General features: G+C 42.6%; 57 protein-coding genes (1 of these 57 running past the window's edge). 9 read left to right on the top strand and 48 right to left on the bottom strand.

Annotated elements, in window-relative coordinates:
* The 10 genes from CHI10_RS16750 to CHI10_RS16705 form a co-directional block, all read right to left on the bottom strand.
* Positions 1-1060: the 5' portion of an L-lactate permease gene (locus CHI10_RS16750; protein ID WP_095245362.1), read on the bottom strand. Its footprint begins 731 nt before the window's first position; only the first 1060 of its 1791 coding nucleotides appear in the window; the start codon lies at positions 1058-1060; the stop codon falls past the left edge of the window.
* 262 nt (positions 1061-1322) lie between these two features.
* Positions 1323-2090: an IclR family transcriptional regulator gene (locus CHI10_RS16745; protein ID WP_095245370.1), complete on the bottom strand. Its 768-nt coding sequence runs from the start codon at positions 2088-2090 to the stop codon at positions 1323-1325.
* A gap of 44 nt (positions 2091-2134) precedes the next feature.
* Positions 2135-2914, bottom strand: coding sequence for a fumarylacetoacetate hydrolase family protein (locus tag CHI10_RS16740; protein WP_095245361.1), 780 nt, complete (start codon positions 2912-2914; stop codon positions 2135-2137).
* 81 nt (positions 2915-2995) lie between these two features.
* The gene (locus CHI10_RS16735; RefSeq protein ID WP_095245360.1) at positions 2996-5173 is read right to left on the bottom strand and encodes a malate synthase G; all 2178 of its coding nucleotides are present in this window, start codon (positions 5171-5173) and stop codon (positions 2996-2998) included.
* A gap of 185 nt (positions 5174-5358) precedes the next feature.
* On the bottom strand, positions 5359-6819 hold the full coding sequence (locus CHI10_RS16730) for an FAD-linked oxidase C-terminal domain-containing protein (RefSeq protein WP_095245359.1): 1461 nt from the start codon (positions 6817-6819) through the stop codon (positions 5359-5361).
* Entirely contained in the window at positions 6816-8174 is a 1359-nt protein-coding gene (locus CHI10_RS16725) for a (Fe-S)-binding protein (protein ID WP_095245358.1), read from the bottom strand. The genes CHI10_RS16730 and CHI10_RS16725 overlap by 4 nt, the downstream gene beginning before the upstream one ends.
* Positions 8175-9497, bottom strand: coding sequence for an FAD-binding oxidoreductase (locus CHI10_RS16720; RefSeq protein ID WP_095245357.1), 1323 nt, complete (start codon positions 9495-9497; stop codon positions 8175-8177).
* Between the two features lie 62 nt (positions 9498-9559).
* Positions 9560-10252 (bottom strand): FadR/GntR family transcriptional regulator, encoded by a 693-nt coding sequence (locus CHI10_RS16715; protein WP_095245356.1) that lies wholly within the window; start codon positions 10250-10252, stop codon positions 9560-9562.
* Positions 10253-10585: 333 nt separating this feature from the next.
* Complete coding sequence (locus CHI10_RS16710) at positions 10586-11875, bottom strand: C40 family peptidase (RefSeq protein ID WP_095245355.1); 1290 nt, start codon at positions 11873-11875, stop codon at positions 10586-10588.
* Positions 11876-12190: 315 nt separating this feature from the next.
* Positions 12191-12550 carry a Na-translocating system protein MpsC family protein gene (locus CHI10_RS16705; RefSeq protein ID WP_035329572.1) on the bottom strand — a complete coding sequence of 120 codons (360 nt, stop codon included), beginning with the start codon at positions 12548-12550 and terminating at the stop codon, positions 12191-12193.
* Positions 12551-12727: 177 nt separating this feature from the next.
* Between CHI10_RS16705 and fdhD the strand changes: the two genes are divergently transcribed.
* Entirely contained in the window at positions 12728-13522 is a 795-nt protein-coding gene (gene fdhD / locus CHI10_RS16700) for a formate dehydrogenase accessory sulfurtransferase FdhD (RefSeq protein WP_095245354.1), read from the top strand.
* A gap of 68 nt (positions 13523-13590) precedes the next feature.
* On the opposite strand, the gene CHI10_RS16695 is transcribed toward fdhD, so the two are convergent.
* The 5 genes from CHI10_RS16695 to CHI10_RS16675 all read right to left on the bottom strand — a co-directional run bounded on the left by CHI10_RS16695 (position 13591) and on the right by CHI10_RS16675 (position 19318).
* Entirely contained in the window at positions 13591-13911 is a 321-nt protein-coding gene (locus CHI10_RS16695) for an 8-amino-7-oxononanoate synthase (protein WP_095245353.1), read from the bottom strand.
* Between the two features lie 13 nt (positions 13912-13924).
* Entirely contained in the window at positions 13925-14830 is a 906-nt protein-coding gene (locus tag CHI10_RS16690; RefSeq protein WP_095245352.1) for an HD-GYP domain-containing protein, read from the bottom strand.
* A gap of 222 nt (positions 14831-15052) precedes the next feature.
* Positions 15053-15619: a helical membrane plugin domain-containing protein gene (locus CHI10_RS16685; RefSeq protein ID WP_095245351.1), complete on the bottom strand. Its 567-nt coding sequence runs from the start codon at positions 15617-15619 to the stop codon at positions 15053-15055.
* Positions 15612-18578 carry a formate dehydrogenase subunit alpha gene (gene fdhF, locus CHI10_RS16680; RefSeq protein WP_095245350.1) on the bottom strand — a complete coding sequence of 989 codons (2967 nt, stop codon included), beginning with the start codon at positions 18576-18578 and terminating at the stop codon, positions 15612-15614. The genes CHI10_RS16685 and fdhF overlap by 8 nt, the downstream gene beginning before the upstream one ends.
* Before the next feature lie 128 nt (positions 18579-18706).
* Positions 18707-19318, bottom strand: coding sequence for a TetR/AcrR family transcriptional regulator (locus tag CHI10_RS16675; RefSeq protein ID WP_095245349.1), 612 nt, complete (start codon positions 19316-19318; stop codon positions 18707-18709).
* Between the two features lie 92 nt (positions 19319-19410).
* Between CHI10_RS16675 and CHI10_RS16670 the strand changes: the two genes are divergently transcribed.
* A complete protein-coding gene (locus CHI10_RS16670) occupies positions 19411-19965 on the top strand; it encodes a hypothetical protein (protein WP_095245348.1) in 555 nt (184 codons plus the stop codon).
* 107 nt (positions 19966-20072) lie between these two features.
* Here the strand turns inward: CHI10_RS16670 and CHI10_RS16665 are convergent, their stop codons facing one another.
* The 11 genes from CHI10_RS16665 to CHI10_RS16615 form a co-directional block, all read right to left on the bottom strand.
* Positions 20073-21431, bottom strand: coding sequence for an LVIVD repeat-containing protein (locus tag CHI10_RS16665; RefSeq protein WP_095245347.1), 1359 nt, complete (start codon positions 21429-21431; stop codon positions 20073-20075).
* 457 nt (positions 21432-21888) lie between these two features.
* On the bottom strand, positions 21889-22566 hold the full coding sequence (locus tag CHI10_RS16660) for a GNAT family N-acetyltransferase (RefSeq protein ID WP_095245346.1): 678 nt from the start codon (positions 22564-22566) through the stop codon (positions 21889-21891).
* A 3-nt stretch (positions 22567-22569) separates the two neighbouring features.
* On the bottom strand, positions 22570-23445 hold the full coding sequence (locus CHI10_RS16655; protein ID WP_076259159.1) for a carbon-nitrogen hydrolase family protein: 876 nt from the start codon (positions 23443-23445) through the stop codon (positions 22570-22572).
* 235 nt (positions 23446-23680) lie between these two features.
* Positions 23681-24088, bottom strand: coding sequence for a hypothetical protein (locus CHI10_RS16650; protein WP_286137425.1), 408 nt, complete (start codon positions 24086-24088; stop codon positions 23681-23683).
* Between the two features lie 461 nt (positions 24089-24549).
* Positions 24550-25929, bottom strand: coding sequence for an N-acetylglucosamine-specific PTS transporter subunit IIBC (gene nagE / locus CHI10_RS16645; RefSeq protein WP_095245344.1), 1380 nt, complete (start codon positions 25927-25929; stop codon positions 24550-24552).
* A gap of 138 nt (positions 25930-26067) precedes the next feature.
* Positions 26068-27327, bottom strand: a complete 1260-nt coding sequence (locus CHI10_RS16640) for an exo-beta-N-acetylmuramidase NamZ family protein (protein WP_095245343.1) — start codon at positions 27325-27327, stop codon at positions 26068-26070.
* An 80-nt stretch (positions 27328-27407) separates the two neighbouring features.
* On the bottom strand, positions 27408-29522 hold the full coding sequence (locus CHI10_RS16635) for a glycoside hydrolase family 3 protein (protein WP_095245342.1): 2115 nt from the start codon (positions 29520-29522) through the stop codon (positions 27408-27410).
* A 60-nt stretch (positions 29523-29582) separates the two neighbouring features.
* Positions 29583-31322, bottom strand: coding sequence for a serine hydrolase domain-containing protein (locus CHI10_RS16630; RefSeq protein ID WP_179289068.1), 1740 nt, complete (start codon positions 31320-31322; stop codon positions 29583-29585).
* Between the two features lie 209 nt (positions 31323-31531).
* The gene (locus CHI10_RS16625; protein WP_095245341.1) at positions 31532-33247 is read right to left on the bottom strand and encodes an ABC transporter ATP-binding protein; all 1716 of its coding nucleotides are present in this window, start codon (positions 33245-33247) and stop codon (positions 31532-31534) included.
* A 145-nt stretch (positions 33248-33392) separates the two neighbouring features.
* Positions 33393-33836: a threonine/serine exporter family protein gene (locus CHI10_RS16620; RefSeq protein WP_095245340.1), complete on the bottom strand. Its 444-nt coding sequence runs from the start codon at positions 33834-33836 to the stop codon at positions 33393-33395.
* 24 nt (positions 33837-33860) lie between these two features.
* Complete coding sequence (locus CHI10_RS16615; RefSeq protein ID WP_095245339.1) at positions 33861-34613, bottom strand: threonine/serine exporter family protein; 753 nt, start codon at positions 34611-34613, stop codon at positions 33861-33863.
* Between the two features lie 300 nt (positions 34614-34913).
* Here CHI10_RS16615 and CHI10_RS16610 point away from each other — a divergent pair, with 300 nt between their 5' ends.
* Entirely contained in the window at positions 34914-35222 is a 309-nt protein-coding gene (locus CHI10_RS16610; RefSeq protein ID WP_095245338.1) for a PadR family transcriptional regulator, read from the top strand.
* 11 nt (positions 35223-35233) lie between these two features.
* Positions 35234-36424 (top strand): chromate transporter, encoded by a 1191-nt coding sequence (locus tag CHI10_RS16605; protein ID WP_179289067.1) that lies wholly within the window; start codon positions 35234-35236, stop codon positions 36422-36424.
* Between the two features lie 41 nt (positions 36425-36465).
* Here CHI10_RS16605 and CHI10_RS16600 read toward each other — a convergent pair whose 3' ends face one another.
* The 13 genes from CHI10_RS16600 to CHI10_RS16545 form a co-directional block, all read right to left on the bottom strand.
* The gene (locus CHI10_RS16600) at positions 36466-37824 is read right to left on the bottom strand and encodes a PAS domain-containing sensor histidine kinase (protein WP_286137424.1); all 1359 of its coding nucleotides are present in this window, start codon (positions 37822-37824) and stop codon (positions 36466-36468) included.
* Positions 37825-37889: 65 nt separating this feature from the next.
* Entirely contained in the window at positions 37890-38192 is a 303-nt protein-coding gene (locus CHI10_RS22760; RefSeq protein WP_286137423.1) for a PAS domain-containing protein, read from the bottom strand.
* A 25-nt stretch (positions 38193-38217) separates the two neighbouring features.
* Complete coding sequence (locus CHI10_RS16595; RefSeq protein WP_095245336.1) at positions 38218-38670, bottom strand: GAF domain-containing protein; 453 nt, start codon at positions 38668-38670, stop codon at positions 38218-38220.
* The gene (locus CHI10_RS16590) at positions 38660-39313 is read right to left on the bottom strand and encodes a response regulator (protein ID WP_076259125.1); all 654 of its coding nucleotides are present in this window, start codon (positions 39311-39313) and stop codon (positions 38660-38662) included. Before CHI10_RS16590 ends, CHI10_RS16595 begins: the two co-directional genes overlap by 11 nt.
* A 90-nt stretch (positions 39314-39403) precedes the next feature.
* Positions 39404-40054 (bottom strand): sensor histidine kinase, encoded by a 651-nt coding sequence (locus CHI10_RS16585; protein WP_095245335.1) that lies wholly within the window; start codon positions 40052-40054, stop codon positions 39404-39406.
* A gap of 32 nt (positions 40055-40086) precedes the next feature.
* On the bottom strand, positions 40087-41592 hold the full coding sequence (locus tag CHI10_RS16580) for a nitrate/nitrite transporter (protein WP_095245368.1): 1506 nt from the start codon (positions 41590-41592) through the stop codon (positions 40087-40089).
* A 5-nt stretch (positions 41593-41597) separates the two neighbouring features.
* The gene (locus CHI10_RS16575; protein ID WP_095245334.1) at positions 41598-41873 is read right to left on the bottom strand and encodes a hypothetical protein; all 276 of its coding nucleotides are present in this window, start codon (positions 41871-41873) and stop codon (positions 41598-41600) included.
* A complete protein-coding gene (locus tag CHI10_RS16570) occupies positions 41860-42171 on the bottom strand; it encodes a hypothetical protein (protein ID WP_076259117.1) in 312 nt (103 codons plus the stop codon). The genes CHI10_RS16575 and CHI10_RS16570 overlap by 14 nt, the downstream gene beginning before the upstream one ends.
* A gap of 5 nt (positions 42172-42176) precedes the next feature.
* Positions 42177-42368 carry a hypothetical protein gene (locus CHI10_RS16565; RefSeq protein WP_076259115.1) on the bottom strand — a complete coding sequence of 64 codons (192 nt, stop codon included), beginning with the start codon at positions 42366-42368 and terminating at the stop codon, positions 42177-42179.
* Entirely contained in the window at positions 42358-42882 is a 525-nt protein-coding gene (locus tag CHI10_RS16560; RefSeq protein WP_076259112.1) for a Rieske (2Fe-2S) protein, read from the bottom strand. The genes CHI10_RS16565 and CHI10_RS16560 overlap by 11 nt, the downstream gene beginning before the upstream one ends.
* A gap of 12 nt (positions 42883-42894) precedes the next feature.
* Positions 42895-43455, bottom strand: a complete 561-nt coding sequence (locus tag CHI10_RS16555; protein WP_076259109.1) for a 4Fe-4S dicluster domain-containing protein — start codon at positions 43453-43455, stop codon at positions 42895-42897.
* Positions 43456-45624: a molybdopterin oxidoreductase family protein gene (locus CHI10_RS16550; protein WP_095245333.1), complete on the bottom strand. Its 2169-nt coding sequence runs from the start codon at positions 45622-45624 to the stop codon at positions 43456-43458.
* The gene (locus CHI10_RS16545) at positions 45611-46693 is read right to left on the bottom strand and encodes a hypothetical protein (RefSeq protein ID WP_095245332.1); all 1083 of its coding nucleotides are present in this window, start codon (positions 46691-46693) and stop codon (positions 45611-45613) included. Before CHI10_RS16545 ends, CHI10_RS16550 begins: the two co-directional genes overlap by 14 nt.
* Positions 46694-46883: 190 nt before the next feature.
* On the opposite strand from CHI10_RS16545, the gene CHI10_RS16540 reads away from it, so the two are divergent.
* Positions 46884-47141 (top strand): hypothetical protein, encoded by a 258-nt coding sequence (locus CHI10_RS16540; RefSeq protein ID WP_095245331.1) that lies wholly within the window; start codon positions 46884-46886, stop codon positions 47139-47141.
* Between the two features lie 43 nt (positions 47142-47184).
* On the opposite strand, the gene CHI10_RS16535 is transcribed toward CHI10_RS16540, so the two are convergent.
* Complete coding sequence (locus CHI10_RS16535) at positions 47185-47517, bottom strand: hydrolase (protein ID WP_095245330.1); 333 nt, start codon at positions 47515-47517, stop codon at positions 47185-47187.
* 156 nt (positions 47518-47673) lie between these two features.
* Here CHI10_RS16535 and CHI10_RS16530 point away from each other — a divergent pair, with 156 nt between their 5' ends.
* A complete protein-coding gene (locus tag CHI10_RS16530; protein WP_095245329.1) occupies positions 47674-48186 on the top strand; it encodes a DUF3231 family protein in 513 nt (170 codons plus the stop codon).
* A 65-nt stretch (positions 48187-48251) separates the two neighbouring features.
* On the opposite strand, the gene CHI10_RS16525 is transcribed toward CHI10_RS16530, so the two are convergent.
* Both CHI10_RS16525 and CHI10_RS16520 read right to left on the bottom strand, forming a co-directional pair.
* The gene (locus CHI10_RS16525) at positions 48252-48533 is read right to left on the bottom strand and encodes a hypothetical protein (RefSeq protein WP_095245328.1); all 282 of its coding nucleotides are present in this window, start codon (positions 48531-48533) and stop codon (positions 48252-48254) included.
* A gap of 437 nt (positions 48534-48970) precedes the next feature.
* Positions 48971-51094 (bottom strand): peptidoglycan D,D-transpeptidase FtsI family protein, encoded by a 2124-nt coding sequence (locus tag CHI10_RS16520; protein ID WP_095245327.1) that lies wholly within the window; start codon positions 51092-51094, stop codon positions 48971-48973.
* A 183-nt stretch (positions 51095-51277) separates the two neighbouring features.
* On the opposite strand from CHI10_RS16520, the gene CHI10_RS16515 reads away from it, so the two are divergent.
* Positions 51278-51742: a DinB family protein gene (locus tag CHI10_RS16515; RefSeq protein ID WP_095245326.1), complete on the top strand. Its 465-nt coding sequence runs from the start codon at positions 51278-51280 to the stop codon at positions 51740-51742.
* A gap of 33 nt (positions 51743-51775) precedes the next feature.
* Here CHI10_RS16515 and CHI10_RS16510 read toward each other — a convergent pair whose 3' ends face one another.
* Complete coding sequence (locus tag CHI10_RS16510) at positions 51776-52447, bottom strand: SOS response-associated peptidase (protein WP_095245325.1); 672 nt, start codon at positions 52445-52447, stop codon at positions 51776-51778.
* A 98-nt stretch (positions 52448-52545) separates the two neighbouring features.
* On the opposite strand from CHI10_RS16510, the gene CHI10_RS22455 reads away from it, so the two are divergent.
* Both CHI10_RS22455 and CHI10_RS16505 read left to right on the top strand, forming a co-directional pair.
* On the top strand, positions 52546-52701 hold the full coding sequence (locus CHI10_RS22455) for a PIN domain-containing protein (RefSeq protein WP_169799763.1): 156 nt from the start codon (positions 52546-52548) through the stop codon (positions 52699-52701).
* A gap of 191 nt (positions 52702-52892) precedes the next feature.
* Entirely contained in the window at positions 52893-53489 is a 597-nt protein-coding gene (locus CHI10_RS16505) for a class I SAM-dependent methyltransferase (protein WP_095245324.1), read from the top strand.
* A 36-nt stretch (positions 53490-53525) separates the two neighbouring features.
* Here the strand turns inward: CHI10_RS16505 and CHI10_RS16500 are convergent, their stop codons facing one another.
* The 5 genes from CHI10_RS16500 to CHI10_RS16480 all read right to left on the bottom strand — a co-directional run bounded on the left by CHI10_RS16500 (position 53526) and on the right by CHI10_RS16480 (position 57528).
* Positions 53526-54275, bottom strand: coding sequence for a TPM domain-containing protein (locus tag CHI10_RS16500; RefSeq protein ID WP_095245323.1), 750 nt, complete (start codon positions 54273-54275; stop codon positions 53526-53528).
* Positions 54272-54850, bottom strand: a complete 579-nt coding sequence (locus tag CHI10_RS16495; RefSeq protein ID WP_095245322.1) for a LemA family protein — start codon at positions 54848-54850, stop codon at positions 54272-54274. The genes CHI10_RS16500 and CHI10_RS16495 overlap by 4 nt, the downstream gene beginning before the upstream one ends.
* Before the next feature lie 141 nt (positions 54851-54991).
* The gene (locus tag CHI10_RS16490) at positions 54992-55984 is read right to left on the bottom strand and encodes an aliphatic sulfonate ABC transporter substrate-binding protein (RefSeq protein ID WP_095245321.1); all 993 of its coding nucleotides are present in this window, start codon (positions 55982-55984) and stop codon (positions 54992-54994) included.
* A 16-nt stretch (positions 55985-56000) separates the two neighbouring features.
* On the bottom strand, positions 56001-56756 hold the full coding sequence (locus CHI10_RS16485) for an ABC transporter permease (protein WP_095245320.1): 756 nt from the start codon (positions 56754-56756) through the stop codon (positions 56001-56003).
* On the bottom strand, positions 56740-57528 hold the full coding sequence (locus CHI10_RS16480) for an ABC transporter ATP-binding protein (RefSeq protein WP_095245319.1): 789 nt from the start codon (positions 57526-57528) through the stop codon (positions 56740-56742). The genes CHI10_RS16485 and CHI10_RS16480 overlap by 17 nt, the downstream gene beginning before the upstream one ends.
* Positions 57529-57671: the final 143 nt, after the last annotated feature.

Genomic DNA, 57671 nt, shown 5'->3' with positions numbered 1-57671 from the left:
AAATGTTTTCAAATTTGACCGTCCACGCCTGAAGCCACTCTAAAAATGGAAGCGATTTCAGCCTCGATAAGACTAAGAAAAGGCCAACTAAAACATAAGGAGTCCAGGCACGCATCATGCTCATGCTTCCGCTTTTGTGAGCAACAGCTTTGATTTCAAGCTTGCCAGTCCATTCAGGATCCCACTTGGATTTCTCTTCAAAATCCCAAACCTGATCCTTTGGCGGCATAAGAAAGCCTTTTTTAGCTGCAAAAACAACAATTGCTAAACCAGCTAATCCCCCGATCATTGATGGGAATTCAGGTCCAAGGACATTTGCGACAATAACATAAGGGATTGTCATGGCAAAAGCTGCAAAAAGTGCAAACTTCCAGACTTTAATCCCTTCTGTAAATGATTTATTTTTGCCGAAAAACCTTGTCATTAGAGCTACAACAAATAAAGGAATCAATGTTCCCGCAATCATGTGGAGAATGGCTACTTGTCCGGCGATTTGAGTTACCAATCCAAGCAGGTTATCTGTAAGGCTCGCATTGCCGGATAAACCGGTCTGAACGCCGACAAGCATAGGTGTCCCTACAGCACCGAATGACACCGGTGTACTCTGAATGACCATTCCGGCAATAACTGCGGCCATAGCCGGAAAGCCAAGTCCAACTAACAGCGGAACAGCTACTGCCGCTGGAGTACCAAACCCGGATGCGCCTTCAATGAAAGAACCAAACAGCCAGGCTATAATAATCACTTGTATACGGCGGTCAGCTGATATATCCGTAAATCCCTGACGGATAGTTTTTAATCCGCCGCTTTCCTGAAGGGTATTCAGGAGCAGAATAGCGCCGAAAATAATGTAAAGTAGTGTTCCGGCAACAACCAGCCCATTGATGGATGCAGCGGCAACTTTGGCCCCTGAAACTTTCCATACAAATAGAGCAAGAACTACTGCTACAAGGTATGAGATTGGCATCGCCTTACTTGCCGGCCATCTCAATCCGACAAGAAATACTGCAACTGCAATAATCGGCAATAAAGATAATAAAGCTAACATTCCAGTACTCAAATTACGTTTCCCCCTTTGTTTTGTAATAGCGAACAATGATTGCATTTTGTTGCGGACAGCGAAACATGTTATATAACTATAATGGTTTTGTTATAGAACATGTTGATAGGCTTATTTACATTATACAAACATTATTCATAATTTCAATAATATTTTGAAAATTAAATCTATGTATTCGCACAAAAATATTTGTATGTATATACAAAAAAATTAGCCCAATATATCTTTTTATCAAGATATATCGAGCTAATTATTAATTGATTCAGCTAAAATTGCCCAGACGTGTGGAAATATCTTTTCCTGTCTTTACCATTATGGATTTTAATGCATCAAGCCTATCATCTGTCATCCTTATGGTTGGTCCTGAAATACTGACTGCTGCAATAACCTTGCCAAGGTGGTCAAAAATAGGAACGGCAACACACGTAATCCCGTATTCATTTTCTTCCAGATCCAGGGCATATCCTTTTTGTCTAACCTGCCCCAATTCTTTCATGAATTCGTCTTTATCCGTTATGGTTTTATCTGTATGGACCGGCATCCCTTTTCTTTCAAGAATATCAAAAACAATGCTTGAAGGCAGATGAGCCAGAATGGCTTTGCCGACTGATGTGCAATGCATGGGAGCGCGTTTCCCGACTTTCGAATGCATCCTTAATGTCTCATTGCCCTCAAGCTTCTCGATGTACACAACCTCTCCCTGATCATAAACGACTAAATGAATGACTTCATTTGTTTCATTTTCAAGCTCCTGCAGAAAAGGCCTTGCTTCTGCACGCAAATCAATTGATTCAAGCAGCTTTGAACTGATCTCAAGGAACTTATACCCTAATTTGTACTTGCCGGTTTCAGTGTCCTGCTCTATATATCCGTACTGAACAAGGGTAGATAGAATACGATAGACAGAGCTTTTGTTGATGTCTATCTGATTCGCAATTTCCGTAACGCCTAGACCGTTTTTTTTCAGGCTGATCAATGTAATTATATCCAGCGCCCTGCTGACGGACTTGACCATATTTTCTCTTTCCACAACACTCACCTCAGGTGCAAATACCATAATTCAATCTACTTGAATTATACCGTTTTTGCGCTTTCACGTGCCACTGCAAATGTATTGCGCAGTGTTCCAATCTCTTTGATTTCACATTCGATAACATCACCAGACCTGACCATCTCAGCTCCAACAGGACTTCCTGTAAGGATTACGTCACCCGGCTTCAGTGTCATGACGTTAGACAGGTATGAAATCATTTTGCGGATTGGGATAATCATAAGATCTGTGCTGCTGTTCTGCTTTTCTGTGCCGTTTAATTTTGCTTCAACCTTTATCTCAAACGGATCCAGTTCAGTTTCGATTACGGGACCCAGCGGAGTAAAACTGTCAAAGGATTTGCCAATTGTCCAATGTCCATCATTATGGAAAAATTGCGGAGCAGTAACATCATTCCCCACTGTGTAGCCGAAAACATAATCAAGTACATCTGACTCTGCTACATTTTTTGCTTCTCTGCCAATGACGACAGCCAGTTCTGATTCGAATTTCACCTCTTCAATGCCTTCAGGAATGATAATATCCTCATCTGGTCCAATAACTGAAGATACAGGCTTGAAGAAGAATACAGGAATTTCAGGGAGAGTCTCAGGCAAATCCGCTTTTTCGGACACATAGTTGGCTCCAATTCCTATGATCTGATTAGGAACCAGGGGTGCAAGCTGTTTTGCTTCATTCTGCGAAAAGCTCTGGCCTGTATACTCCCAATCTCCGAAAATATCCCCTTTAATTTCTTTAATCATACCGTCTTCTAATACTCCTGTATGTACTGCTCCTTGAACTTCAAATCTTGTAAATTTCAATTTTATTCCTCTCCCCTCGATAACTTTAAGTCTGCAGATCTTTAGAAAAACAGGGCAACTACATGCCCTGTTCTGAAATTATTACTGTTTAACAGCGTATTTGGACTTCGCTTCAAGACGACGGCGGTGCAGGATTGGTTCTGTATAGCCGTTTGGCTGATCATAGCCTTCGAAAACAAGGTCACATGCTGCCTGGAATGCAACCGATTGATCGAAATCAGCTGCCATTGGGCGGTATGCGGTATCTCCACTGTTTTGTTCATCAACTACCTTAGCCATTTTCTTAAGTGTCTCAAGCACTTGTTCCTTCGTGCAGATGCCATGGTGAAGCCAATTTGCAACATGCTGGCTCGAAATCCTTAATGTCGCACGGTCCTCCATTAAACCAATATTATTGATATCAGGAACTTTGGAACAGCCGATGCCCTGCTCAACCCAGCGTACCACATATCCGAGAATACCCTGTGCGTTGTTTTCCAGTTCTTCCTGGACCTCCTCTTGAGTCCATTGCGGATTTTCTGCAACTGGTATCTGCAGAATTTCATCCCGAAGGTTTGAAACTTCCTCCAGCAGCTTGTTTTGCACCTTTTGAACTTCTACCTGATGGTAATGCAAGGCATGAAGGGTGGCAGCAGTTGGAGACGGTACCCAGGCAGTATTGGCGCCGGCGTTCAGATGGCCGATCTTCTGCTCCATCATATCTGCCATCATATCAGGCATAGCCCACATGCCTTTTCCAATTTGCGCACGTCCCTGGAAGCCTGTTTCAAGGCCTGTATTGACATTGGATTTTTCATAGCCTTTTAGCCAGGCTGTGGCTTTCATATCATTCTTGCGGATCATCGGGCCAGCTTCCATGGAAGTGTGCATTTCATCCCCGGTACGGTCAAGGAATCCCGTGTTTATGAAAACAATGCGCTCCTTTACTTCACGGATACAGGCAGCAAGATTCAAGGATGTACGGCGCTCCTCATCCATTACACCAATTTTCAGTGTGTTCCGCTCCAGTCCAAGCAGATCTTCCGTCCGGTCAAATAACTCGTTTGCAAAAGCAACCTCTTTGGAACCGTGCATCTTTGGCTTAACAATATAAATGGATCCTTCAGATGTGTTTTGGTATGGTCCATTTCCAAGCAATGTATGCTTCCCAATCAGGGAAGTAACTACCGTATCGAGAATCCCTTCCTGCACTTCATTACCTTCTGCATCCAAAATAGCGTTAATGGACATTAAATGTCCGACATTCCTGACAAACATCAATGAGCGTCCTGATAATGAGAAATCCTTTCCTTCAGGAGACACATATGACCGGTCTGGATTCAATGTACGTGTCATTGATTTAGAGCCCTTTGTGAAGGCTGCAGAAAGATCACCCTTCATCAAACCGAGCCAGTTGCGGTATACAAGTACCTTGTCTTCAGCATCAACTGCTGTTACTGAATCCTCACAGTCCATAATTGTGGTAATTGCAGCTTCAAGTAAAACATCCTTCACCCCGGCATCATCCGTTTTTCCAATTGGGTGGTTTCTGTCAAACTGAATTTCAAAATAAAGGCCATTATTCTTTAAGAGTACCGCAGAGGGCTGATTCGGATCTCCCTGGTATCCGGCAAACTTTGCTTCGTCTTTTAGTTTTGCAGTTTCCCCATTGCTCAGCACAACTGCCAGTTTCCCTTCATCAACCTTGTACTGTACAGCGTCTTTATGCGAACCGCTTGAGAGAGGAACGGTTTGGTCAAGGAATTCCCTGGCAAATGCAATAACCTTTTCTCCCCTTACAGGATTATATCCGCCGTCCCTATTTGCCCCATTTTCTTCACTGATTGCATCGGTTCCATATAGTGCATCGTATAAGCTTCCCCACCGGGCATTTGCTGCATTGATCGCATATCTCCCGTTATTAACTGGAACGACCAATTGCGGTCCGGCCTTCACAGCTACTTCTTCATCCACATTTTCTGTAGTAATTTTAAAATCCTCGGCTTTTGGCTCAAGATAGCCGATCTCTTCCAAAAATGACTTATAGCTATTAAAATCAAAATTCTGGTTTTCCCTGTGCCAAGTGTTCAGCTTATGCTGAATTTCATCACGCTTTGCGAGCAATGCTTTATTCTTAGGGGTCAGATCATTTATAAGCGCTTCCAAACCTGACCAGAATTGCTCCTGATCCACGCCGCTTCCCGGCAGAGCCTCGGAATTAATAAATTCATAGAGCTCCCTTGCAACCTTCAGGCTTCCTGTTTTCACATAGTTCTCCATTTATTCATTTTCCTCCTTTGATTGCTTCTTTTGATTTCGGCTGTTTCTTATTACGAAACAGCGTTTCAGACTTTCTCTTAAAAAAATAATAGCATGTTTTCAAAAGTAATTTCAATAATTTTCACACAATTTTATGCTTCTCTGATATCAATGCCAGCCTTTCACCAGAGAAGTCTGGCTATTTTTTATGAAATTGCCTGGGCCTTCATCTCTTTTTTAACTTCCGCACATCTGCCCGGCGATGGGAACAGCTTTCCTGCATTCAGAAGATTATTGGGATTAAAGACTTCCCGAACCTCTGTCTGGGCAGCAATTTCCTCTTCCGTGAAAACAAATCGCATTTCTTCCCGCTTTTCAATACCGACACCATGTTCTCCAGTAATGGTCCCTCCAACATCCGCGCATACCTTCAGACATTGGCTTCCTGCTTCAAGTGCTTTCTCTGATTCTCCTGGTATCCGTGCATCGAAAAGTACAAGGGGATGAAGATTTCCGTCTCCTGCATGGAAAATATTCGCAATCCTCAATCCCGATTCATTGCTGATCTGATTGATTCTGCTTAAAACCTCAGGCAGCCTGCTTCGGGGAATAACCCCATCCTGAACCAGATAATCAGGAGAAATGGCTCCCATGGCACCAAAGCCCGTCTTCCGGTTCGCCCACCATCTGGCTCTTTCCTCCTCACTTCCGGCCGCCCGGACTTCACGGACATGCCTCTTTCGGCATACCTCAAGTATCTGGTCAATCTGTTCCTGAATTCCCGCAGCAATTCCATCCACTTCAATCAGGAGAACTGCTTCGATATCTTTTGGATGGCCAACGGGAAAAGCAGCAGCTTCCACCCCTTCAATCGCAGTTTTATCCATCATTTCGAGGGCTGCCGGCACTATACCTGCAGAAATAATGTCTGATACAGCCTGGCTTCCATCATCAACCCGATCAAAGTAGGCAAGAACGGTCTGTTTTCCTTCAGGATTTTTCAGAACCCTGACTGTTATCTTTGTAACAATGCCGAGGGTTCCTTCAGAGCCTGTAATCAGACCCAGCAAATCATAACCCGGAGCATCCGGAATACCGTCTTTGCCAATTTCCACTATTTCTCCATTAGGCATGACCACTTCGAGTCCAAGAATATGGTTTGTCGTAACTCCGTATTTCAGACAATGAGCACCGCCGGCATTTTCTGCGACATTGCCCCCAATTGTACAGCAATATTGGCTGGATGGATCTGGCGCGTAATAATATCCTTTATCAGATATGGAATTGGTGAGTTTCAGATTGACAAATCCAGGCTCTACAACGGCACGGCGATTTTCCAGATCTACGCTGATAAGCTTTTTCATCCTGACCATACTGATAATGATTTCCCCATTAAGCGGTATGGCTCCCCCGCTGAGGCCTGTTCCTGCTCCCCTTGCCAGGAAGGGAAGATCGTTGTCAGAGCAATATTTAACAATCTCCGCCACTTCCTGTGTGTTTTTAGGAAAAACCACTGCCTTCGGCAAATGTTTATGAATCGTAAAGCCGTCACAGTCATAGGCCACAAGATCTTCCTTCAGGTAAAGAATGGAACGGGCACCGCCAACGAAATCAGCCAAATTTAAGATGTGTTTGTCCTTTGATTTAACCCGGTCTTTTGCTTTCACTCTTCTCCCTCCCTCATACCGTCTTCCTTTTGATAAGCCCAGTCCAGAAGCTGGACAGTATGGACGATTTTCTGGTTTCTGCCGTATTTTTGAACTCCCATTGCCATCTGCAGCATACAGCCGGGATTCCCCATCGATATCATTTCCACATCATCGGGAACATTCTCCATTTTGCTCTCAAGGACTGCATTGGCCATTTCCGGATTGGTAATATTGTAGATTCCTGCACTTCCGCAGCAGCGGTCTGAATTTGGCATATGAACCATGTCTACACCGGGAATATCAAGAAGAATATCTCGCGGCTGCTGACGAATCCCCTGTCCATGCGCTAAATGGCAGGCATCATGATACGTAATTCTGGTATTCATCTCAGCCTTTGGCTTTTCATAGCCTGTTTCATGAAGAAACTTTGAAATATCCTCTACCTTTTCCGAAAACTCTTCCGCTTTTGCATGCATTTCCGGATCTTCCTTAAATAATTCTGCGTATTCCTTCATCATGCACCCGCAGCCTGCAGCATTAACAATCACTTTATCAAAGTCCTTGAATGCCTCCATATTCTGCTTTGCCAGCTTCCTGCCCATATCGCGGTCTCCCGCGTGAACATGCAGGGCACCGCAGCACGTCTGGTTTTGGGGAATGACAACATCACTACCATTCCTGGTCAGTACATTGATAGTGGATTCATTAATATCACTGAACATGACATCCATTACACAGCCGGTCAGCATGGCAACTTCCTGCTTTGTCTCCCCTGTTGCTTTTATTACTTTTACGTCTTTATATTTCTTTTTAACAGGCTCTTTCACTTCAGGCATGATGGCTTCCATATCTGCGAGGTGCTGCGGCATGACATTGATTAATTTAGTTTTTCGGACGGCTTTTTGCATGCCGCTTTTTTGATAGAATCTCAGAAGGCTGCCGAGCGTATTTAAGCGATTCTGGTGCGGGAAAAGATCGTGAAGAAAAAACTTGCTGATGGCTCCTTTTACACCTGTTAATGGCATTGCCTGACGAATCTGGCCCCGTGCTTCCTCAATTAACCCCCCAACATCGACATCAGCCGGGCATGCAGTTGTACAGGCGCGGCAATCCAGACATTGAAACACCGGGTCCATGAAATGTTCATTTACTTGGAGCTTCCCTTCTGCCACTGATTTGATTAAGTGAACACGCCCCCTTGGGGAATGCTGTTCCTGGCCTGTCTGTTCATATGTCGGGCAAGATTCCAGACACATGCCGCAATGGACACAGTCAGCCCATTTGTTTTCATCGGGCGGATCGCTCCATAAATAATTTCCCAATCCTGAAGTACATGGCGGTTCTTGCTTTAAATCGAGTTCCCGCACGCTCATTTAAATCCCTCCTATAAACCTGTTTGGATTTAATGTTTTATTTGGATCAACTTTTGTTTTAATGCCCTGCAGCAAAAAGAAATAAGAAGGTTTATTGCCCCATACCTCCACTTGTTTCCGAAGATGCAAGGGCAAATGCTTGACAATCGCATACCCGCCGGCTTTTTCAGCGATTTGCCTTACATGGGCAACGGCATTGGCGACATCAGACTCTGCACCTCTAATGGTCACTTGACTCAATCCATGGCCAAGACCTCCATGTGACTCGATTTGTACATTAAAACGGTCCTGAAGCAGTTCCGTTTCCTTTAATACGCTCACCGCTTCAAGATTTACAGTTCCAATTTTAATGGATGCTTCTGTTTGGATTGGCAATTCCCCATCTAAGCCATTGGGGATGTGCGTGTAAAATCGGTCCCAGAACAAATCCGCTTTATCCTTTGGATTTATTAACAATTCCGCATCACCAGGCATCATATTTCTAACGAATTCTTCCTGATAGCGTACAGAGCTTTCCACATCTTCAAAACACATTGCTATAGTGTAGGTGTTTATTCCTGCAAGCTTATCAGAAAGTGCCGGATTCAGCAGTTCAAGCGAGACAGGTTCAATCATAGAATCCAAAACCTTCACTGCAAAAGCCTTAATTTCCTCCAGATTTCCTTTTGGAAACGAAACAAGAACCAGGCTCTCGCATTTAGGTATAGGGCGAAGCTTTAAGGTGATTTCAGAAATGACACCAAGTGTGCCCATTGCCCCTATAAATAGTTTATTCATATCATAGCCGGCCACATTTTTTACGACTCTTCCACCAGATCGGATTACTTTTCCATCAGGGTAAACAGTCCTTAAACCAATGACTGCATCACGGGCTGAACCGTAGCCCAATCTTTTGGGTCCGCTTTCATTTGCTGCAATGATCCCGCCTATTGTGGCATTTTCAGGCCAACAAGGATCGAGTGATATTTTTTGATTATGCTGTGCCAGATAATTCTGAAGGTCTTTAAAGCGACTTCCCGCTTTTACTGTTAAAGTCATATCACCGGGCGTGTGTTCCACAATCCCTGTATATTTTTCAAGCGATAGAAGTATATCCGTTTTTTCGGTTAAGCCACCGAACCCCCGTTTTGTGCCCCCGCCCATAATGTTGATGGTTAAACCATTCGAATCAGCATGCTTAAGGACTGCTGTAATTTCCTCTTCTGTTTCCGGAAAAACAACCATATTTCCAGAATTGCCAAACGGGCTTGAGTCCTTTTTTTGAACTATCTGATCTTCTCTTAAATAAGTTTTTAATGCACTTATCGATTCTGCTGCAATCAACCTATCCACCGCCTCTTGTTTCGTAATAACAAACAATGTTTCTGGTATTATTCAAAAAAACATCATTGCTCCTGAAGGATACTCATCTGCAAAAGCTTTTCGACCAATTCCAAATGGTCAACCATGTTTTTATATGCCTGATCGGGCTGCTTATTTTTAATAGACAAATAGATTTCCAAATGCTGTTCCTCAATTTTTCTCGCAATGTCAGGCCGTGTTTCGAGGTAATGATGAAAATCAATCATGGACTTTTTCAATGTTTCAGAAATGAACTGCACAAATTGTATAAGGATATCATTACCTGCTGCACGGGCTATCGCCATATGAAACTGGTAATCCTCCTCCCATCCATGGATGGCTGCATCGGAAATCTGCTCCTTCATCAGTGCCAAATCCTCTTCCGATCGATTGGCAGCTGCCATTTCAGCAAGCCCTGTTTCCACCATTTTTCTTGCCTGGAACAACTCCTGGATGTCTTTTATATCCGGATGCAAATGCAGATTGTTAAACAGCTTTGAGGAATCAAATCTGGTTATATAAGTGCCTTCCCCCTGCTTAACCTGCACAATCCCTTTGCCCTGCAAAGAGGTTAAGGCGTCTCTGACAGCTGACCGTCCGACACCAAATAATTCACACAGCTCTCTTACTGAAGGGAGCTTATCTCCAGGTTTAAAGGATCCTTTGGCAATCATATCTTCAATTTGCTCAGCAGCAATCTCAGATATTTTTCGCGTTGAGATCTTTTTCACATCCATCCTCACGACTCCTTCCTTTACAGACATCACATATCTGATAAGTTGTTTGTTATTTACTATTTAATCATGCTTAATTGTAATAATCAATAAAATATTTTGAATTTATTAAAAATTCGCAAGTTTGAATGGGTGGGGTTTTTGTTTGGGCGCTGGGGGAACTTCTGACTCAAATAGAGGAAATCTTGTAAACTGTGTCCGAACCTGGAGTAACTTCTGACTCAGTAGCTGCAAATTCGATAACTTAAGTCCAACCTGGTTCTGCCTCTGACTCAAATAGGATCAAACAAAAAAACCTGACTTCCACGTTTTCACATGGAAGTCAGGTCCATTTCATTAATTTATCACGCGTACAACACGGCCGTTAAACTTAGTTTTCCAATAGCCGCTTGACATATTTGCAATCGCAACACCCGTAGAGCTTTGGGAACCGATAAATTTACCGCCGCCGAGGTAAATGCCTACATGTCCGTCCCTCTTGTAGGTATCAAAGAAAACAAGGTCTCCTGCTCTCATCTCGCTTGCTGAAACCTGGCGTCCAGCAAATTTAAGGGAATCTGTGCTAGCTCCAACACTGATTCCTGCCTGGGAGAACGACCAGTGTACAAAGCCTGAGCAATCGAATCTTCCATTTGCGATATCATAAGCATTTCTGCCGCCGCCAAACACATAAACAGAATTACCGATATATTTATTACCTGCAGTTGTAACAATGCTGATTGCGCTTCCGCCATTAACGCTTGGCTTTGGTGCAGAGGTGCTTGAGCCTTTTGTTTTCTGGGCAGCAGGTTTTTGCTTATTCACAGCAGCTGAGCGAGATGGTGTTGAAGTCTCAGACTGGGCTGCCGGTGCTGTCTGGGCCGCAATGCTTTGTTCAATTTGAGCAATCAAGGATGCATATTTGACATCTTCACTCTTCAGCTTTGCCTTTTTATCGGCAATAGAGTTTTCCTTTTCTTTTAACTGCTGGATTAAGGAGCTGTTTTGCTGTTTTTGCTCTTCCATAGTAGCCTGCATGCCTTTTAATTCAGTCATCATGCTTGTTAATCCTGCAAGTTCTTCTTCCACTGCAGCCTTCTTTTCTTCAAAAGCTTTTTTATCCTGTTCCTGCTCTTCCAGTAATTCTTTGTCCGCCTGAACAAACGTAGTTACTGCACCGACACGGTCAACGAAATCACTGAAACTGGAAGCCCCAAGAAGAACATCCAGGTATGCAACGGTTCCGCCGCTTTCCTGGAAAGATTGTGCACGCTGCTTAAGGATCGCACTCCTCTTTTCAATTCTTTCCTGGATAATCGCCATGTCTTCCTTCAATTGATCTACTTCGGCTTTTGTGCTGGCAATATTAGTTTCCGTTTCTGCTATTAATTTATTATTATCTTCAATTGCTTTTTCAACTTTAGTAATTTTAGCATTTAACTCTGCAATTTCTTCAAGTACACTTACCAGTTCCTTATCAGCTTCAGCCAATGTAGCCTGCAAATTGGAGCGCTGCTGCTGGATTTGGCTTTTTTGATTCTCGAGCTTATTAATTGATTCAGCATTTACACCCGGGATTGAAAAAGCGCTTCCAAGCCCAAGAATAATTGTCGTATTTAAAACGAGGAGTCTTTTTTTCAAAGTCATTACCCTGCTTTCTAATATGTACTCGGTCTATTATACAGCCGTTTATCAAACTATTTATCTATGTTTATCTTTTCAGTATCGTCTCTAGTAAATTTGTCTTTCCATGGAGGATTATACCATCCTTATTTGACAGACTTGTTAGAGTAATATTACAAAAATATTTCAAACGTGACATTAAACCCCTTTTTTCGCCATTCTTATGTGACATAATTCCCTATTTTACACAACAAAGAAACCGAATGTGAGATATAAGAAGGATACTAAAAAAATAAAAAAGACTGGAATCCAGAATATATCTTCCAGATTTCAGTCTTTTTATTCCATAAACTTGCTTTGAATGTCCTGATCGAATACAAATACTGACATTCCAAAATCCCGTTCTATATCAATATCCACAAAAAGGTCTATTAGCCTTGCCTGCAAAAAATCTTCCATTTCTGCCGGCCGATTCTTTTTATACATTTCCTTGACCATCTCAGTTCTGGCAGCCCGAAGCATTTGTTTCCCTTCGTCTGCACTCGCTATAAATTTTTCTACAGGAGATAAATTCCCTTCCATTTCACAAATAGCCCAATTTTTGCAGAACGTAGTCCTGACTTTGCTTGGTCCTTTGCCCATATGTTTTTTCCTGAAGGAGCGCACTAAGTTACTGAATTCAGCTTCATATTTGTTCATATTCCAGCCCTCATATACTCTTATTTCATGTATAATCTCATTTATATAAGTCCGTACACACTTTAATAAGTTAATCAATTAATACAATAATTGTCAAACCATACAATCTTAATTTCTTGTATTACTGAAATTATATGCTAATATTTTGTTAGTCGAAAGGTTCTAGGAGGAAGTATTATGGATATTAGCAGCAGAAAGATTGTCAGATTTGAGAATGATGTCCTGCAGGAAGCAGAAGATTCTATTGTTTCTGAACATCCGCTCACAATTCATCTCAACGGAGAAGAGTTCGCAACGATGGTCTGCAGCCCTTCGAACATTCGGGAATTGACAATCGGCTTTTTGGCTTCTGAAGGCTTTATTAGAAGATATGAGGAAATAAAGAGTATTCAAATAGATGAAAACAAGGGATTTGCTTATGTCGAATTACATACCCAAACTTCTACAGCAAGCCATGAGTTTCACTCTAAACGATTTATCGGTTCATGCTGCGGAAAGAGCAGGCAATTTTACTTTCACAACGATGCCAGGACAGCCAGGACTTCTACATCAAAGCTGACCCTGACTCCCAATCAGTGCATTTCATTTATGCAGCAGCTTCAGGATGGCAGCATGACTTTTCATGAAACTGGCGGAGTGCATAATGCGGCTTTATACTCTGCAGATGAAATGATCCTCAGCAGAACAGACATTGGGCGGCATAATGCTCTGGATAAAATCCTTGGGTATTGCATTGAGAACAGGATTCCTGTAAGGGATAAAGTCATTGCATTCAGCGGCAGAATCTCATCTGAAGTTCTGCTTAAAGCGGCAAAAATTGGCGTTGGCATCATTCTATCAAAATCAGCACCGACTGATTTAGCCATCAAGCTGGCAGAAGACCTGAATATTACAGCTGTTGGCTTTATTCGCGGTCAGTCTTTTAATGTTTACTCGCATCCTGAAAGAATAGTTTTTGAGAAGAACGTTTAATAGACTTTTTGCCATTAGTACAGGAAAACAAAAAGCAAGTTAAAGCATACGCTTTAACTTGCTTTCTCCTAAAACATTGGATGTGGAGGATCTATACCCAGAACCGTTTCTCCATCTACGGTTAACCAGATGTAATAATGGTCAATTTCCGTTTTCAGGATTTTTTCTATCTTTACAATCAACTTTTCCTGCAATTCAAATGACAACCTTGCTGTTTCTTCTCCTAATTCATAATCTTGGAGACCCATTAAATCGGCAATATATCTAGCTTGTTCATAAGACACTTCTACATATTTATCATATTCAGGTAAATATGCAGCCTCCGACGTCTTCGCGTTGAATACAAGTAATAACATCAAACTTAATAGAACAATTGCTGCTTTCTTCATTATTATTCCCCCTTCAAATTTTCACTAATTTTTCTTTTATTTTAATAAATGTATCAACGATCTCTGGATTGTACATGGTACCCCGATTTTGTATAAGTTCATCTATTGCTTCAGTTACACTTCTGCCTTTCTGATAAACACGATCAGTAGTCATTGCATCAAATGAGTCTACAACGGAAATAATGGCAGCCTCTATTGCAATTTCATCCCCTTTAAGTCCTATGGGATACCCTGTGCCATCAAATCTTTCATGATGCTGCTCTACCACTTCTCCTGCTTCTATTAAACTCGGCAGCCCTGTTTCTTGTAATATTTCGCGTCCAAACGTCGAATGCTGTTTCATTAACTCCCACTCATCAGAGGTTAATTTACCCGGTTTTTGAAGAATCTCCAGTGGCACCTTTACTTTTCCTATATCATGCAAGAATGCAGCAAGATTAAGTTTCAAAATTTGCCGGGAATTTAAATCAAGCGCGTCAGCCATGAGCATTGACATTTTAGTAATTCGATCGCAATGGTCACTTGTATATCCATCTTTTTCTTCAATTGATATGACCAACTCTCTTAATTCATTTGTCACTTTGCTATAGTAATGAAATACTGGATTAGATGTTACATATAAAAATTCAGATTGACCTATTGATTGAAAAATATGATGTTCAGTAACAGGGCATCTTTGGAACGAATCACCAGGTCTTAACGTTTTTTCCCCATTAGAATCTTTTAGTAGCAGTTCACCGGATAGCATATGAAGATATTCCAGCGATTCACCGCCTTCTAAGGGTTCCAGTCCCCACCTTGCATCTGGCTCCAGCCTGTGATAAATAACCTCTGTCCCATCCCCCGAAGCAATCAGGGAGATTTGTAACCCTTTCATGTGGACTGTTTCAATGAAACTACCTTCATTTATGATGCCCACTTCATTACCCTCTTTCTAATATCTTCTCAAATGATGTATGTATTGGGTTCACCTATTTATCTATCCTTATTGCAATTCTAGTACATGGTTTTCCATTTTTCCACAAAATTCTGCTATATTTTTGGTTTATAAGATAATATTGTAAAAATTTGAGTCTATATACCTATTATTTGTATTCGATAAAAAAAGCCAGTGACCTGATTAGCGGTCACTGGCTTTCTTTCATTCTCTTTTGTTTGGAGGAACATCACTTTCGTTATTTTCCATTTTGTGTAATTTCTGATCTTCTGGAAGCTGGGTGTTTCTTTCCATAGCGCTTGTATCTTCTCCCATTCCTTTTAAGAAGGTGATCAGGAGGGTAACTGCCCGATTGACTTCCGGATCTTTCAGTGCCCTGACAAGATCAAAGTAGCTTGTTTTTTCGTCGGTTTCTTTATAATCCGCTACTCTTGCAATACCAGAATTTAATTTTAACAGCAAGGGTTCAAGCTGCTGGACATTTATGGTACCGAGGGTTCCAACCATAAGAAGCAGGTTTTTTATTGTATTTGTTGCTTCTGGTTTGTCTAATGCTTTAACAAGGACATTTAAAACTTTATCTCCCTGTCCAAACAGGCCATTCAATAATGAGAGGACTCCCCGGTCATGCATATGTCCGACCGCTGTCAGAAGCTCAAGTATAGGTTCCTTATTTTCTATGAGGGCATTCTCCACTTCTTCCAGGTCTTTTTTTCGTTTATCCTCGGGTGACAATTCAAAACGCTTGATGTTATTAATCGCTTTAGCCATGCTGCTTCCGCTCCTTTTTCACCAATTCTCCCGGGAAAATATAATCTTTCCTTTCCCATTTCTTTTGGACATTTACACCTATTTGCGGCTGCGGATTACCATAGCGGTGATTAATTCTAGGAAGCGGATTGCTGCCTTCTTCACTTAGAATTTCAAGCTTTACCTTTGTTTCCTTATATGCCGGTGTATCAGTATCCTTGTCGGCATAGCTGCTTGTTAATAAATTTATGGCCGCTTCTCCTCTATCATTCATCGGAAGGTAAACTTCCTTTCCTTTAACCCTGTTGGTTATATGGCATTTAACTTTAACATTGCCATACGGTGAAGAGAGGCGAACTAGCGTGCCGTCCTTCAAGCCTCGCTCTTTGGCCAGCTCAGGTGAAACCTCAAGGAACACTTCCGGTGTTTTAGAGCTGATTCCTTTTGACTTATATGTCATATTCCCTTCATGGAAATGCTCCAGGAGACGTCCATTATTGACATGGATATCATATTCCGCTGGGAATTCCAGAGCAGGAGTCCAATCTACCGGAAAAAGTCTTGCCTTGCCATCCGGGAACGGGAAGCCATCCGTATAGAGGAGGGGAGTGTCGGTTCCATCCTCAGCGACTGGCCATTGCAGACTATTATAGCCTTCCAATCTATCATAGGTAACGCCTGCGTATAGAGGCATAAGCTTAGCTGCTTCAGCCATTACTTCGCTTGGATGAGTATACGTCCAGCCTGCTCCCAGGCGATTCGCAACTTCAGTAATAATCTGCCAATCCGGCTTTGAATCTCCAAGTGGTTCAAACGCCTGATATAGACGCTGGATTCTTCTTTCTGTGTTCGTGAAGGTTCCTTCCTTTTCCAGGCTTGGACTTGCCGGGAGAACAACATCTGCAAACTCAGCTGTACGGGATAGGAAAATATCCTGGACAACAAAGAAATCAAGCTTCTCAAATGCAGCCTGCACATAATTGATGTTTGAATCCACAAGCCCCATATCTTCGCCCTTCAGATACATCGCTTTCAGCTGTCCCTCATGAACTCCTTCTACCATCTCGTGATTATTCATTCCGGCTTTTTCAGGAAGGTTTACACCCCAGGCATTTGCGAACTTCTTCCTCACATCAGGATCTGATACCTTTTGGTAACCAGGCAAATTATCAGGACTGCTTCCGAAGTCTCCTGCCCCCTGCACATTGTTATGGCCTCTCAAAGGATATGCACCTGCACCAGGCTTGGCGTAATTGCCGGTTACAAGCAAGAGATTTGAAATGGCTGTACTTGTATCACTGCCTCCCAGATGCTGTGTGACACCCATAGCCCATAATGCAGAAACACTATCGGCTTCATGAATCATTTCTGCCATTTTGATAAGATTATCTCTGGATATACCGGTTGTTTCTTCAGCAAATTCAAGTGTATATTTCTCCAGATTTGCTGTAAATTCTTCCAGACCGTTTACTTTTTCCTGCAGAAACATCTCATCTGCCCATCCCTGATCGATGATGTATTTCGTAATGGCAGAAAGCCATACCATATCAGTACCGGCTCTAGGGCGCACAAACAGATCAGAACGCTCTGCCATTTCGTGTTCCCTCAAGTCAGCCACGATAACTTTCTGGCCGTTAAGCTTCTGGGATCGTTTTACCCTGGTGGAAAGAACCGGGTGGGATTCCGATGTATTGGAGCCGATTATCAGCACTAATGCGGAGTTTTTAATATCTTCTATAGAACCTGCATCACCGCCATATCCAACTGTCCGGAATAAGCCTACCGTTGCAGGAGTCTGGCAATATCTTGAACAATTATCAATATTGTTCGTTCCTATAACCGCCCTGCCAAGCTTCTGCATGAGATACGATTCTTCATTGGTGCATTTTGAGGAGGTAATAAAGCTTAGCGCATCCGGGCCATGCTGTTCTTTGATTTCTGTAAATTTCCGGGCAATCAGGTCCAGAGCTTCGTCCCATTCTGCTTCACGGAATGAATCGCCTTCCCTGATTAGCGGTTTGGTTAAACGTTCCTCACTATTTACAAAGTCCCAGCCAAATTTCCCTTTTACACAGGTAGAAATGCCATTGGCGGGCGCTTCTGCCTGAGGCTCAACCTTCAATATTTCGCGGCCTTTTGTCCATACGTCAAAGCTGCAGCCGACCCCGCAATATGTGCAGACGGTTTTGGTCTTTTTTATTTTCTCTTCCCGCATAGCAGCTTCCATATCGGAAATCGCCAGGATGGAGCCATACCCTGTTTCAACATTTTTAGTGATTTCAATCATTGGACGAAGGGTGTTTTTGGCTATGCCAGTCAGAAACCCTGCTTCGCCTTCCATCCCCTTTTCCATCATGGCATTACACGGACAAACAGTGGAGCAGTGTCCACAGGAAACGCAGGAGGACTCGTTAATGGGCACATCATTATCCCAAATAACTCTTGGTCTCTGTCTCTCCCAATCAATTGTTAAGGTTTCAGTAACCTGGACATCCTGACAGGCTTCCACACATCTGCCGCAAAGAATGCATTGATCCGGGTCATATCTGTAAAATGGATGAGATTCATCCTTTTCATATGGCTTATGATCAAAAGGGATGCTTTGATGATTGATTTTCATCGCCTTAACCGTATTATGTACTTCACATCCCCCATTGTTATAATCACAAACCGTACAATACAGCTCATGATTAAAGAGAATTTTATCCATGGCAATGGTCTGCGCCTGTTTTACATCAGGTTCCACCGTATCGATTACGTCTCCATCTTTAATTTTCGTGGAGCATGACCGCACAAGTTCTCCATTCACGGAAACAATGCAGGCATCACAGGTTTCTATTGCTCCCAGGCTGGGATGGAAGCAGACCTGAGGAATTTCGATCGAGCTGTCATTTAATAACTGCAAAACGGTTTGATCCTGTTCTGCCTTCATTTCTATACCATTTATCTTTATATTGAGTGATGGCGGCAAATCTATCATCCTTTCAATGAATCAGTTTCTTTGGTTTTCAGTACCCTTGCAGGAAAAAGTTAAACGTTTAGTTAATGATATTGGATGCTATGCCCTTGCATTCTTAAAAATAGACAAAAGAAAAAACAGCTGAATTTTCAGCTGTTTTTATCGGATTCATTTTTACATAATGATACCAAATGAGTTCTAATAATCCCTTTCATTTTACTTTCAGTAAAAAGATCAGGCTTCATCACAGCATGGAGAGCGAGGCCATCAATCAAGGCATAAAGTCGTTCCACCTCTTCTGCAGCTTTCAAATCAGACCTGGATATACCCATTAACTTCAGCCCCTCAATGACTTTTCGGATGCCTTCCTTCATTTCATCGTATACACGGCTGCTGAGTTCTGCAAGATTCGGGTCAACAAGAGCTTTAATATTAAATGCTATCCAGACTTCCATTTCCAATCTCCGTTCTTCATCTAAAGGAAGCAGCTCGCCAAGCACCAGTATCATATTTTCAAAATGATCTTCTGTAAATGGTGCATTCTGGATTCTTATTTTCACCCTTTCTGAAACTAAGTTCATAGAATAAGCCAATAACTCACTTTGATTTGAAAAGTAGTGACGCAGTGAACCTGGTGATAAACCTGCTTCCTCTGCTATCTTCCGTACGGAAGCTCCTTCAATGCCCTCCTTTTTAATCACCCGCCATGCTGCTTTTGCTAAAATATGTTTTTGTTTTTCATGATCAACTTTTTTAGGCATAAATATAGTATAGCACCAATTGCTTTTTTAATACACTTGTGTTATATTACTTTTTATAACACAAGTGTATTAAAAAAAAGGATGTGGATTATATGATCGGCTGGCTGATAATCGCCTGTGAGATTGGGTTTTGGGTTTTCGTTGCTGCAGGTTTAACGGCAAGATATATTTTGAGAAAAAAAACATTAGGCAGTCTGCTTTTGCTTTGCACACCTTTGATTGATTTGATTCTAATCGCAGCAACTGCAATTGATTTGCACAGAGGGGCCGAAGCCAGCATTTTCCATGGCATCGCGGCAATTTATATCGGTATCACTGTCGCATACGGTAAACAGATGGTTCAATGGGCTGATGAAAGATTTGCCTATAAGTTTGGAAATGGCTCTAAACCGGTAAAGCCTTCAAAGTACGGCAGTGAACATGCCAGGAGAGAAAGAAATGGGTGGTACAGACATCTCCTCGCATGGATCATTGGTCTGGTATTATTATTTGCCATGATCCTCTTCATAGGAAATCCAGAGCAAACAGAAAACCTGCGGGGATTAATAAAAATGTGGACATTGGTTCTTGCAATCGATTTTGCCATCAGCTTCAGCTATACAGTTTGGCCGCGAAAAGGGAAAGCTGAAAATAACTCTGTCATTTAGAATTGAATTGATAACTTATGTTTAAACTTAGGTTCACATCTAACAAAACCTTTATTTAACAAAATAAAAAAACAGGAGCCTCCTTTAGAGAACTCCTGTTTTTGGCATTAATGGCTTCCGTTCTTCTGCAGAACTTTAAGGCCGGAACCCATATCAGATGCAAGTACATAATTGCGATCTACGAATACACCCCAAATATTAGATTTGCTTGGAATATAAACACCAATTTCCTCGGGATTAGATGGATCAGTAATGTCTACTGTCCTTACTCCGCCAGCATAATGGGAGAGGTACAATGTGTTCCCCTGCACTTTAGGATCGTGGACCGTCGCACCACCAGGAATCTTCTCAGTGAAATCCGTTCTAAACGTACTTAGCAGCTTTGGATTTGTTTTATCTTTAATATCATAAATCATGGTGTACCCATAGGCACTTTCAAAGCCCTCTCTAGTAGGTCCGAATACCTCCCTTGTTTCAATAAGGACATTCCCGCCTTTTGCTAAATCCATTGAATGGGCAGCTCCCTGAACATCATTGGCAAAATCAGTTCTGCCAAGGTATACCGGATTTTTGGCATCACTGATATCAAGCATGATTGTTCCTAAATCCCAGTAGGAGAGGAAAGCTGTTTTCCCGGTTCCATCTGTTTTGACGCTATGTGCAAATGCTGCCCTTTTAACTCCTTCTTCATCAGTCCAATTATACCCGTCATAATTCTCATCACTTACTTCAGGAATATAATTGCGCGGATTAAATTCATAGATGGTTTCAGGTTCCGATGGTTTTGAAACGTCAACAATATTAACATCCATTTTCTCACCATGAGAGTAAAGATCTGCATAGCAGTTTGCTGTCAGCACATAAACGTTATTCCCCTGTACTGTCAGGTAAAGTTCATGTGTTCCTCTCGCACCGGAAGTATCCTCCCAGAACCCCAGCTCTTTCGGTTCCCTTGGATTTGTTACATCATATAATACAAATCCTCCCTTTGCATCAAGGTTGGTGCGGTCGACCTTTTGAACGCTGACTGCGGCTAAGTCCCCTTTGAAATGCTTTGTATTCACCGTTTTCACAATCACTTTTTCCTGCCAAGTCCCTGGAAGGTGAGCAAATGACGACACTTCCACAGGATTTGAAGGATCTTTCATATCAAATACGCGGACACCGCCTTCTCCGCCATTTTTTGTATGTGTGCCTACATAAGCAAAGCCTTTATGCGCATAAACATCACCCGATGAATTTTGTACCCCCTCTTTAACTTCTTTCAGGGGAACAGCAGCCACTTCTTGAAGATTACCTGTATTCTTGCTTCCTTCAAGCAATGGAACCGCTAATTCGATTCCGGCCAGACTATCGCCTTTTTCAATACCTCCGCTGAACTCATCATGTGCAAATGCAGTTGTCCCTCCGGCAGAGAGTACAAGCGCCCCTGCTAATGCTGTTTTAATCAGGATTTTCTTTGTCAAATTTATTCCTCCTTATTTGTGTTGCCTATGTAATCGGAAAACTTTAGAATTTAAGCGTCCCGAAATACTGCAGTTTCTATATTAAAGAAAATTCAGAATTTTTAATATCTGCAATTTTTCCTATTATTTCTACATAATAAGACAAATTCTGTTCCCTTCTATATCACTAGTTTACAAGGAGTAATATATTTCTTTTGTCCCAAAAAAAACACCTCCCAATGGAAGATGCCTGCAGCAATTTATCTCCTGCTTTTCAGCTTTCTTTTTACTGCCGGAACAACATACTTCTTTACTATAGTTGCACCTTGTTTTACTATAAAAGCTTTAATTATTCTTTTTACAACCATGAACGGATCCCTCATTTCGGTTTGAACATCATTATAATATTCTTTACCTTTTCAGTGTGCCCGCTAAACTTCAAATTAAAAAACCCTTCAAAAAAGGGCTTCTTGCCGAATTATAAACGCATATTCTTAAAAGGATTCTTCCATTCCATCAAGGCTCCATAATTAAGTGATTCTTCATCTTCTAAATAATTTTCTGCAACACAAAGCGGTGTCCTTCCGCATCTCAGCAAAAATGTAATGACCGGATCCTTCTTTTTTCCGTCGATCAGTTGCTCGAGATAGCCCTCGGCTGACATTTCATGGGCGTATTTATGGTAGCCGGGCATCCGTCCTCCACCTAGCAATCGATCAAGTCCCAGGTTTATGACAGTCTGATACATAGACTGCATCAAAAGTTTGCCAAGACCTAGTTTACGATAACGAGGCCGGACACTGATATCGACAATATATAATGTATTGCCTTGAGGTTTATGATTGCGTATATAACCGCCGTCGGTTATTTCTTCCCATGTATGCTGTGGGTGTGAAGGATCAAAATCAACAATCAGCCCGGTTAAGGACCCTGCCAATACTCCATCAGCCTCAATACAAAGTGCACCCTCCGGAAAAAGTTCTACATTGTTAGCGAGCTGTTCACGATTCCACCATAAATCTGAAGGAAAAGGCGGCGGAAAGCATTCCGCCTGAATGTCTATTAACTGATCAAAATCCTCTTTCGTATAATTTCTGATTACAGCCGGCACCGGCTTATCCCCGTCAAACACAAAAAATTCGCTTCGATATGCCATATGCTATCCTTCGATATTTTCTTTTTCCCAGTCTACATACAGATCTGTTCTTCGGTCCCGCCAGGTCGTAACCGAACCGCGCTCACGGACTTCATATAAAAGGCTAAGGTCAAGATCGGCAGTCACAATCATATCGTCATTCAGCTCGCCTTCCACCATAATCCCCTTAGGCGGAAATGGAATATCATTCGGTGTAATGACGGCTGCCTGCCCGAAATTGGCACGCATAAAATCGACAGTAGGCAGGGAGCCAATTGTTCCTGTAACCACAACATATACCTGATTCTCAATTGCTCTGGCATGACTTGTATAGCGGACACGGTGGAACCCATGACGGTCGTCTGTACAGGAAGGGCAGAAAATAACATCTGCTCCCTTGGCTTTTGCCATACGGACAATTTCCGGAAACTCAATGTCATAGCACGTCAGAATGGCTATTCTGCCTTTAACTGTATCGAATACACGAAGGCCTTCTCCAGGTGACATATTCCACTCATGGACTTCAGTAGGCGTGATATGCAGTTTTGCCTGTTCTTCAATCCGCCCATCCGGATAAAATAAATGTGCCACATTATAAAGGCGTCCATCTCTGTTAATAACGTGTGTACCGCCGATTATATGCATGTTTGTTTGTTTAGCAAAATTGGAAAATAGGTTTTTATATTGTTCAGTAAAACCAGGCAGTTCGTTAATGGTCAGACTTGTTCCCTGCTCGCTTCCAATGGATAAAAGCTGTGTCGTGAAAAATTCAGGAAATAAAACAAACTCAGACCCAAACTCCTGGGCAGTTTTAATATAATGCTCACATTGGTTTGCAAACTCTTCAAATGAACGAATGGTATGCAGATGATACTGCACAGCGGATACACGAATTTTCAATGTACTCCCCCTCATCAGAAAAATGTATAGATGAGTATCACTCTATCTTTAAAAGATTATCAATGATTTTCCTGCCTTGCACAATACTTTTTTATCGGACTTCGAAATTTTTTATTTCACAGTATTTCATTTAACAAATCTTACTTTTTATTTTTCCGTTTGGAGTTTATTAAACTAATAAAGTAAGATGTTAAACAAAAAAGCATCACTTGGTTAAAGCAATGCTTTAATGCTCTTATTTTATTAGCTTGCTTAATCCTGTAATGAGCCCGACACCTTTTTGAAAATCTTGATTTGCCGCTTTAATAAGTCTCATATAAATGCCAATCAGAGATTCGTTTTGTTTTTTTAATTCACTGACCTCTTTTTTGAGAGTTATCAGTTCAGCTCTTAAAGAGGCCATTTGTTTCTTTACGTATTCGATGTCTCCATTTTCGCTGATTTCATCACCAGCAGCTTCTTCCTCATCCACTTTTAAACCTTCTGACAGATTCAGTAAAGAATCATCATTAATAATTTTACCGGCCAAACTCAATAATGAATTAAAATCTATAGTCTGTCCGTCTTTCAGAAGTCCAGCTGCCAGCTTTTCCAGATGATCCGAATCCTCAAATGCATCTTTCCCTTTAGCAGGTTCGTCCATAATTAGCCCGCCTTTCATAGTTTCTATCCTATATTATGCAGAAGCTCAATAAATGGAATGGACAAACATACAAAAAAATGCAGAACGATGGAAAACACATTGAAAAACCCTGGACAATTACCAGGGTTTCAAAGGACTCAACTTTTTAACTATTTTGAGGAGCTTGACAACCTAAAAGACTACAAATTTTATCCCTAAGTCTGTCAGCTAAACATGGTGAAATAAGTCTTGCCAAAACCCATAAAATTACTAATCCCAGCACAATTAACGGTGTTAAGGATCCTGTTAACATACGATATCCCCCCTTTTATTCAATTAATAATGGTACCCTTACGTTTTCATCGTATGTTCCAAACTTGGACATGCATAAACAAATATCCCGATACAGCAAAAATTGGCACTTGTCCAATCACTGCCGCACAAAAAAAATCTGGCCCTTCAACAGAGCCAGATTGTCAATTTTATAGATTCTTCTTCATTTCATTTGAAAGAAATTCTACATCCGTTCCCACAATGACCTGCAGACTGGTTTTGCTTAGTTTGATGACTCCTTTTGCTCCCAGCTTTTTTAATTGCCCTTCATCAACAAGAGACATATCTTTTACCCTTAAACGAAGGCGGGTTACACAATTATCGATTTCTTCAAGGTTTTCTTTGCCACCCAAAGCCTCCAGATAAGCAACTGCTGCTTCAGCATATTTGCCCTTTAAAGCAGCATTCCCTTCAAATTCACCTTCTATTTCATCCTCTCTTCCCGGCGTTTTCAAGTCCAGTTTCTTGATAAGGAAGTAGAATATCGCAAAATACAGAAGGGCATACAAGAGACCTATCCCGGCCAGCAGAACCGGTTTCTGAGCTATTCCAAAGTTTAGTATATAATCGAGGGCGCCTGCTGAGAACCCGAACCCATGATGAATATCCAGGACATAGGTAATGGACATTGCCAAGCCTGTCAAAGCAGCGTGAATTAGATATAGAACCGGTGATAAGAACATAAACAGGAATTCAATCGGCTCTGTAATACCGGTCAGGAAGGAAGTAAATGCGAGTCCGGCCATCGCTCCTGCCACCGCTTTCCTTCTTTCCTTCTTTGCAGCGGCAACCATGGCCAGTGCTGCACCAGGAAGCCCAAACATCATAATAGGAAAGAATCCTGTCATAAAGATACCGGCAGATGGATCCTTGGCAAGGAAGCGCCATAAATCTCCTTTGATGACATCCCCTGCTGCATTGGTAAACTCGCCGAACTCAAACCAGACAAGCGTGTTCAGTATGTGATGAAGACCAACCGGAATTAATAGACGGTTCAGGAATCCGAAGACCCCAACACCCGCTGCACCTGCACCGATTATCCAATCGCCGACACTGTTAATGCCTGCCTGGACCGGTGGCCACACATACCCGAACAAAAAGGCAATGACAATCATAACGAGTGAAGTGATGATCGGCACAAACCGTTTTCCTCCAAAGAAACCAAGCCATTCCGGCAGCTTAATATCATGATATTTATTGTATAATAGCCCTGCAATAATACCGGAAATGATTCCGCCAAAAACACCCATATTGACCGTTTCATTTATGGCCGCGGCACCTTCAGTCAGTACAAAATAACCCACCGCTCCAGCAAGGGCAGCTGCCCCGCTGCCATCCTTTGAAAAACCGATGGCAATTCCAATGGCAAACAAGAGAGCCAAATGTCCGAAAACAGCATTCCCGGCTGCAGATATAAATGGAATCCCTAAGAGATCATCCTGTCCCAGCCTCAGCAAAAGTGCAGCAGCAGGCATAACTGCAATCGGCAGCATTAAAGACTTGCCAATCTTCTGTAAAAATCCCAGCATTTTCACACACCTCTTTCTCCATGGATTATTACATAATATGAACAGGCTTTATAATTCAGTACAAGGGACCATCAGTGCTGCGCTGACCCGCAAAAAAAGAACCTGGAGCATAATGCCGCCAGATTCTTTCCTGCAAATTTAATAGAGTAAATATTCTTCGCGTGTCTTTTTAAATTGTTTTAATTCCTTTTCCCATTTGGAGGAGATTTCTTCAACAGTTTTTCCTTCCTCAATGGCTTCACGTACCCAGCCATTACCCATCAGGTTGTCAAAGAATGAAATTCCAGCACTGTTCTCTGCACGGAATTCAAAGTCTTCCGGATACATATCTTGGATCGCCTTTACAATGTGAAGTCCGGTCTCGACAGGCTTGAATGCATCGCGATTTGTAACATGAATCTGAATCCCGTGGGAAAGCTGTCCTGCATGCTTGGAGAAGCTTGGTGTAAATGAAGCAGCTCTAAAAGTTACTCCCGGAAGATCAAGACCGTTCAAATGTCCAGCCAAATCATCGGCGTTGATAAATGGAGCACCAATCAGTTCAAACGGCTTTGTTGTGCCGCGCCCCTCAGAAACATTCGTTCCTTCAATCAAAGCGGCACCCGGATATACTAACGCTGTTTCGAGTGTTGGCATATTAGGAGACGGCATGACAAACGGAAGTCTGGTGTCATCGTAATACATATTGCGCTTCCATCCATTCATCTTGACAACAGTTAAATCTGCACCTATTTCAAACTCTTCATTAAACAATTCGGCCAGTTCACCTACACTCATCCCATGGCGAAGCGGAATCGGGTAATTCCCCACAAAGGAGGAATACTCCATATCAAGCACCGGTCCTTCAACCTTTGTGCCACCTTGAGGATTAGGCCTGTCCAGCACGATGAAAGGGATATTGTTTTCTTTTGCTGCTTCCATCGCGTAAGCCATTGTGTAAATATACGTGTAAAAACGTGTTCCGACATCTTGGATATCAAACAGAATCACGTCAATATTTTCAAGCATTTCAGGGGTAGGCTTTTTGGTTTTTCCATATAAGCTGTAAACAGGAAGCCCTGTCTTTTCATCGATATAATACTCAACATATTCTCCCGCTTGCGCACTCCCGCGGACTCCATGCTCAGGACCATATAACGCTGTTAACTCCACGTCCGGATCATTATGCAGAATATCAACAATGCTGTTTAAATTCGAGTCGACCCCAGTCGGGTTTGTAATTAAGCCAACTTTTTTACCTTCTATGAGGTCCTTCTTTTCATCTAAAAGGACTTCAACACCAAGCTCGAATTTCTTTTTCTTGCCTTTTCCTTTGCCATTGCCGTTATCTGCTAGCACAACACTTAAAGAAGAGAGTACGAGAATCATTGTCAAAAAACCCATAAACCATTTCTTCATTATTTTCCCCTCCCAGGTTAAGGATAGGTACATGCAAGAACTAAACCTGCATGTACCCATTCTATTTTTTATGCCTCATCCTAATAGCTCAATCCATGCCCAAACTCATATAGTACATTACCATCTGTACCCGGAATTGTTACAGGCAATTTGCCTGAAGGATTAATCTGGCCAAAGATAACACCTGCTGCTGCATCAAAGCTCGCCGTTCTGAAGCCATATTGTGCAATGTATGCATCAACTTCCGGATAGGCCATGATGTCATATGGGTTACGGATGCCAACCGAAATAACTGGAGCTTCTGATTCAGCAATGATGGAATTAACCATCTTCATCTGGGCGCTATCTGGTGATCGTCCTGATACATTAAACGTATAGGAGCCCACAATAACCGCACTGGCATTCCTGATTTGTTCCTTCTGCTCTTCCGTTAATACATAGCTTGAGGTTTGGATGACCGTTGTGTTTGCATGAAACTTACTCATTGCGTTCTTTAAGTCTGTAATATACGTATTACCGACAACGACAATCTTATCCTCAGGAGATACTTGTAATGGCAGTGCATCTCCTTCATTTTTCACCAATGTGATAGAACGTTCTGCTGCTTCTTTTTCTATTTGTTTATGTTCTTCTGATCCAACTACGTCAAGAGCGTTTGCAATTTTTTCATCAATCGGCTGCTGTGTCTCTTCTTTCACAATTCCCCGGTTTATTTTCAGTGTTAAAATCCGCTCAACTGATGATTCAATGCGTTTTTCCGAGATTTCTCCATTCTCCACAGCATTCAATAGCCCTTCTGCAACTTCTTCGAGTCCAACAGGCATTAGCACAATATCTGTTCCAGCTTTAACTGCTCGAATAGCTGCGTCAACTGGTCCAAAGTGTTCAGCGATAGCGTTCATATTCATTGCATCTGTTGTAATGACCCCTTCATATCCCATTTCTTCACGCATAAGTTCTGTCAGCACTTTATGGGAAAGAGTGGCCGGGACGGCGATTTCTTCACCTGTTTTTTTCGAAATTGCTTTCGTGTCATCAATCTTAGGGAAGGTAACATGGGCAGTCATGATGGCATCCACTCCTGCTTCCATTCCCTTTTGGAAAGGATACAATTCAACTTCCTTTAGACGTTCTTTATCATGAGGCACTTCAGGCAATCCAAGATGTGAGTCTACTGCTGTATCTCCATGTCCGGGAAAATGCTTTGCAGTAGCAGCAACACCTGCTGATTGTAATCCTTCGGTATAAGCAACACCCAAGTCAGCGACAAGCTGCGGGTCCTCCCCAAATGAACGAACGCCAATTACAGGATTGTCGGGATTATTATTTACATCCATGACAGGTGCAAAGTTCATATTAATGCCGAGTGATGAAAGCTCCTCCCCAATCGCCTTGCCGACCTTGCGGGAAATTTCCTCAGAACGGGCAGCCCCTAACGCCATATTGCCGGGCATGTCAGTTCCTGATTGAAGACGTGTAACAATTCCGCCTTCCTGGTCAATTGTCATCAATAATCCGAATTTATCGGCAGCTTTCTGATAATCTGAAACCAATGTGGCAGTCTGTTCAGTTGTCACCACATTTTCACGGAATAATATTACCCCGCCAAGATGATAATCTTTAACCAGCTTTTCTATTTCCGGCAGCATTTTAGTGACATTTTGTCCCTTCCAGGTGCGGAAATCCGGCATCAGCATCTGGCCTACCTTCTCTTCAATGGACATATTTTTCACTGCCCGGCTGATGAGATCATACCTTTTCCCATGCTCTTTAATGATTTTCACTTTAAAAGCAGACTTGCCTTTGCTGCCCTTTTTATGGTCAGGTTTTATTTGGAGTGCGATACGGTCCTTATATACTCCGTCTGTTACACTGATGAAGGTTTTTCCGGGCTTCCCTCTTAAAGTAATATTCCCGGACTGATCAACTGCTGCAACAGTTTTATTGGTTGAGTTCCATTTCAGCCCTTCAGAAACTCCCATGAAATGACCTTCTTTATTGACATGAAGCGCTTTTAATTGGAATGCATCTCCACTGATTTCCGTGCTGACCTGGGGTACATTCTCAAGGAGTATTAAATCCTTAGCTGTACTTTCTGCCGCTGCGTTTTTCAAGGTTCCTCCCATCCATAATTGCGAAACGGCAAGTGTAATTGTGAGAAGGAAAATAAACATTACTTTGCTGACTTTACCCATTTCTTCCACCGTCCTTACTGCGTTTTCATATGAGCTTACTTTTTACTAAAAAATCGAATACTAGTAATTTCTTTTTTCCCAACCGTTTCCTGAGAGGGCAGGCGTCACTTTTTGTCCATCTGAAAGCTGGAGTTTTACATTATCAACATACCAGCCTCTGCCGTTTACTGTACTGTCTGTCACGTATCGGAATCGGATGTGGGATTTTCCTGCCGCAATCGTCAGCTTTTCCTTTTTCCAGTCGATGCTGCTGCCTGTATATGGCTGTGCTGCCTGTGTCCAATTGACGCCATCTTCCGAGACCTCAACCACGCCCATGTCTGCATTTGTTTCAGTTCTGTACCAGGTATCAAACGACAGGACCGCCTCTTCTTTGAGATTCACTTTAGCGGTTAACTCATGCTGAATTTTATCTCCATACCCTGAGAACCACGCCGGCCCTTTTCCCGGAATGGCTACAGGAATGGCATCCGCCACTTGTCTTGCAAATGCACGCCTTGCAATATTCGTTGTAACCGTATTTCTTGATGGATGAACACGGTTCGTTAAAAGAATCGCAATGGTGCCATTATTTCGGTTTATGACGATGGATGTTCCAGTGTACCCTGTATGCCCAAGGGAAGTTCCCTCTGATAAAGCATCCATGAACCATCCCTGGCCGAGCTCCCAGCCCAGGCCGTGATCATCGCCTGGGAATTCAGGAATTTGATTTTGAATAAGCATTTTCACCGTCTTTTCTTTCAATATCCGTTTGCCGCCATATCGCCCGTCATTCACATACATATGGGCAAGCCTGGCAAGATCTGTGGCAGTGGAAAAGACACCTGCATGACCGGCGACTCCATCAAGGGACCAGGCATTCTCATCGTGAACCTCTCCCCAGACAAGCTCCCTGCCAATCGCAGGCTGATATTCCGTGGCTGCAATCCGGTGCTTCAAAGATTCAGGCGGATTATACATCGTGTCCTTCATACCGAGCGGTTTAGTTATGCGTTTTTCCACAAACTCATCCAGGCTTTGCCCTGAGAGGCGTTCGATTAGTGCACCGAGCGTTATCATATTCAAGTCGCTGTATGTATACGCTTCGCCCGGCTCATTGGCCAATGGGTGCTTAAAAACGATTTGCATGCGTTCCTCTCTGCTGCTTCCTTGTGAATATAATGGAATCCATGCAGTAAAGCCTGAAGTATGTGTCATCAGCTGGCGTATCGTTACATTTTCCTTTCCGTTTTCGGCGAACTCGGGAATATATTCAGCAACAGGATCATCCAGCTCAAATCGGCCTTCATCATACAATATCATCGCTGCAGTTGTGGTAAAGATTTTACTGATTGAAGCCAGATCAAAGATGGTATCTTCGGTCATTCCGATCGGGTTCTGGGCTTCAGTAAATTTATCATCCGTGTAGCGGTAGGAATATCCGTATGCATCATGCTTAACGATATGGCCTCGCCTTGCCACAAAAGTGACAGCACCCGGCATGACGCCTTCTGAAATCATCTCCTCCATTAAGGGATCGATTTCATCGAGCGGCTGCTGAACCATGCCGGCTCCCGCTGCTGAACCAGGATGAAGGATAGGAGAGATCGGCCCGGGACGATCCCACGAAAAAACAGGATGAATCTTGTGTTTCACATCTTTATTGTTTTTCATTTCCATCGTTGGCTTAACTCCTTCAGCGCTTTGCGCAGACGCAGGATATGCTGCCGGAATAAAGAGTGATGTGCCAAGTGCGGCAGATAGCGCAACAAGCATGGTTTTATTTTTCATAGTGCCTCCTTTATTTTTATGAATCTTCATCAGCCTTTAACCTCCTCTAATTAATGAAAGGGTTTACATAATGTAAGATTAATAGAGATAGAGTATAGTTGTCTATACCACATAAGTCCTGTTCTAGTTAAAAACTTCCATATAAAACAACAAAATGATAGTTCTTTTTGACTGTTCTGAAAATTATTTTGACTTATTTGAAGAAATACAAAGAAAGCAGAATCCATATTGGATCCTGCTTATCTTTGAAACTGTACATTATGAAGACCTGCAAAGATTCCGTTCTTTTCGATCAATTCATCATGTGTACCTTCTTCAGCAATGCCGTCTTCTGTGACAACGACTACCCTGTCCGCATTGCGGATGGTTGCAAGCCTATGGGCAATGACCAGTGTGGTGCGGTTTACGGCAAGCTCGTTCAATGCCATTTGAATAATCTGTTCGGTTTCTGTATCTAATGCCGAGGTTGCTTCATCCAGGATTAAAATCGGCGGGTTTTTCAGGAACATTCTCGCAATGGCGATCCGTTGTTTTTGCCCGCCTGACAGCTTTAATCCCCGTTCCCCAATTTGTGTTTCCCAGCCATCCGGAAGAGATGCAATGAAGTCCTGCAGGTGCGCTTTTTTAGCTGCGTCTGCAACCTGATCATCTGATGCTCCAAGCATCCCGTAGGCTATATTCTCCTTCAGGGTACCGGTAAACAGGAAGACATCCTGCTGGACAATGCCAATTTGTGATCTCAGAGATTTCTTCGTCATGTCCCTGATATCCATGCCATCAATCTTAATACTTCCGCTATTCACCTCATAAAAGCGTGGAATCAAAGAACAAATCGTTGTCTTTCCGGCTCCTGAAGGTCCCACAAAAGCTACTGTTTCACCTGCTTTTATTTGAAGGTCAATTCCCTCAAGCACCGATTTATGCTCGTCATAGCGGAACGATACATCCTGAAAACGAATATCACCCCTTAAAGACGCAACCTCAATGGCATCTTTTGGATCCTCAATTTCCGGTTCAGTATCAATGATTTCTAAAAACCGTTTGAAACCAGCCATTCCCTTTGGATATAGTTCCATCAGAGCGCTGATTTTATCAATCGGCTTTAATAGCACATTCACATAGAGCACAAATCCGACCAATTCACCGTATGAAAGCTGCCCGCTGAAGCTCAGCCAGGAACCGTATACAAGAACAAGCAGCGTAACTAATCGGGTCAGCATGTAGACTCCGGAAGCACTGAAGCTCATAATCTTATAAGCTGCAAGCTTGGCAAGACGGAATCTGCCATTGTTTTCTTTAAATCTTTTAATCTCATAGCTTTCATTTGTAAAAGACTGAACCACACGCACACCCGATACACTATCCTCTACCTGGGCGTTAACATCGGCAATTTCACCGTACATTCTTTTCCATGCTTTGTTCATTTTAATATTGCAGAACGTAATCAGCCATACAAGAAACGGAAGAACAAATATGGTTACAAGAGCAAGCTTCACATTGATGGTCAGCATAATCCAGAATGCACCCACAAACGTCATGACCGCTATAAATAAATCCTCCGGGCCATGATGGGCAAGCTCTCCGATATCCATAAGATCGTTTGTCACCCGGCTCATAATATGCCCTGTTTTAGTATTATCAAAGAAGCGGAAAGACTGCCTTTGCACATGCTGAAAAAGCTGCTGCCGCATATCTGTTTCGATGTTGATGCCAAGCTTGTGGCCCCAATAGTTAACCACAAACTGAAGAAGTGTGCTTGCTACATAAAGAGCAAGCAGGCCGGCACTGACAGAAACAATCATGGACCAATTCCCGCTTGGAAGCAGGCTGTCGATAAACCACTGAACCGCAAGCGGAAAGCCCAACTCAAGAATCGCCACGAATACTGCCGAACTAAAATCAATCATGAACAGGCGCTTATGCGGCTTATAGTAGCTAAAAAACCGTCGGATCATTTTATTCTCCTTTTTCTGAAAAAATCAAATATATTTGATTATAAATTCACCAGGAATAGATTACAAGAAAAACCCGTCCCTATTTATCTGGAACGAGTCTGTTGTTGCTGCTTTATTAGGCTGATGGTACGTCCTCTTCTGAAGTTCAGATTCTTGATTTGAACTGGACATTGCGGATCATTTGATTGATTACCTCTGAAATGACAAGACCGACTGCAATGGCCCCGGATATCATGAATGCTTTCGCTGCGAGCTGAATGGCCGTATTGTAATCATTTTCAACAAAATTCCGCATCGCATCATATGCAATCCCTCCTGGGACCAGCGGAATGATGCCGGCAACACTGAAAATAATAATAGGTGTTTTATACATTCTGGCAAAAATCTGGCTGATCACAGCGATCGTAAAAGCAGCAATTAAGGAAGAAATAACAGCATCATACTGCCAATTGACAAGCCAAATATAAACGAACCATCCGACCATGCCAACAAATCCGCATTTCAGCAGCGATTTTTTCGGAGCATTGAAAAGCACCCCGAACCCTGCTGATGCGATAAAGCTTGTAATCATATGTGTCAATATAAACATAGACAACTTCCTCCGCTATTGCATTTAAAAAGTGAAGACAAGAGCAATCCCGGCTCCAATGGCAAAAGCCGTCAGAAAGGCTTCAGCCCCTTTTGAAAGTCCGGAAACAAGATGCCCGGCCATTAAATCCCTGACTGCATTTGTTATCAATAGCCCCGGAACGAGCGGCATGACCGACCCGATGATGATCTTATCGAGCTCTGTTCCCACTCCCGAGTAAACAAAGAAATAGGCTATAAGGCCAATTAATAATGAAGCAATAAATTCAGAGAAAAACTTGATCTGGACAACTCTATGTACATATAAAAATGAAACAAATCCCAGACCGCCTGTAATCATGGCTGGAATAAAATCAGTCCAGCTTCCAAGGAACATAATTAAAAAACAGCCGCTTGCAATCGAGGCTGCAAAAATCTGCTGATAAACAGGGAATGTATAGTCGGCACTTTCAATCTCCTTCAGCCTTGCCAATGCTTCCTTTCCATCCAGTTCACCGCTGCTGATTCTGCGTGAAACACCGTTCACTAATGTCACCTTGTATAAATCCGTTGAACGTTCTGAAATCCGAATCAGCTTCGCCGGTTCAGTTCCATCTGTAGAAAATATGATTCCTGTTGGCGTTACATAGCTATGTGAGTGCGGTATACCCAGGGAGGCAGCAATCCTTGTCATGGTGTCTTCTACGCGATACGTTTCCGCACCTCCCTGGAGCATAATTTTCCCCGCAAGCAAGCATATCTCAATTACTTCTATTGTTGGCGGGAATTCTTTCCCCATTTTTCCACCTGCTTTATAAACAATTTAAATCTCTCTTATATAGGGTTACATATTAACGGAAATGATAAACGAAAGAAAGACCTTTTGTGTAAAAAAATATAAAAATATTTAAGCTCCAATTTAGATAAACAGACATTTGATTTAGCCTCATCTTATGAAGCTTTTAAAAAAAGTGTTGTACTCTTTAAGTTAAGGTTTTGTAAACTTATCTTTTCCCCTTTTCTTGTCCTGCTATATTTGGTATCATTCAATTATCGAAACCCGATATCGATGTTCGAGATTAAGAAGGGAGGCATTTGCTTGGAAGATAAAATATTGCGCAAGCTGTTTCTGGGGTTTATTCAAATCCATATCCTTCACCATGCAAAGGAGCACCCTGTTTTCGGCGCATGGATGGCTGAAGAACTAAAAGAGCATGGATATAGCATCAGTTCCGGAACATTATATCCGATCCTGCATTCAATGGAGTCAGACGGGCTTCTTCAACAGGAGAAGAAGAATGTTGATGGCAGAATCAGAAAGTATTATACCGCAACTGAAAAAGGGATTTTGGTTCTGGAGGAAGCGAGAAAAAAAGCTTATGAGCTTTTTAAAGAAATTAAGGATTAAAGGAGATGCATATGAACAAAAACAAAACCGGGCTAAAAACTTTACTGGAAATATTATTGGTTTCAACAAGGCTTGGACTAACCTCTTTCGGGGGACCTGTAGCTCATCTCGGCTATTTTCACGATGAGTATGTCCGAAGAAGAAAATGGATGGATGAAAAAAGCTACGCAGACTTAGTTGCACTTTGTCAGTTCCTTCCCGGTCCTGCAAGCAGCCAGGTCGGGATCGGCATTGGTGTCATGAGGGCTGGCGCAGCGGGCGGCATAATGGCTTTCCTTGGTTTCACATTGCCATCGGTCATAGCTCTAATCATTTTTGCCATTCTTCTTCAAGGCATTAATCCGGCAGAAGCCGGCTGGATTCATGGACTTAAAATTGTCGCTGTGGCCGTAGTGGCCCACGCCGTTCTGGGTATGGCCCAAAAGCTTGTACCTGACCTTCCCCGAAAAACGCTGGCACTGCTTGCAATTATCGCAACACTTCTGTGGCAGACAGCCATTACGCAGGTTGCGGTCATCCTCGTCTCTGCTTTTATCGGATTTTTAATCTATAAAAAGCATACTGACAACGATGATGCACGATTGGAGTTTCCCATCTCAAAAGGTTTTGCTGCAGGCTGTTTGGTCTTATTTTTCGCCCTTTTAATTGTGCTTCCAATACTAAGAGAAGTAACCGCATTGGAATGGGTTGCCTTATTTGACAGCTTTTATCGCTCAGGATCCCTGGTTTTCGGCGGCGGGCATGTTGTACTTCCCTTGCTGGAACGTGAATTTGTCCCAGCAGGCTGGCTAAGTGAGGAAGCCTTTCTGGCTGGCTACGGTGCAGCTCAGGCAGTGCCGGGGCCGTTATTTACTTTTGCTGCTTACCTTGGAGCAGTGATGAATGGCTGGCAGGGCGGTCTGCTTGCAACGGCTGCGATCTTTTTGCCTGCCTTTCTGCTGATCTTAGGAGCACTCCCATTTTGGGACACACTTCGCCGCAACCCTAACATCAGGGGTGCATTAATGGGTGTGAATGCTGCAGTTGTAGGGATTTTAATTGCTGCCTTTTATCATCCCATTTGGACCAGCAGCATCCTCGAGCCGGCAGACTTTGCCTTTGCCGCAGTACTATTCAGCATGCTTGTTTATTGGAAGCTGCCTCCTTGGATTATTGTTGTGACAGGAGCCATGGGCGGAACTTTATTAGGAAATGTAATTTAGAAACGAATGAAGAAAAGCTGCCAAAACTCGGCAGCTTTTTTTTATAGCGGAATTTCAAGTATAATTTTCGTCCCTTTGTTTTCTTCTGAATAAACATCAATGGAACCGCCTGCAGCTTTTGCCCGCTCTTCCATGCTGAAAAGGCCGACTCCTCTTGAAACTTCATTAACATTGAACCCTTTGCCTTTATCTTCAATGACAATGCGGATTTCTGCTTCCATTTGCCTGATTGTAACTGAAGCTTCATCTGTTTCAGCATATTTTCTTATATTCGTCAGTGCTTCCTGAATGATTCTATAGATGGTGATTTCTTTATTTGAATTAAGGCGGGAAGCCAGGTAACAATCAAACTGGACATTGATATTATGATGTTCTGAAAAACGGACCAGGTAGGATCGGATCGCAGGTATGAGACCCAGATCATCAAGCACTGAGGGACGAAGCTCCCATGAAAGACCCCTAAGTTCCTCAATGATTTCAGTAGCCTCATCCTGCATTTGATCCAGCAGCGGATGGCTTATTTCAGCCTGAAGCCTATTAATGGTAATCAGATGGCTGTACAAATTCTGTCCTATTCCGTCGTGAAGTTCCCGGGATAGTCTTTTCCGCTCATCCTCTTGAACATCGATAATTCTTGTCATCATATTTTGCAGCTCTTCTTCTGCATTTTTTCTTTGTGTGACTTCATGTCGAATAGCAAGATGCTGATATGGTTTCCCTTTATCATTAAGGAATGGGACGATCGTGGTATCCACCCAATAATAAGTTCCATCCTTAGCTCTGTTCTTGATCTCGCCTTTCCATACCTTCCCGGAAGAAATTGTCCTCCATAAATCTCTGAAAAAATCTTGGGAATGGTACCCTGAATTTATAATTCTATGATCCTGTCCCACCAATTCTTCCCGTGAAAATCCTGAAATGCTGCAGAACTGATCATTCACATACGTAATCGTGCCTTTCTGATCTGTAATAGCCACAATCGATGAAGAATCCAGGGCAAACTTTAAATCAATCAGCTCGTTTACAGAATTTCTCAGTTCCTCGACAACCCGCTTATATTCTGTTATTTCCTTCCGGATTGCCAGGTATTTATACGGCTTCCCTTTTTCATCAATAAAAGGAACGATCGTAGTATCTACCCAATAATGAGTTCCGTCTTTGGCTTTGTTTTTAATTTCTCCGCGCCAGACTTCTCCGCTCGAAATGGTGTTCCAAAGGTTTTCCATAAAACCCCTGGAGTGGTATGAGGAGTTGATAATTCTATGGTCCTTGCCTATCAGCTCTTCTGCAGAAAATTTCGATACCTCACAGAACTTTTCATTCACATAGGTGATTTTCCCTTTTCTGTCTGTAAAGGCGACAATGGTTGATTCATCCAGGGCAAACTGCAGGTCAACCAATTCCTTTAACGGATATGACTGTTGCTTTTTTAAGCGGGAACGGTCTTTGACTGTGTGAAAGACGATTAGATAATAGCTTTCTTCTGCAAGCTTGAAAGAATTAATTCTATAAAAATTGAAAATACTCCGCCGTTACGGTGCTGTCCATACTGGTGAACCACTTTGCCCTCTTCTGTTTCTAGCAGAGTGATCTCAGGAAGCAATTCTTCCAGGCTCTTCCCCTGCAGCTCCTGTTCGCTATATCCAAATTGCAATTGTGCCTGCTCGTTCGCATAAGAGATGCTCCCAAATTTATTTACAAGAATCGTTGCATCACTGGAATCAGGAGCAATCTCTCTCTCTTTCGCCAGCTGATTATCCCTGTCCATTTTTACGTTCCTCCAGTTGCTTATTTTAACCATTCAGCTTTTTTTCAAGTGTCCTGGCAGCTTCCCTTGCAGCACTTTGCCTGCTCTCACTTACAGGCTGCCCCGAACGGTTCCCGATCAGGAGGACCCCCTTTGGGATCCCTTTAAAATGAATAGGAACAGCATAAGCATGCTTCAGTCCTTCAGCAAGCATAATTGGGTATTCTAATGCTTTTCCGGCAATATTATCGGGAAAGTTATCCACATACATCGGCCTTCCGGTTGAAATCACTTTCCCTGCAATGCCTTTGCCGTACCTAACTGTTATCCGCTTATATTTCTCGTTGCTGTTTCCTGCGGCATAATGCCATTTTACATCCGGGCCATCCGTATTCTGCAGTGCCAATCCAACAAAATCACATTCAAGCTCAGCCAGAACCTTCTCACAAGCCTGATCAATCCGGACGCTTCCGCCAGGACTGCACCCCTTATATTCCATAGCCAAGCAGCCCTTTCTTTAAGGCGTAAGAAACGAGCTCCGGCCTGGTTTTCATCTGAAGCTTTTCCATTAAATTACCTTTATGTGTTTCAACTGTCTTGACACTAATCACAAGCTGTTCAGCAATGTCCTTATTGGAAAACCCTTTGGCTATTAATGTAAGAACTTCTTTCTCCCTGTCGGAAAGAAGATTGAATGTATCGGTGTTCCCCTGCTTCACACTTCCGATATATTCTTCCATCAGCCTTTTGGTTGCAGAAGGATGCAAATACGCATTCCCGCTTGCAACAGACCGGATTGCTGCGAGCAGTTCATCATGGGGTGCACTCTTTAAAATACACCCGGAAGCGCCAGCTTGAATCGCCCTGAATAAGTATTCCTCATCATCATGCATGGTTAAAATGAGGATCGCTATTTCAGGCATTAGTTTTTTTAATTCTGAGGTTGCCGACATGCCATCTTTCCCGTGGGGCATGCTTAAATCCATGACAACCACATCCGGTTTTAATTCCAGTGCCTGCTGAATCCCCTCATTGCCTTCAGAAGCTTCACCAACCACCTGCATGTCATCATGGTTATTTAAAAGCATTTTCAAACCCATCCTGACCACCGCGTGGTCATCGCAAAGTAAAATATTGATCAAGCCCGCTCCCCCTTAGCATTTGTCCGTAAAAAAAATCTGAAATAGGCAACAAGGGAGCCGCAAAATGCAGATCCCTTGTTAAGTATAATCTTAGTATAACGGAAGGGTGATATCTATTGAAGTCCCTTCACCGATTTTTGAGCTGATGACGCATTTGCCGTTAATTAACAGCATTCTCTCCATCATGGCAGCAATGCCGGCTGAACTTTTCATCGCAGCATCTACATCAAAGCCCTTCCCCTTGTCTTTTATCATAATAGAAAGCTGTCCCGGCTCCCAACGAAGACTAATGCCTGCACTCATTGTATCAGCATACCTCGCTATGTTAGCCAGGGCTTCCTGGCAAACACGGAACAGTGTAATCCTTTCCCGTTCCCTGATTTGCACTTCCTTTCCCTCATTTTCAAGGTCAACGATGATACCATACGTGGAAGTGTATAATTTCAGATAACTTTTCAGAGCCGGCAAGAGACCGAGGGTTCCTAAAGCAGGGGGATGCAATTCCACAGCCAGAAGCCTGATTTCCTGAATTGTTTTTTCCATCATTTGTGCCATATCCCGAATATAGTCTTTCATCTCAGGCTGATCGACAGCTGTCTGAATGAACTGCATGCCTGTAAACAAACTGTAAAGCGTCTGCCCTACCCCTTCGTGAAGCTCAAGGGCAATGCGCTTAATTTCATCTTCCTGAGATTGAATAATATATGAACTGATATTTTTCTTTGCTGGCTGGGTTTCCATTTCATCCCTCCTCCTTTAATTATTTGCTTTATTTATGCTTTTTTCACCCGATGGCTGGAGATATCACTGAACATGCCTGCATATTGGACTACATCACCGGCATCATTTTTTATTGCACTGATGGTTAGCCACTGGAGATATTCTTCCCCATCCTTTCGGGAGTTCCATATTTCACCTTGCCAGAATCCATTTTTTTCGAGTGAAGTCCACAAGTCCTGGTAAAAGCCCTTAGACTGTCTTCCTGATTTAAGTACACTCGGATTTTTGCCGACTACTTCCTCTTCCGTATATCCGGTGATTTCTGTGAAGGCAGGGTTTACAGAGATGATTTTTCCGTTCTTATCCGTAATCAGAATACCTTCGATTGTATGATCAATAACCTGGCTCGCAATTTCCATCCTTCCCTGGTAATACATCCAAACAACCAGAATCAGGCTGGCAAGCGCGACCTGAGACAATGCCATAAAACCAATTGCATAATGCCCTGTAATGTTAAATAGGAGAGTCAAAAGCAGCGGAGGGAAAAATCCGCCCAGACCGCCCATTGCAGACACAATTCCATTTACGATACCGGCCTGCTTCTGGAAGTACATTGGCACAAGCTTAAATATGACCCCGTTACCAATTCCCGCTGATAGAGCAATGCTTAAGCATCCGAATGTATACCATGTGATTGAAGGAGATAGTGATAGTATCACCGCAGAAATGGTGTAGACGCCAAAAACAAACATCAGCAAAATTAAAGAATGAAAACGGTCAGCCAGCCAGCCGCCTATTGGTCTCATGGCTGTTGCTAGAACAATGAAACCTGCTGTTCTTAATCCTGCATCAACTTTATCAAGTTCAAAGTGGGCTACAAGGAAGTTTGGCAAATAAATAGTAAACGCCACAAATGATCCAAAGGTAATAAAATAGAATAAGCTCAAAAGCCAAAGTTTTTCATTTTTATAGACTCCTTTTATTTGCTCAAGAAGCGGAGTCTGTACCTTAACTTCTTTTTTATCTCCCAGTAAGAAGTTAGCCGCAATAAAAATCACCAGCAGAACAAGGTATATCTGTACAGTTAGGGACCATCCAAATTTTGTTGCAATAACAGGTGCTGCAAATGCAGTGATGGCTGTTCCAAGATTCCCTGCCCCGTAGATGCCATTGACAAACCCATGACGTTCCTTTGGGTAATACTTCGGAAGAGATGTAACCCCAACAGAGAATACCGCTCCTCCAAGGCCGAGGAATAATCCCCCGATAAGCAAATCAGTAATCGAATCTGCTATGCTGATATAATAGACTGGAAATAATAGAAGAATAAAGCTCAGCATAAAGATTACTCTGGCGCCAAACTGATTAGCATAATACCCCAAAGGTATGCGGAGCAGGGATCCGAGGATGACCGGAACAGCTGTTACAAGAGCAAGCTTATCGGATGGAATATTGATATCTTCCTTTATAAATGGCATAAGGGAGGATATCAGCACCCAAACCATAAACCCGGCCACTAAGTTTAACGTCTGCAATGGAAGCTGTATTTTTCTAATCACTTTGTTCACGCTCTCTTCTTAATTACATATTTTAATCCGGCTTCCTGATCGATTGCAGCCCACTGGGTCTCAGATGCTTCTACAGAGGAGGTCAGCGGGACCGCAAAAAAGTTCATTTTATCAAAATAAATCCGCAAGTGTGTTCCATCGGGACAAAGGCCGGTTTTTTCAATTATCTTAGGAACAAATGGTGCTTGGTCACTTCCATCTTCATCTAATATTGCCACCTGAACCTTCTCCAGGACAAATCCGTCCAGATCCTCTTTTTTAATGAGTTCCACAGCTTCCGCACCCTCTTTTGGCAGGATAAACATACATCTGGTACCCCTGAAGATATTTCCAGAAGGATTCTCCTGCATTTTCTTCTATATATTCAATGGTTTCCTCTTCCGATTGCCATTTGCTCATGCCTTTTACCTCTGCTACTACAATGTCCATGCCATCATGTGACTTTTCATCCAAGTACCAGTTTAGACGGACTCCCTTAAAAAGTTCTGAAAGGAGCTGATCAACTTCCGGAGCAAAATCTCCGGATCTTTCTCTTACAAAACAAAAGTCAAGATACGTTTCACTGTTCATATGAATCACGCCCTCATGTTAATCGTCTTTTTATAAGCGAATACAGCCAGGGGAAAAAGAACAATATTCAGCCCGCCAAAAATCAGTACATTTTCATAGTTTTCGTAATAATATTGGTGGACCATATATTGAGTAAAGACAATATTCATCATTAATATCGCTGCTAAAATAATGACTCCAAGGTATCTACGCTTCATAACGCTTCACCCTCACCGCATAAACTGCGCCATTCTCCACCTTAACCTGTATTTCCGGAAGCGGCCTTCTTGGAGGTCCCGCAGTCGGCGCACCAGTTGCCACATCGAACTTGCCGTGGTGGCAAGGGCAAATCATTTCACCCTGCTCCTTCACCCAGAATACCGGGCAGCGCAGATGTGTACACGCGTTCTGATAGGCCACATATTTGTTCTCTGATAAGCGGATTAATATTGCATCGTCATGATCTCCAGGAAACTTGAACTCCACTGCATCGCCGATTGGCAGCTTGCTTACTTCGGTTATTTTCTTATGAGGATATTCCTTTTCGCCAAGCCCCATCAATTCTTTGGCAGCTACCGCCCCCCAGGGAAGGGAGGAAACCGCAAATACACCGGCCGCACCCACCAAGGTTTTCATGAATCCCCGTCTATCCAGTTTTCTTTCATTATTCCGTTCGATATTATGCGTATAATTATCCTCATTAAAGGGAATCTTGTTATTCCTTTCAGACATCCCTAATCCCTCCTAAAACAGCTTTGTAATCCCCTGAAGGATTCCCGGCAGATTTACCTTTACGTTTGTTTCACCTTCAAGATATGGCATGCTTGTTACCCATTTGCCGTTATCAAGATTAAATTGCTTCTTTTTGTTTTCAATTTCTTCATCAGTCAGCCACTGCAAAGTATTGGATGGACATACACTCGCACACATTGGAGGAATACCATCTTTAGTCCGGTCAATACATAGATCGCATTTGTACATTATGTTCTGCTCTTGATCAAATTTCGGAATGCCATATGGGCAGGCAATGGTACAGTTCTGGCAGCCGATACACTTTTCGACAAGTGCAGATAATACAGCACCTGTCTCATGAATCTGAATAGCCTGGGCAGGACAGCTTCGAGCACATGCCGGATTTTCACAGTGAAGGCACATGAGAGGCATTGTCTGCCGGTTCACAAGAGGATTTACATCATACACATAGTTTCTGTTGCGCTCCTCGTGCCCCCCGCATTGTGTACATGCTGCCAGACAAGAACGGCATCCTATACAGTTTTCAAGTTCCAAATACAGCCTCTTTTTCATTTATTGCACCTTCTTTAATTCGACTTTTTCCAGCTGTGCAGCACATGCCTTGAATTCAGGCATACGGGATATTGGATCTAATGCCGCAATTGTTAATAGATTAATAGATTCTTCATGTCCAAAATGGTATGGAACAAAGACAGTATCCTTGCGGATGGCTTCGGTAATTTTGACTTTATAAATAGCCTCGCCTCTTCTTGTAAACAAGCGGACTCTTTCTTCATGTTCCATATTATATGTTGCTGCTGTTTCCGGATGGATTTCCACATATGGTTCCGGACACATATCATGCAGGAAAGGTATTCTTCTGGTCTGGTTGCCTGATAGATAATGATAAACTACCCGGCCAGTCGTTAAGCGAAGCGGATACTTTTCACATGGTTCTTCCGCTGGCGGACGGTACGGCAGGGCGCAAATCTTTGCTTTGCCATCCGGATGATAGAACTTTTTATCAAGGAACATATGTGGTGTTCCTTCATCTTTTTCGTCTTTACAAGGCCAGAAAACCCCGTCCTGCTTATCGATCTTATCCCATGTAGCACCATAATAATCAGCATAGCCGCCCTTAGTTGCAAGCCTGAACTCATCCGCAACATCTCTGGCTGTTTTCAGGTGAGAAAAATATTTTCCTCTGCCTAAGCGCTCAGCCAGCTCCACTTGAATCTTCCAGTCCGGCTTTGACTCACCTATAGGCTCCTGAGCTTTGTTGATTTTTATAATACGTCCTTCAATATTTGTTACGGTCCCTTCATCCTCTGACCAGGTAACGGATGGCAGGATCACATCTGCAAATTCAGCCGATTCAGAAAGATAGAAATCGGAGCAGACCATGAAGTCCAAGGCTTTAAATGCTTTCCTCACAAAATTTAGATTTGGTGCTGATACAGCCGGATTCGAACATAGAAGGTATAAACCGCGAATTGTTTTTTGCTCCATCAGCTCAATCATTTCATAGGCAGAAACACCAGGCTGCGGCATTTCTTCAGGTGTGATTCCCCAAACGCTGCATACTTCTTCAACATGTTTTGGATTTGTAATTTTCCGGTAGCCTGGAAGCAAATCTGACTTTTGCCCGTGCTCCCTTCCGCCCTGCCCATTTCCCTGTCCGGTGAAAGTGGCTACTCCGGCTTTTGGACGGCCGATCTTTCCAGTAACAAGCGCCATGTTGGTGTACGCGGAAACATTATCAACACCCTTATGCTGCTGTTCAACACCCCGTGCAAACATTACAACCGCATTTGGAGCTTTTCCGTATATTTCTGCAGCGCGTATGATTTTTTCCGGTGCTACACCAGTCAGCATGCTTGTATATTCAGGGGTGAATTCCTTGACCAGTTCCTTTGTTTCTTCAAAGCCGTTCGTATGCTTATTAATAAATTCTTCATCTATATGGCCCATTTCGATTAATTGATGTACAATCCCGTTTGCAAGTGCAAGGTCTGTTCCGGGCTGCAAATCAAGATGCAGGTCCGCCCTTCTCGCAATTGGCGTTTCGCGGGGATCCACCACAATGATATAACCGCCTCTTTCCTGAACGTTCCAAATACGGAACATGGAGGTTGGATGGCATTCAGCTGTATTGCTTCCGGCGATAAACAGGCAATCCGTTTCATGAATATCTGTCCAAGGCAATGTTGAGCCTCTATCTACTCCGAAAGAGCGAAGGAATCCGCCCGCTGCACTGGACATACAGAATCTGCCGTTATAGTCAATATAGCGCGTTCCCATAGCAACCCGTGCAAACTTGCCTGTCAGATAACACTTTTCATTTGTCATGGACACTCCGCTGAAGACGGAGAGTGAATCTTTTCCGTATTCTGTCTGAAGCTCTTTGAATTTTTTTGCGATTAAATCATATGCCTCATCCCAGCTTGCTTCACGGAACCCTTCTGCTGTTCCTTTCAAAGAAGCATCATCCCGGATCAGCGGCTTCAGCAGTCGGTCTTTGTGGTTGGTCTGCTGGTAGGCGGTAACCCCTTTCGGACACATTTTGCCGACAGTAACAGGCCAGTCATAACGGGGCTCAACCCCGATGATTTTATTTGTTTGTGTATTAACCCTCAAGTTCATTCCGCACTGCATCCCGCAATAACTGCAGTGTGTTTTTATCAACTTTTCATTCGGATGGTTTAAATTCTCAATTTCTTTAAAAAACTTATCCCTTTGCATTCTGGTTTGCCTCCTTGACCTTCACTTCATGAGTAGGGAATCCGGAAAATTGTGCAATCCGGTACTTTCTTCGGCAAGGGAGGCACATTTCTGCAAGATGATGCCCTTCCTTTGCTTTAAATTCTATAGTGTTCACGCCGAGTACATCGACGACATCTTTTGATTGTTCAATTGAAACGAACTGATCTCCGCAGACCTTGCATTCCTTCATGCCCTGTTCGGCATAATGTTCCCGGTAGTTTCTTGCCAAAACACTCATTGGCCGGAAAGGGATATGTGCAAGCTTTCCAAATGGCAGGTAAATCAGTGTAATGATAACTGACCATTGATGGATCAGTGACATTGCCGGCTGTCCCGCCCCGTGTAAAAAGATATTCATAAAGGTTAAAGCCAGCCCTGTTATGCTAACTAGCAGCAGCATATATAAAGGCAAGAAATCATACAGGAATTTCTGCTCTGCTCTGGCCTGCATATTTTTCAGGCGGCGGTAAAGCGCCATGCAAACACCGGCGATTACCATTACTGCTGTAATATTCAGTGCGTTATAAGAAAGGTTGGCGATAATGCCTTCCGCCGGGACAGTCATTACCTTCATGCCCATTGCAATTATGTTGTAATGGCCATTGTCATCCATCGTAAAATACATCCAGCCGAAAACGAGAGGGAATGTAACAAAGCAGGATAAGATACAGCCCCAGCCGATCAGCACGTGCTGAGTCCATCGGTAAATTCCCCTATTCCAGATAAAATTGTATGTTGCAAGATGCTCAACAGATGTCTTTGGTGTTGACTTTCTAAATAACAGTTTCAATCCTTTTTTCAAAATAAGCTTTGTTGGCGGCCTTTCACCCCAAGCAATGAATCTATAGAAAAATCCTCCAATGAACACTATAGTTCCGACCATATATCCGTACAGGTTTAAATCAACATGTGTAAACATTCTTGTGCCGATAAAAGAAAGAATGGCTAATGCTGTAACAGATAAAAACATTGACTTGGCAAAATGTGATGCAAACGCATTGTTTAGTGTGTTCCCTGATTTTTGATTGACTGCAGCTTTTGCCTGCATAATAACTCCTCCTCATTCACAAACAACTACCTTAACCTTATTGTAAAAGCAGGGTGAGTTTTTCCATATCGGGGAACTTCCCCATTCGGAGGGGAAAATTCCCCTATCTTTATATGCTGATAAATTTTATCATCGGGGAGAGGCTGGCTTCAGGAAGACATGTTATAATTAGAAAAAAGGAGTTGTTTATATGACTAAATCAGCGGCAAAGAAGTTACGCGACAAAGCAGTGCGTGAGGGGAAAAGGAACCCTGAATGCAACAGAAGTCCCTTTGTATTTACAGACATGCGTTCGAGGAAAACAAAAACAAAAAAAGACTATTTATATAGAAGTAAACATAAGAACCTCACTTCTGAAGAAAGCAGAAGAGATGGTTCTTTTTATTTTGAAGATTTGACGACTTCCTTTATTAAACCCTGCTTAGATTGCAGGCAAAATTCATATTAAAAAAGCGGCCTGTCCATGAAGAACAGCCGCTTTTTTTGCTTTTTTATTCAGTAATGTCTTTTTTTAATATTCCCATCTCTTCAATATTCCTCCGTGTTTCGTCATCACCCAGATCATAAATCATCTTATACATGCGTTGGATTGACGCATCATAATTATGATTTTGCGCCTTTTCTTTATCCTCCACGAATGGTACATGTGCAAGCTCAAATGTTTTCATATCCGCGTCATAATTTTTTTCGATATAATTGGCCAGCTCCTTCATTTCCTGGTCATCAGCATAAATTTTAAACTGCCATTCAGCTGCTTCAACAGGTTCTGCGTAAACTTGCGCATTTTCAATATCTATATAATATGATTTTTTTGTTTGGTCCATAGTAATCATCTCCTCTGCTTTTATACGGTATTTACCACAAATAGACGAAGTTTAATCATTTAATATTCATTACATTTCTAGGCTCCTGATGGGCATGATATAGCTGTGCATTATAAGGAAGGTGGCACAATCATGAACTTTCTCAGGAGGTATACTATGGGTATTTTAAGCGGAAATCCAAAAGACGAGCCTATGCATTATGGTGAAGTTTTTAGCACATGGTCTTACTTGCTCGCAGGAAAAGGAATGGCCTCGGCATACCAGACAATGGTAAGTCACTCTGGAGATGAGGACTTAAAGAAAATGCTTCAGGAAGCTATTCGCCTCTGCAAGCAGGAGGAAGAGGAGATCGAAGCGATGTTAAAGGAAAACGGGATTGGTCTTCCTCCCACACCCCCCGACAGACCTGATGCTTGTGTAAACGATATTCCTGCAGGTGCCAGATTTATGGATCCTGAAGTAGCTGCAAAATTAGCAGGTGATCTGGCAGCAGGATTAGTTGGCTGCAGTACAATTATGGGTCAATGTATCCGTGAAGATATTGCAGGCATGTTTGGCCAATTTCATACTCAGAAAGCCGCTTTAGGCATAAAGGTTCTTCGCATGAACAAAGAAAAAGGATGGCTGATTCCTCCGCCGCTTCATCTTCACAAATCAGATAATTGCTAAAGGTTTGCTTTAAGTACCTTTAATAAAGGAAAAGCCTTAGTCCGCAATGGACTAAGGCTTTTGACTTACTCGGAATATTTGCTTTCACTGGAATCAGGGGAGACCATGCCTCCTGCACCGCTGGAATTGATATCAGGTTCTGCTCCTTCAGGCTGGGATGGCAGGACCTTATTTTTCTTTTGATTTGGAAGGCCGGAATTCTCCTTTAAATATTGATCATTTTCCATGATCGTAACTACTTTAAATCCTGTGCCTTCGAGATGGCTCTTCAATTGATCAAATGCTTTGGTTTGATTATTAGTTAATTCCTTATCATCATATTGCAGTTCTACATTTATGGTTTTCATTTGTTGGACCTCCTTTTTATCCTATTTTCCCGAATGCCCTTTCATTAAACTACACAGATCCTTTGAGAAGCAGAAGTTTATTTCTTTAATAATAGGTTATTTAAGAAAACAACCAGTACAAGATAAGCCAGGAGAATACATGGGTTATTTTTCCATCAACATCATTATCTCTACATTCTTGAATATAAATAAATTGTATGCGATCAAACGAAAGGAGCAGAAGCATGTGGTTCTGGTTTCTGGTAATCCCTATTATAATCCTAGCTATTCTGGAAGAAACGATTCAATTCATGGTTAATCGCAAGGTCTTTGGAAAAAATGACAAACCGATTTTGATAAAAGATAAATTAAAACACTTTAAAAATAAATTCTGGTTTAAAAAAAGCCAATCCGGGTAAGGAAAGGCTTTTTGTCCTGCCGTCTGAGGCCAAAAAATATTAGGTTTCTTCTGTTTCTGAACCTTCTTCGGCGGGCTTCTCCTGTTCTGCACCTGCCCCCTTTTTCTTCAGCTCGAAATAGACATCTAAAACTTTTCTGCCAATTTCATAATTGGCTGTATGCCCGCTTCTTCCCTGGTAGGCCCACGGGACAATGACAGACATGGCGATTTCCGGATTATTATGCGGTGCATAGGCAACAAGGCTCAAGTTCATTACATCTATTAATTTATCTCCCTTCTTTTTGAGCGGGCCGTCATAAAATGCTTCCGCTGTACCTGTTTTTCCTGCCGGAGAATATGGGGCATCCGCGAATCTTCTATAGGCAGTGCCTTCAGGATGCTGCATTACCTGTCTTAGTCCCTCTTTGACAGTGTTTAATTCTCTTTCGCTTACATCTATTGTATTTAAGACAGTCGGCTGAATATCCTTCCAGATTGGCCCCAGTTTCTCCTGCTCTGCGCCCGGCTCGCGGATTTCTTTAACAAGGCGCGGCTGAATGCGGTAGCCTCCATTGGCAATCGTTGATATATATTGGGCCATTTGCATCGGAGTATAGGTATCATACTGTCCGATTGCAAGGTCTAATAAAAAGCCCGGCAGTCTGAGGGGGCCCTTATAGCCTATTGCCTCATTTGGCAAATCAATGCCAGTTCTGACACCAAGGCCAAATTGGCCGAAGGATTCTCTCATATCTTCAAACGCATTAGGATTTTTAAATCCAAGAGGCTGATCATAAGCATAGCGGGCATCCGCAATTTCAACGGCAGTTTTGAACATATATACGTTTGAGGAGATACGCAGTGCCCTTGTTTCGTTCATGATAGCCTGAAAGTTAAACCAGGATTTTTTCACCTGCGGAGTTCCTGCAATTTTCATCGGTGCATCTAAAAAGGTCGTTCCGGGTGTAATTGCACCCGTTTTATAGCCTGTTAAAACAGTTGCCCCTTTTACAGAGGATCCTACATTGTAAGAAGATGAAATCGTCCCCAGCGCATAATCCTGCAGAACGGTTTTTCCATTATCATCTTTGCCAATCATCTTTCCAGCCATTGTCAGAACTTCACCTGTATGCGGGCTCATTAGGACGACAAACGCACGATCCATTAAATAAGTCCCCCGGGTTCGCTTAGCAGCCCAAATTTCATCTTCCAAAACTTTTTCCACAGCCTTCTGAAGGTCCATATCAATCGTCAGGACAAGATCCTTGCCTCTTTGGCCTTCAGAAACCAATTCACTTCCGAGAATTTCCCCTTTTTTCGTAATAAGCTTTTCCTTTGATTTCTGGCCATGCAGTACATCTTCATATTGCATTTCCAGATAGCTCTTTCCAACACGTTCATTTCTGCTGTAATCTCTGGCCAGAAAATAATCAAGCCGCTCCTGCGGCAGCCCTTCACCGGAATCCGTAACCTTCCCAAGCACTGTCTGGAGCGTACTGTCAAAAGCATAAGTCCGGTCCCAGTCAGTGGTTGTATTGACACCTGGAAGATATTGAAGATTCTCGCTTACTGCTGCATATTCTTTTTGTGATACACCTTCATTCTTAACAATTTGCGGTGTCATCGCATAGCCGCTTGTAAATTCACGATAGATTGCCAGCACTTCCAAGTCCTGCTTGCTCAGCTGCTTCAGGTCTTCTTCTGTGATTCTTTTTAGCTGCATCTTATAAATTTGCTTATCATCCAGTTTTTTTTCTTTAAAAAGCTTCCATTCCTTATCAGTTATTTTTTCCCGTGCAGCTTCCGGGTTTTTCAAGATCCAATGATCCTTCTTATCCCGATCGGTCACCTTATCGGTCTTTTTATCTATCAGAACAGCCAGCCGCTCTGCCACTTGAAGCATCTCATCCTGTTTTGCATTGCGGTTGGTATATGTAATCGCACTCTTTGGGATATTATCCACGATAACCTGATGGTTCCGGTCCAGCATCCTTCCCCTTGGAACCGGATTCGATACGATGACATCTTCCGTCCTGTCTACTTCCTTTTTGTATGTCTCGCCATTTACAATCTGTACTACACCAAGCCTTAATATTAATGCTGAAAATAATACAAAAACAGAGAAAAACAATAAATTAACCCTAAAAGGCACATGGCTTTTCTTTTTCTTCTTCTTCCCCATATTTGAATCTCCCCCTCTATGAACAATATGTCTGTAATTGAGATTCTTCCAGATCCTACCCTGTTAAATAATTCCACAAAATTCGCAGGATTCCTGCCAGCTAGAAACTTTTTGCAATATAAAGGGATTTACAGAGGTTAAGTGGAAATGTTATTCTGATTATCTTTTTAGGAGGGAATTAATATGGAAAGAGCACAAAAATATCTAAGCTATTTTTTATCACATAGAAAGGTGACCAATGAACTGATCAGGAAGATTGATGAAAAAAACTTTTATTATAAACCAACTGAAACAAGCATGCCTGCCGGCAAACTTGTTACACATATGCTCACTTCCTTTTATATGTTTGCCAAAACAGTAAAAGACGGCAGCCCGGCAGTGTTTGGCGAAAAGTTGGATGAAGTTGCGCCCAGCCTGACTGAGGCAGCTGAAAAATTTACAGAGAAAACAATTGAAGTAATTTCATCCTTAACCAGTGAGGAATTGGAAAGAAAAATTGATATGACGGGAATTTTCGGAATGGAACTTACCGGCACCCAGCTGCTCCAGATTGCAATGGATCATGAAATTCACCATAAAGGGAACCTGTTTGTTTATGTACGGGAAATGGGACATACGGAGCTTCCGATGTTTGTGAGCAGAGGGTAATAAAAAAAGACGGACGCATAGCCCGTCCGTTTTTTATAGGCTATTAAGTGGTGAAATCAATTCTGCCAGTTCATTTTTGGGTGAATTTACTTTGGCTGATACCGGATATTTTTCCATTTTTTCAGCCGGGTACGGTTCAAGCAAGGACTTTAGATATTCAGTGTCATGAAAACGGGGATTCAGCCAATCCTCAAAATCATTTTCCTTTAGGATGACCGGCATCCTGTCATGAACTTCTTCTGTTACTTCATTAGGCCCCGTTGTTATGATTGTACAGGTTAATAAAGGAGTTTTGCCTTTATTCCATATATCCCAAATCCCTGCAAAAGCGAAAGGCTGTTCGTCTTTCATAATAAACCTGTAAGGCTGCTTTCCTTCTTCGGTTTTCTTCCATTCATAAAATCCATCTGCCAGGATTAAGCATCTTTTGCTTCTAAAGGGAGCCTTAAAGCTTGGTTTCGAGTCGATGCCCTCAGCTCTGGCGTTTATCATTTTGCAACCTATTTTTTCATCCTTCGCCCAGAAAGGAACCAGTCCCCATTTCATCTGTCTGCCGATCCGCTGCTTGCCGTCAGCAGTGACTGTTAAAATATTCTGGCTGGGAGCAATATTATATCTGGGCATAACCTCACCTTCTGCATATTCAAACCCATAAAGCAGCTGAAGTTTATGAATTGTTTCCGTTAAAGTAAACCTGCCGCACACGATAATCACCTCTTTCAGTAAATTTCAATATATTGTTCATCTATTCCCGGTTATAGCGCATATTAAGACTGTCAGCTATTTTAAGGGAGGAAAGAAATATGACAAAACAAGGCAGACAAAATCCAAATCAAACAAGAGCCCAAATTGAAAAACAGGATAAGCGAAATGATGTTGAACTCGGAAGCGAGTTTCAGGCGGGAAACAATAAATCACAAAGCCAGAAAAAAAGCGGGAAACAAATTAATAAGAAATAACTAAGATGAAATCCCCCAATTTAAGGGGGATTTTTTAGTAATTGATCTTCGCGATAAATCACCGGACTTCCTCCTATCATAATTCATAATAGTACCTTTACCAGTTAAAAAATATCTATCCATTTTACGGAATAGGTTTAGAAACCCTATAAAGAGACTAAATATAAGTATTAAACTCCGAGGTGAGAGACATGTTCGATATTTTAGGAAAACAATTTGAAAAGCCTGAAGGATTACTGGGAAAGCTTGCGGGGAAAATTATGTACTTTGAAAACCGCAAGATTAACAAATGGACTATTGAACAATTACAGATAAATCGCAGAGACTCCATTTTAGAGGTTGGCTTTGGCCCCGGCTACAGCATAAAACATATAATGGATCACTGGCGCCATGCAGAAACGGATGGAGTCGATGTATCAGAAGATATGAAAGCTGCTGCAGCCAAACTGAATGATGACTATATCCAGCAGGGAAAAGTCCGATTGTTCGTAAAAGATATCCACGATTACTTCCCGGATAAAAAATATAATAAAATCTTTTCAGTCAACAATTATCCACTCTGGACAAAACCTAGAGAATCCCTTCAGCACCTGCATGGGATGCTTGAGAAAGACGGAGTAATTGCCATCACGGTCCAGCCGAGAGAAGAAGGAGCAGATGAAACCATAACCAAAAACCTTGGGCAGGTAATCAAAGCTGATATGGAGGCTGCAGGATTCCATTCCATTTCCATATCATATAAAGAGGCCCGGCCCGTTTTAACCGTGTGTGTAACTGGAATTAAGTAATAGAAAAGAGCGGGAATGCCCCCGCTCTTCTTTGTTTCACCAGCCCCGGCTCGCTCCTCCGCCGCCTGATGAGCCGCCTCCGCCTCCCCGCGGACCGCCGCCTCCTCTTCCTCCGCCTCCCCCTCTTGAGAGAATGGAAAGTATGGCATATGAAAAGGCTCCGCCAAAGAATTTTATATCAAGAAACAGCAAACCGACAGCAATGATAATCAGCAGCCAGGACGGGATGCCAATGCCTTCATCCTTTGACCCGGCACCCGCATAATCACCGCTCTTCCCTAAGTTCACTTCTTCACCTGCAGCCTCCTGTAAAAGCACTTTATAGGTTTCAATTACCGCTCTGCCCGGCTGGCCATCCTGGAGATATGGAATGGTAACCTGATCAAGAATCCGGCCTGCTTTTCCATCTGGAATCCGGCCTTCAAGCCCATATCCAACCTCAATGCGCACCTTCCGATCCTGCATGGCCACAACTAGTAAGACACCATTATTCTCAGCAGCACTGCCAATGCCATATGCCCGAAAAGCTTCATTTGCATATTCTTCAATCGGCCTGTCGCCAATTGTATCAACGGTTAGCACTGCCACCTGTGCAGTTGTCTGATCCTCCAATTGTCTCCCCAGGTTAATCAGCTCAGATTTTTCCCGTTCATTTAGAACTCCTGCAAAATCCTGAACATAAATATCTCCAGCAGGCTGGGGGATGGATTCATCTGCATTGACTGAGAATGCACCCATTAATAAATTTATTAAAAGAAGGGTCAAAAAGACCCTGCGGATGATCATTCTCCATTGCCTCCAAAGTCAACGTCAGGTGCTTCATTCGCCAGAGGATCCGCCCTGAAATATTCTTTCTCATCAAAGCCTGTAATCCCGGCTACAATTGCACCCGGAAACCTTTTTACTTTTTTGTTATATATAGAAACCTGGGCATTATAATCTTTTCGGGCAACCGAAATCCGGTTTTCCGTACCGGCAAGCTCGTCCATTAATTGGGTGAACTGCTTATCCGCCTTCAGGTTGGGATAGTTTTCGACTACTACAAGCAGCCGGCTCAGAGCGCCTGACAGTTCTGCATTTGCTGCTGCTTCCTCTTCAGGCGAACGGGCTCCCGCCAATCTGGCACGTGCATCTGATACCGCCTGAATGGTCTCCTTCTCATGTGCAGCATACCCCTTTACCGTATTTACCAGATTAGGAATCAAATCCAGTCTTCGCTGCAGCTGGTTCTCAATTTGAGAATATGCCTGATCCACATTTTCCTCAGCACTGACAAATCCATTATAGCTGGACATCAGCATTATACCTGCTATGACTACTGCCGCAATCACGGCAATTATAACTCCCATACCTTTTTTCATTTTTAGCCACTCCTGTTTCTATGTTGTTTTTGTCACTTGCATGGTATTTTTCCTTTTTTGGGTGAAAGTTAAACCAGGAGATTCCTTTCCCTTAAAACATATGAAAAACCGGAACCCATCCAGGCTCCGGTCCAAATATGTTTATTTAATAAAGTTCTTTGCAATCAGTTCACTGAATTCCGGTTTATCCTTCAGGAATTTTAACGTGTAGGATGAATCTGCAAATTCCTGGATTGTTTCTGCATTTACATCATAAGTGAACCCAATTCTTTCCCAGGCGCGGTCTACGACTTCTTTTTCCAGCTCCTGCCCGGTCACTTCTTTAATGTCTTTGATTGTAATGGCTTTTGCTTCTTCAGGATTTTCTTCGATAAATTTCACAGCATCTTTATGTGCATCAACAATTTTCTGTACCTTTTCCGGACTGCTCTTCACTGCGTCGCCCGTTGCAACTAATACGGATGCCGGAAGTGTTTCACCGAAGGAGACCTCATCCCATCCGATTACCACTTCTGCATTTGTTTCCTGTTCGATGACTGCTGCCCATGGTTCCGGAGCAACTGCAATATCGACTTTACCTGTTTTCAGCATGCTTGCATATTGTGCCGGGTTGCCTGTTAAATGCTTCATGGTACCGCCGATGCGTGCTGACGTGATGCCGGCTTCTTCAAGATAGGTTTCGTACTGGACATCATGTGTGCAGCCTACACCAGGCGTGATGAATGTTTTCCCCTGAAAATCTTCCAGTGAGTTGATTTTTACCCCTTCCCTGGCAAGGACAACGGTTCCCCCAGTTGAAGCACCTGCGATAATTTTTACATCTGCTCCGGTTGAGAAATTGTTCATGGCTGGCCCGGGTCCTACCAGACCTGCATCAATGTCGCCTGTTTTCAAAGCTGTCATGAAAGAACCGCCTTCAGCAAATGTCTTATATTCTACTTTCGTTCCATCGCCAAGCTGTTTTTCAAAAAATCCTTGATCTTTCGCAACCATTGCCGGCACATGATTGATATTAGGAAAATAACCGATGACAATCTTGTCTTCCTTACCGCTGCTCTTCTCTGATGATCCGCAGCCGGCAAGCAGCCCGGTAAACATAAACAATACAGCAACCCATAAAAACGCCTTTTTCATGAATATCCCTCCAGATTTAAGACTCTAATCCCCATTTTTTAATAACAGATTTTTCAATGCGCTGGAATATGAATTGGTCAACAATCATTCCGATTGCTCCAATAATAATCATGACACCGATTACGATGTCCATTCTTCCAAAGTCTGAAGCATATCGAAGTGTGTAGCCCAATCCTGGTCCTGTGCTTAAAAGCTCACCAGCCATCAGGGCGCGCCAGGCAAATGCCCAGGCAAGGCGGGAGCCGGTTACTACGTAAGGAATGGATGCCGGAAAAATGACACGTGTGAATAAATCTATTCCAGTCGCACCCATTGTCTGGGCTGCTTTGATATATAAGGGTGAAACATTTTTAATCCCTGTTCTCATATTAAGAGCCATAACAAATGTACCGCCGAGTATGGTCACAAAAATAACTGCCTTCTCATTTAAGCCGAACCACATAATCGCGAGGGGCAGCCAGACGATGCTTGGTACACTTTGCAAAGCGAGAATGACAGCTCCCAGGGTTTCATCAGCCGTTTTGGATTTCCCTAAAAGAATTCCAATCAGAGTACCAATAATAAGGCTGATTGTTAAACCGACTGCAAGCCGCTTAAAGCTTGCGATTAAATCATAGATTAATGTTTTATCCTGAAACCCTTCAACAAGAGCATTGAATACACTGGACAGGGAAGGGAAAATCAGAGGATGCCAGAGCTCAAGCCGTGATCCAATTTCCCAGAATGCAATGATGGCTGCAAAAAATATGATCCGTTTAATGGCTGTTTGCATATTGGAGCTCCTCACTGACAACTTTATCAATTTCCTTTTTCAGGTATTTCATAATATGGTCTTCAATTTCAAGCATTTCTTTTTTGTGGTCCTCCCGTGGTCTGGGAATATCAACGATTATGTCCTGTAAAATGATTCCCGGCTTTGTACCCATTACAATGATCCGATCCGACAGTTTTATAGATTCTGAGATGCTGTGAGTAACAAAAAGAATCGTTTTCTTCGTCTCAGTCCAAATGTTCTCCAGCTGTCCGTGCAATCGTGAACGGGTCTGTTCATCAAGAGCTCCGAATGGTTCATCCATCAGTAGTGTTTCAGGGTTCATGGCAAGTGCTCTTGCGATTGCTACCCTCTGCTGCATTCCTCCTGAAAGCTCATGAGGATAATGGGATAGATATTTTCCCAGCTGAACCATTTGCAGATACTTCAGTGCCGTTTCCTCTGCATCCTTTTTCTTCATTTCTTTTTTCAGGGGAAATGTGACATTTTCTATGACTGTCAGCCACGGGAATAAAGCTGCCTGCTGGAAAACCATTCCCCTGTCTTTCCCGGGTTTTGTTATGGTTTTTCCATCGATTTGAATGTTGCCTGAAGTTGTTTTAGTCAGCCCTGCAACAATTGATAGAAGCGTTGACTTTCCGCATCCTGAAGGGCCTAAAATGGAGACAAATTGCCCTTTTTCAACCGATAGATTAATATCTTTCAGGACGTCAACGGGCCGATTCTCTTTATCGTTATATTGTTTATTTACATCGTTTATCTCAATGAACATTCAAAATCACCTATTCCTATAAATCTCATTAATTTACTCGGATTACTTGTAATTATAATGTATTCACTTTGCATGTCAACCTTTACAACAAATATTTTTAAAAATGGGCATAATCAAATAAAGTGAAACTTCAATCAGTGGGA

It is taken from the genome of Bacillus sp. 7894-2 (assembly GCF_002272225.1).
Lineage (GTDB): Bacteria > Bacillota > Bacilli > Bacillales > Cytobacillaceae > Cytobacillus.
This window is presented reverse-complemented; position numbering and strand designations above follow the sequence as displayed.

What these genes read in the sequence shown, in the direction of transcription:
- CHI10_RS16735 (WP_095245360.1), bottom strand. Translation starts at nt 5,173, where the DNA reads ATGGAGAACTATGTGAAAACAGGAAGCCTGAAGGTTGCAAGGGAGCTC.
- CHI10_RS16725 (WP_095245358.1), bottom strand. Translation starts at nt 8,174, where the DNA reads ATGAGCGTGCGGGAACTCGATTTAAAGCAAGAACCGCCATGTACTTCA.
- CHI10_RS16715 (WP_095245356.1), bottom strand. Translation starts at nt 10,252, where the DNA reads ATGGATGTGAAAAAGATCTCAACGCGAAAAATATCTGAGATTGCTGCT.
- CHI10_RS16710 (WP_095245355.1), bottom strand. Translation starts at nt 11,875, where the DNA reads ATGACTTTGAAAAAAAGACTCCTCGTTTTAAATACGACAATTATTCTT.
- CHI10_RS16705 (WP_035329572.1), bottom strand. Translation starts at nt 12,550, where the DNA reads ATGAACAAATATGAAGCTGAATTCAGTAACTTAGTGCGCTCCTTCAGG.
- fdhD (WP_095245354.1), top strand. Translation starts at nt 12,728, where the DNA reads ATGGATATTAGCAGCAGAAAGATTGTCAGATTTGAGAATGATGTCCTG.
- CHI10_RS16695 (WP_095245353.1), bottom strand. Translation starts at nt 13,911, where the DNA reads ATGAAGAAAGCAGCAATTGTTCTATTAAGTTTGATGTTATTACTTGTA.
- CHI10_RS16685 (WP_095245351.1), bottom strand. Translation starts at nt 15,619, where the DNA reads ATGGCTAAAGCGATTAATAACATCAAGCGTTTTGAATTGTCACCCGAG.
- fdhF (WP_095245350.1), bottom strand. Translation starts at nt 18,578, where the DNA reads ATGATAGATTTGCCGCCATCACTCAATATAAAGATAAATGGTATAGAA.
- CHI10_RS16675 (WP_095245349.1), bottom strand. Translation starts at nt 19,318, where the DNA reads ATGCCTAAAAAAGTTGATCATGAAAAACAAAAACATATTTTAGCAAAA.
- CHI10_RS16670 (WP_095245348.1), top strand. Translation starts at nt 19,411, where the DNA reads ATGATCGGCTGGCTGATAATCGCCTGTGAGATTGGGTTTTGGGTTTTC.
- CHI10_RS16660 (WP_095245346.1), bottom strand. Translation starts at nt 22,566, where the DNA reads ATGGCATATCGAAGCGAATTTTTTGTGTTTGACGGGGATAAGCCGGTG.
- CHI10_RS16650 (WP_286137425.1), bottom strand. Translation starts at nt 24,088, where the DNA reads ATGGACGAACCTGCTAAAGGGAAAGATGCATTTGAGGATTCGGATCAT.
- nagE (WP_095245344.1), bottom strand. Translation starts at nt 25,929, where the DNA reads ATGCTGGGATTTTTACAGAAGATTGGCAAGTCTTTAATGCTGCCGATT.
- CHI10_RS16640 (WP_095245343.1), bottom strand. Translation starts at nt 27,327, where the DNA reads ATGAAGAAATGGTTTATGGGTTTTTTGACAATGATTCTCGTACTCTCT.
- CHI10_RS16635 (WP_095245342.1), bottom strand. Translation starts at nt 29,522, where the DNA reads ATGGGTAAAGTCAGCAAAGTAATGTTTATTTTCCTTCTCACAATTACA.
- CHI10_RS16630 (WP_179289068.1), bottom strand. Translation starts at nt 31,322, where the DNA reads ATGAAGATTCATAAAAATAAAGGAGGCACTATGAAAAATAAAACCATG.
- CHI10_RS16625 (WP_095245341.1), bottom strand. Translation starts at nt 33,247, where the DNA reads ATGATCCGACGGTTTTTTAGCTACTATAAGCCGCATAAGCGCCTGTTC.
- CHI10_RS16620 (WP_095245340.1), bottom strand. Translation starts at nt 33,836, where the DNA reads ATGTTTATATTGACACATATGATTACAAGCTTTATCGCATCAGCAGGG.
- CHI10_RS16615 (WP_095245339.1), bottom strand. Translation starts at nt 34,613, where the DNA reads ATGGGGAAAGAATTCCCGCCAACAATAGAAGTAATTGAGATATGCTTG.
- CHI10_RS16605 (WP_179289067.1), top strand. Translation starts at nt 35,234, where the DNA reads ATGAACAAAAACAAAACCGGGCTAAAAACTTTACTGGAAATATTATTG.
- CHI10_RS22760 (WP_286137423.1), bottom strand. Translation starts at nt 38,192, where the DNA reads ATGGACAGGGATAATCAGCTGGCGAAAGAGAGAGAGATTGCTCCTGAT.
- CHI10_RS16595 (WP_095245336.1), bottom strand. Translation starts at nt 38,670, where the DNA reads ATGGAATATAAGGGGTGCAGTCCTGGCGGAAGCGTCCGGATTGATCAG.
- CHI10_RS16585 (WP_095245335.1), bottom strand. Translation starts at nt 40,054, where the DNA reads ATGGAAACCCAGCCAGCAAAGAAAAATATCAGTTCATATATTATTCAA.
- CHI10_RS16570 (WP_076259117.1), bottom strand. Translation starts at nt 42,171, where the DNA reads ATGAACAGTGAAACGTATCTTGACTTTTGTTTTGTAAGAGAAAGATCC.
- CHI10_RS16565 (WP_076259115.1), bottom strand. Translation starts at nt 42,368, where the DNA reads ATGAAGCGTAGATACCTTGGAGTCATTATTTTAGCAGCGATATTAATG.
- CHI10_RS16560 (WP_076259112.1), bottom strand. Translation starts at nt 42,882, where the DNA reads ATGTCTGAAAGGAATAACAAGATTCCCTTTAATGAGGATAATTATACG.
- CHI10_RS16555 (WP_076259109.1), bottom strand. Translation starts at nt 43,455, where the DNA reads ATGAAAAAGAGGCTGTATTTGGAACTTGAAAACTGTATAGGATGCCGT.
- CHI10_RS16550 (WP_095245333.1), bottom strand. Translation starts at nt 45,624, where the DNA reads ATGCAAAGGGATAAGTTTTTTAAAGAAATTGAGAATTTAAACCATCCG.
- CHI10_RS16545 (WP_095245332.1), bottom strand. Translation starts at nt 46,693, where the DNA reads ATGCAGGCAAAAGCTGCAGTCAATCAAAAATCAGGGAACACACTAAAC.
- CHI10_RS16540 (WP_095245331.1), top strand. Translation starts at nt 46,884, where the DNA reads ATGACTAAATCAGCGGCAAAGAAGTTACGCGACAAAGCAGTGCGTGAG.
- CHI10_RS16535 (WP_095245330.1), bottom strand. Translation starts at nt 47,517, where the DNA reads ATGGACCAAACAAAAAAATCATATTATATAGATATTGAAAATGCGCAA.
- CHI10_RS16530 (WP_095245329.1), top strand. Translation starts at nt 47,674, where the DNA reads ATGGGTATTTTAAGCGGAAATCCAAAAGACGAGCCTATGCATTATGGT.
- CHI10_RS16525 (WP_095245328.1), bottom strand. Translation starts at nt 48,533, where the DNA reads ATGAAAACCATAAATGTAGAACTGCAATATGATGATAAGGAATTAACT.
- CHI10_RS16520 (WP_095245327.1), bottom strand. Translation starts at nt 51,094, where the DNA reads ATGGGGAAGAAGAAGAAAAAGAAAAGCCATGTGCCTTTTAGGGTTAAT.
- CHI10_RS16515 (WP_095245326.1), top strand. Translation starts at nt 51,278, where the DNA reads ATGGAAAGAGCACAAAAATATCTAAGCTATTTTTTATCACATAGAAAG.
- CHI10_RS22455 (WP_169799763.1), top strand. Translation starts at nt 52,546, where the DNA reads ATGACAAAACAAGGCAGACAAAATCCAAATCAAACAAGAGCCCAAATT.
- CHI10_RS16505 (WP_095245324.1), top strand. Translation starts at nt 52,893, where the DNA reads ATGTTCGATATTTTAGGAAAACAATTTGAAAAGCCTGAAGGATTACTG.
- CHI10_RS16500 (WP_095245323.1), bottom strand. Translation starts at nt 54,275, where the DNA reads ATGATCATCCGCAGGGTCTTTTTGACCCTTCTTTTAATAAATTTATTA.
- CHI10_RS16495 (WP_095245322.1), bottom strand. Translation starts at nt 54,850, where the DNA reads ATGAAAAAAGGTATGGGAGTTATAATTGCCGTGATTGCGGCAGTAGTC.
- CHI10_RS16490 (WP_095245321.1), bottom strand. Translation starts at nt 55,984, where the DNA reads ATGAAAAAGGCGTTTTTATGGGTTGCTGTATTGTTTATGTTTACCGGG.
- CHI10_RS16485 (WP_095245320.1), bottom strand. Translation starts at nt 56,756, where the DNA reads ATGCAAACAGCCATTAAACGGATCATATTTTTTGCAGCCATCATTGCA.
- CHI10_RS16480 (WP_095245319.1), bottom strand. Translation starts at nt 57,528, where the DNA reads ATGTTCATTGAGATAAACGATGTAAATAAACAATATAACGATAAAGAG.